A 43,451-nucleotide genomic window follows, 5' to 3' on the forward strand; every position below is an offset into this window, starting at 1 on the left:
AATAAAAATGAGGCGCGCCTGCCGGCGCTCCTACAGGGGAGGTTCAGGCCGGCAACATGCCGAGCGCGGCGTCGATGCGCGCCAGCGCCTCGCCCTGCCCGGCCAGGAACACCGTGTGGTCGATCGAGGGGCTGACCTGGGTGCCAGTGATGGCCACGCGCAGCGGCTGCGCGATCTTGCCCAGGCCCACGCCCAGGGCTTCGGCGGTCGCGCGCAGCGCGGCGTCTACGCCGGCCGGGCTCCAGTCGTCCACCGCCGCCAGGCGCGTGCGCACCTCCGACAGCGGCGCCCGTGCGGCCGCCGTGAAGTGTTTGGCAACCGCGGCCTCGTCGTAGGCCTTGAGCGGGCAGTACCAGACGTGGGCGCGCTCGGCCATTTCCTTCAGGGTCTGCACGCGGTCGCGCAGCGCCACCACCACGTCGGCGGGCTTCGGACCCTTCGACACGTCGTAACCGTGCGCGACCAGCTGCGGCTCGAAGTGTTTCGCCACCTCGGCCGGGTCGTCGGTCTTGAGATAGTGCTGGTTCAGCCAGCCCAGCTTGGCCGGGTCAAGGCGCGAAGCCTTCTGGTTGACGTCCTCGATCGCGAACAGCGACTTCAACTCGTCGCGGCTGAAGATTTCCTGGTCGCCGTGCGACCAGCCCAGCCGCGCCAGGTAGTTCACCAGCGCATGCGGCAGGTAGCCCTCGTCCTTGTAGCTCATGACGTTCGCCGCGCCCGAGCGCTTGGACAGCTTGGCGCCCTCCGGGTCGAGGATCATCGGCATGTGCGCGAAGTGCGGCACAGTCGCACCCAGCGCCTTGTAGATGTTCACCTGGCGCGGCGTGTTGTTGACGTGGTCGTCGCCGCGGATGACGTCGGTGATGCCCATGTCCAGGTCGTCCACCACCACCGCGAAGTTGTAGGTGGCGTAACCGTCGGAGCGGAAGATCACCAGGTCGTCGAGTTCATCGTTGCTCCACTCGATGCGGCCCTTGATCTTGTCCTCGAACACCACGCTGCCGCCGATCGGGTTCTTGAAGCGGATGACGCGGTTCGGGTCGTCGCGTTTGGGTTCGTTGCGGTCGCGGTAGTAGCCGTTGTAACGCGGCTTGAGGTTGGCGGCCATCGCCGCCTCGCGCATCGCCTCGAGCTCTTCCTTGGTTTCGTAGGCGTAGTAGGCGGTGCCGTCGGCGACCATCTTCTCGGCCACTTCGCGGTAGCGGTCCAGGCGGTCGGTCTGGAAGATGGGGCCTTCGTCGTAGTCCAGGCCCAGCCAGTCCATGGCTTCCAGGATCGCGTCGATCGCGGCCTGGGTGCTGCGCTCGCGGTCGGTGTCTTCCACGCGCAGGATGAACTGGCCGCCGCGGCGGCGCGCCTCCAGGTAGCAGTACAGCGCCGTGCGGGCGCCGCCGATGTGCAGGAAACCGGTCGGGCTGGGGGCGAAACGGGTGCGGCAGGTCATCGTGGGGGCCGGGTCGGGACGGTGGGCCGCGTATTTTACGGCAAAAGCCCGGGCGGGCCGGCCGGCTGCGCTACCATGGCGCGGTTCCCCCGCGATTTGCCCCGATGTCCCTGCGCCTGACCCTGCTTTTCCTGCTGCTGCCGCTCGCCGCCCCCGCCTCGCCCGCCTCGCCCGCCGTGCCGCCGGCCCTGCCGGAACCGGCCGCGGAAGCGGCGCCGGCGCCGCCGGCGCCGCGCGTGCTGCTAGTCACCACGCTGGGCGAGATCATGCTGGAGCTCGACGCCGCCGCGGCGCCGCGCACGGTGGAGAACTTCCTGGCCTACGCCCGCGACGGCCACTACAACGGCACCATTTTCCACCGGGTCGTGCCCGGCCTGCTGGTGCAGGCCGGCGGCTTCACGCCCGACCTGCAGGCCAAGCCGACGCGTGCGCCGGTGCCCAACGAGGCCGGCAACGGCCTGTCCAACCAACGCGGCAGCATCGCCGCCGCCCGCGACCGCGGCGTGTCGGATTCGGCCACCACGCAGTTCTTCATCAACCTGGCCGACAACCCCGCCTTCGACCGCAGGGATGAAAGCAGCCCTTACACCTCGGGTTATGCCGTGTTCGGGCGCGTGGTCCAGGGCATGGACGTGATCGAACGCATCGCCGCGGTTCCGACCGGTTCGCAGGGCCCCTTCAACGGCTGGGTGCCGGCCACGCCAGTGGTGATCGAACGCGTGCAGCTGCTGGAACCGACGTCGCCGTGAGCCTGCTCTTCGTTTCCGACCTGCACCTGGACGCGGCGCGCCCCGCGACCACGCAGGCCTTCCTGCAGCTGCTCGACGGCGAGGCTCGGGCGGCCGAAGCCCTGTACATCCTCGGCGACCTGTTCGAAGCCTGGGTGGGCGACGACGATCCGGGCGAGCCGGGCGCCAGCGTCTGCGCAGCGCTCAAGGCCCTGTCGGCCGGCGGCGTGCCGGTGTTCCTGATGCGCGGCAACCGCGATTTCCTCTACGGCCAGCGCATGGCCGAACGCTGCGGCGCGACCCTGCTGCCCGACCCGTGCGTGGTGTCGCTGCATGGCGTGCCGACGCTGCTGATGCACGGCGACCTGCTGTGCACCGACGACGCCGCCTACCAGGCCTTCCGCCGGCAGGTGCGCGACCCGGCCTGGCAGCAGGGGTTCCTGGCCCAGCCGCTGGCCGCGCGCCAGGCCTTCGCCGCCCAGGCGCGCGCCGCCAGCCGCGAACACCAGCAGGGCGCGGCGGAAGCGATCATGGACGTCACGCCCGCCGCGGTGATCGAAACCATGGCCCGCCACGGCGTCAGCCGGCTCATCCATGGCCACACCCACCGCCCGGCCATTCACTCGCTGCGGGTCGACGAACGCCCGGCGCAGCGCATCGTGCTGGGCGACTGGTACGACCAGGGCAGCCTGCTGCGGGTCGGGCCGGACGGACTGGTGCTGGAAACGCTGGCCGTGCCGGGCACGCCGGCGGCGGACCGCGCCTAGCAGCCGCTGGCGGGCTTTCCCCGCTTCATGCGTAACCGGGACACCCCCCACGGAGTGCCCGCCATGTCCTTCGATCGCCGCCGTTTCCTGCACCTCGCCGCCCTCGGCACCCTCGCCGTCGCCGCCCCGGCCCTTGCGCGGCCGCGTACCGGCAGTCGCGGCGGCGGCAGCCTCGCCCTGTCGTTCGCGTCCTTCCCGGGCATCGGAGGGATCGGCGGCGCCAAGCTGGCCGATGCCATCTGGACCAACACGACGGTGAAGGCGCGGGTCGCCGACTCGCTGCCGGTGCAACTGCTGGCCGCGCGCTTCGAAGGTAGCAAGCCGGTCGCCGGCTTCGCCTCGCCGGTGGCGAAGTTCGCGCCCGGCGACGAGGGCCGGACGCTGGGCAAGCTGCTTTCCGGCGACATGTATTTCCCGGACCAAGGCTTCCTCCCCGGCGATCTGTTCCTGCCGGGCGACATGTACCTGCCGGATCGGTTCACCGTGGCCGGAGAAAGCCTGGGTACGAAGGCGGACCACCTGTTCAGCACGCGCGAGTCGCAGTCCCTGCTGGGCGGAGCAATCGCCCGCTCACCCGGCTTCCGCCCCAAGGGTCTCGTGCTGTTTGCATTCGCACTGGTGAGCCCCGGTGCCGGCATGGCCTCGCAGGGACTGGTGTTCGAACTCGACGGCCGGTGAGTCGGGGCCAGCGGCGCCGGCGGCATGAAGTAGACTCCGGGCCAGGCGCTGCCCCGGAGTCGCGATGAACGACGCTGCCGATCAAAACGCCACAGACGCCGCCGAACACGAGCCCGTGCCGGAGGCGCTGGACGCGCAGATCTACGCCCAGCTGCGCGCCATCGCGCGGCGCCACCTCGCCCAGTGGGGCGCCGGCGTCACCACCAGCCCCACTACCATCGTGCACGAGGCCTGGATGCGCCTGGCCGGCAACGGCGGCGATTTCTGGGGCGACCGCGCCCACTTCCTGGCCGTCGCCTCGCGGGCGATGCGGCAGCTGCTGGTGGACAAGGCCCGGCGGCGCCTGGCCGCCAAGCGCGGCGCCGGCGCGATCCACCTGGACGATCCGGAACAGGCCGCCGACGATCCGCTGGCGCGCGCCACCGTGCTGCACGTGGACAGTGCGCTGGCGGCGCTGGAAAAACGCGATGCCATCCTGGCCCGCGTGGTCGAGTGCCGGTTTTTCGCGGGGCTCAGTTCGGCCGAAACCGCCCTCGCCCTGGGCCGATCGCTGCGCACCGTCGAGCGCGACTGGGCGCGTGCACGCGCCTACCTGGTGCTGGCCCTGCAGGACTAGGCGATGGCCGGCGAGCAGCCAGACTGGAACCGCATCGACGCGCTGTTCGACGCCTGCCTGGAATTGGACGACGACGAACGCCGCCGTTTCCTCGACAGCCAGTGCGAGGGAGAGCCCGCGCTGCGAAGCCAAATCGAAGCGCTGCTGGTCGCCAGTTCGCGCGGCGACGCCCTGCTCGGGCAGCGCGACGCCATGCTCGAGGGCCTGCTGCCCGATGGCCCGGCGGGCGGCCCGCTGCTCGAGGCCGGCACCCGCCTCGGGGACTACACCATCGTGCGCCTGCTCGGCGAAGGCGGCATGGCGCGCGTCTACCTCGCCGAACAGCGTGCGGCGGACTGGCAGCGCGAAGTCGCGATCAAGGTGCTGTCGGTGGGCGGCGCCGAGATGCTGGCGCGTTTCCACGCCGAACGCCGCATCCTGGCCGGGCTGGAGCACCCGGGCATCGCCCGCCTGATCGATGCGGGCACCACGCCGGCCGGCCTGCCCTACCTGGTCACCGAGCGGGTCGAAGGCGAACCGATCCACCGCTACTGCGCGCGCCACGCGCTGCCGCTGCCGGCGCGCCTGGACCTGTTCCTGCAGCTCGCCGACGCGGTCCAGCACGCCCACGCCCGGCTGATCGTGCATCGCGACATCAAGCCTTCGAACGTGCTGGTGGATGCCGAAGGCCGCGTGCGCCTGCTCGACTTCGGCATCGCGCGCCTGGTCGAACGAGATGACCGCGATCCACTGACCCGTTCCGGGCAGCTGCCGATGACGCCCGAGTACGCCGCGCCGGAGCAGCTGGCCGGCGGCGCCATCAGCATCGCGATCGACATCTACCAGCTCGGGCTGATGCTGTTCGAGCTGGTCACGGGGCAGCCGCCGTGGAAACACTGGAGCAGCAGCACCGACCTGCCCTCGCGCCTGCTGCCGCGCGCCAGCGCGGCGGCCCAGGCCGCGGCGCGAACGCCGCCGGGCCTGGACCCACGCCGGCTGCGCGGCGACCTCGATGCGATCATCGAACGCGCCACCGCCAGCCTGCCGGGCGACCGCTACGCCACGGTGCAGGGCCTGGCCAACGACGTGCGCTGCCACCTGCGCGGCGAACGCCCGGGCGTCCGCCGGGAAAGCCTGCCGGCGGCGCTGTGGCGGCTGGGTCGGCGCAACCGGGTGGCCGCCTTCGCCAGCGTGCTGCTGCTGGCGGCGCTGGTCGGCTGGGCCGCGACCCTGCAGTGGCACGCCGCGCGGCTCGAACGCGAGCGCGAGACGGCCCAGCGCGAAGCCCTGCGCGCCCAGCACGCGCGCAGCTTCCTGCTCGACATGTTCCAGCGCTCGGACCCGCTGCTGCAGGAACAACCCGGCGAACAGGAAATCGTCGCCTGGCGCTGGCTGCCGCAGGTGGAGGCCGACGCGAGGCGCGCACTGGCCGGCACGCCGGGCGTGCAGGCCGACCTGTTCGAAAGCATCGGCGCCCTTTACCGGCGCGCCGGCGACGCCGGAGCCGCGGAACGCTTGCTGCGCGAGGCGCTGACGCTGCATGACCGGCTGGATCCGCCCGACCGCGGCGCGATGGCCCGTATCCGCGCCGAACTCGCCTCGGTACTCAGCGCCGACGGTCCGTCCGAGGAGGCCGGCCTGCTGACCGCCCAGGCGCTTGAAGAAGCCAGGGCGCTCGCGCCCGGGGATCCGCGCACCGCGGTTGCCGTGCTGCTCGATGCCGCCAGCGTCGCCGGCGCGCGCGCGCGCAGCGACGAACAGGCCGCGCTGATGCGCGAAGCCCTGTCCCTGCTCGAATCCGGTGGAGCAACCGAACCCGTGGCCGAGGCCGAGGCGCGGCTGGGCCTGGCCAATGCGCTGATCGCCCAGGGCGATGCCGTGGCCGCGCTCGAGGAATCGAGCCTGGCGCTGCAGCGGGCGTCGCAGGCGCTGGGGCCGCGCCATGGCCGCCTGGTGGGCATCCTTTCGAGCCAGGCCACCGCCTTTGGCCGGCTGGGGCGCCACGACGAAGCCCAGGCCGCCCTGCGCCGCGCGCTGGACATCCAGCAGCGCTGGGACCATCCGGACAGCGCCACCGTGCAGGCCCTGCGCAACAACCTGGCCATTGCGCTGGGCGGCGCCGGCCGCCGCGACGAGGAGCAGCGCGAACTGCGCCTGCTGGTGCAACAGCGCAGCCGCACGCGCGGCAAGGACCATCTGGAAGTCGGCCGGACCTGGCAGAACCTGGGCGCCTCCCTGGCCAAGAGCGGCGACAACGCCGCGGCCGCGCAGGCCCTGGGCCAGGCCCTGCGGATCTTCGCCGACAAGCTTCCCGAAGGGCATCCGCAGCGGGCCTTCCCGCACATCTCGATGGCGCTGGTTCACCTTCAGGACGGCCAGCCGGCGCGCGCGGAAGCCGCCGCGCTCCGCGCCGGCACGGGCCTGCGCGACGCCTTGCCCGCCAGCCACTTCGCCCACGCCGTGGTCGCCTGCCTGCTGGCGGAGGCGCGGCACCTGCAGTCGCCGACGGCGGGCTCGCTCGCCGAACTGCGTAAACAGGCCAGGCGCCTGGGTTCGGACCCGTCGGCGCCTGCCGACTACCTGCAGCGCTGCGAAGCCGCCGCGCGCGGGTCCGATGTCTCTTGACCCGAGGAAAGACCATGTCCCTTCGCATTCCCCTGGCCACCGTCGCATTGGCCCTGTGCACGGCCTGTTCGCCGTCTTCGGACCAACATGACGCACCTTCGGCCGCGAACGAAGCCGCACCGGCCGCCAGCCAGGCGGATGGCCAGGCAAGCGCGACGGCCGCCAGAACGCCCAAGCCACAAGGCGACTGCGACCTGCTGTCGGCCGCGGAGATCAACGGCGCCTTCGAAGGCAGGCTGAGCGTCAGGCGCGCCGGCGGCCACGGCGCTCGCGGCAGCGGCTGCACCTATGACCTGGCGGAAGGTGACGAAGCGCAGCTGATCCTGCAGGCCGGCAACCGGGCGGCTTTCGACATGCGAAAGGAAAACTACGCCGACATGCCGCTCGAAAAACTGGACCTGGGCGAAGAGGCCTGGCTGGTCAACAACGCACAGGTGATCGCGGTTTCTGCGGACGGCGATTCGATCAGCCTGGGACTGCAGCTGTTCACCTTTGGCAAGCCCACGCCGGTGGACCCCGCGCAGGCCCGCGCGGGCCTGGAAAGCCTCGCGCGGACCGCGCTCGAACGGATGTAGGGCTCAGCCGCCTCGGTAAAGCTCCGGGCGGAAGCCGCCGACCTCGAATTCGAAGCTCGGCACCAGCACGCCGTTGCGCGGCAGCTCGATGCGCACGCGTCCGGCTTCCGACATCGCCTTGAGGAAGCCGGGTTCGTCCTTGATGAACAGGGCCGGGCCGGTGCCGGTGTCCGCGGGCTCGCCGGCGAAGTCGCGCACGGGACCGTCGTCGAAGCGGATCTTCAGCCGGCAGGGCGGGCCGCAGCGCAGCGTCGACATCTCCAGCACAAGGTAGGCGCTTTCGCCCCATTCCGGATGCCGGCGCAGCACCAGCCGGGCCTCCGGGCGCGGCGCCACGCCGCCCTCTTCCATCAGGTGCCGGGGCAGCTTGCTGTAGATCGCGGCCGAGTGCTGGGTGCCACCCTCGACGGCTACCGACTGGTAATCCCACAGGCCGATCAGCCGGCGGCGTTCGCGCATGGCGCCGGCCTGCTCCACGACCTCGTCGAAGGTTTCGCGCATGCTCGCGGCGGCCTGGGTCTCGCCATGCGCCTGGTCGAGTTCATTGCCATGCATTTCGGCGATCTCGAAGTCGCCTTCGGCACGCGCGGCTTCGTAAAGCGCCAGCTTCGCCGCGCCGGCGGTTTCGTCCGTGGCGGGATCCACCGGCTCCGGCTCGGGCTGGCAGGCCACCAGCAGAAGGGCCAGCAGCGGCGCCATGCATCGCATCGACAGGTTCTTCATGCGCTTACTCCAGGGTTTCGAGGCTGCGGATCTCGTCTTCTTCGAAGCCGGCGGCCAGCCTTGCCGGCCGGTTGAAGGGTCCGCGCACGCCGCCGCGCACGGTTTCGCGCACCAGCCGGATGAACTCGCGGCCCGGCGCCAGGCCGGCCCGTTCGCAGTACCAGTGGTACCAGCGGCTGCCGGCGGCGACGTGGGCGACTTCTTCGCGCAGGATCACTTCGAGGATGTCGGCCGAGGCATCGTCGTCGTTCAAACGCAGGCGCGCGATCATGCCCGGCGTCACGTCGAGGCCGCGTGCCTCGAGCACGCGCGGCACCAGGGCCATGCGCCGGAGGCCGCTGTCGGCGGTTTTTTCGGCCATCTCCCACAGGCCGTTGTGGGCGTCGAAATCGCCGTAGGCGAAACCCAGGTCACCCAAGCGCTTCGACAGCATCGCGAAGTGCCTGGCCTCGTCGTCCGCCACGCCAACCCAGTCGTGGTAGTAGGCCTGCGGCAAACCGCGGAAGCGATACACCGCATCCCAGGCCAGGTTGATGGCGTTGAATTCGATGTGGGCGATCGCGTGCAGGAAGGCCGCACGGCCCTCGACGCTGCCCAGCCCGCGCTGTGGCACCTCGCGCGGCAACACCAGCCTTGGCCGCGCCGGCCGGCCGGGCGCGCCGATCGCCTCGGGCGCCGGCACATCCTCTGGCACAGCCAACTTCCCCGCCCTGAACGCCTCCGCCGCCGCATGCGTCAGCCGCAGTTTCTCCGCCGGATCATTCGCGGCGATGCACTGCACTGCCGCCTGGAAGATGTCAGGCACCACGGCGTTTGCGCTTGGCGTCGTCGGAACGCAGCTGCTGCAGGCGTTCGAAGTAGCCGGGCTCGACGCCGGTGACGTATTCGCCGCTGAAGCAGGAGCTGTCGAAGCGGCGGCCGGGGAACTTCGGGCCGGCGACCGCGGCCTCGAGGTCGGCCAGGTCCTGGTAGATCAGCCAGTCGCAGCCGAGCAGCTTCTCGATTTCCTGTTCGCTGCGGCCATGCGCCACCAGCTCGTCCACCGACGGCATGTCGATGCCGTAGATGTTCGGATGCCGCACCGGCGGCGCCGCCGAGGCCAGGTAGACCTTGCGGGCGCCGGCATCGCGCGCCATCTGCACGATCTGCTGGCTGGTGGTGCCACGCACGATCGAGTCGTCGACCAGCAGCACCACCCGGCCCTTGAACTCCAGCGGGATCGGGTTGAGCTTGCGCCGCACCGACTTCTTGCGCTCGCCCTGCCCCGGCATGATGAAGGTGCGGCCGACATAGCGGTTCTTGATGAAACCCTCGCGGTACTTCACGCCCAGCACGTTGGCCAGTTCCAGCGCGGCGTCGCGCGAGGTGTCAGGGATCGGGATCACCGTGTCGATGTCGTGGTCGGGGCGAAGGCGCAGGATCTTCTGGCCCAGGGTGACGCCCATGCGCATGCGCGCCTTGTGCACCGAGATGTTCTCGATCATCGAGTCCGGGCGCGCGAAGTACACGTATTCGAAGATGCAGGGCGCGTGCGGCTGCTCCTGCACGGCGGCTTCGGAATACAGATGGCCGTCGGGCGTGATCACCACCACCTCGCCCGGCAGCAGGTCGCGCTCGCGTCGGAAGCCCAGGATGTCCAGCGCCACGGATTCGGACGCCACGGCGTATTCGGCGCTGCCGTTGACTTCGCGCTTGCCCAGCACCAGCGGACGGATGCCGTGCGGGTCGCGGAAGGCCACCAGGCCCAGGCCCATCACCATCGCCACCGCGGCGTAGCCGCCGGTGCAGCGGCGATGCACGCTAGCCACCGCCGCGGCCGCGGCCTTGGCGTCGAGCCGGCCCAGCACCTGCAGCTCGTGCGCGAACACGTTCAGCAGTACCTCGGAGTCGGACTCGGTGTTGATGTTGCGCTTGTCCTGTTCGAACACCATCTGGCGCAGCGCGTCGGTGTTGGTGAGGTTGCCGTTGTGCGCCAGCGCGATGCCGTAGGGCGAATTGACGTAGAAGGGCTGGGCCTCGTCGCTGCCTTCCGAGCCCGCGGTCGGGTAGCGGCAGTGGCCGATGCCGACGGTGCCGGTCAGCAGGGCCATCGCACGTTCGTCGAAGACTTCCTTCACCAGGCCATTGCCCTTGTGCACGCGCAGGCGGGTACCTTCCATCGTGGCGATGCCCGCGGCGTCCTGGCCGCGGTGCTGGAGCACCGTCAGGCCGTCGTACAGGGCCGCCGCGACGTCGCTCGCGCCGGCGATTCCGATGATGCCGCACATGGTTCAGGTCTCCGGGAAAGTCTGGCCATCCGCGTCGGGCGGCGGGCCACTGGAAGGTTCGGGCAGGGTCATGCCCGGCACCGGGAAGAAGATTTCCTGCGCGGCCACGGGCGGCAGGAAGCCGGCCATCCATTCCGCGCCCTGCTGCACCGATGGCATGAATCGCGACTGGGTCCACCAGTCATCGCGCGGCACCGGCGTGAAGCCCAGCAGCATCACCGCCACGCAGGCCAGCACGATGCCGCGCACCAGGCCGAAGCCCAGGCCGAGCACCCGGTCGGTGGCCGACAGCCCGGTATTGGCGATCAGCTTGCCGATCGCCCAGGTCACCAGGCCACCGAGCAGCAGCACGGCCAGGAAAACGCCCGCATAGCCGAGGAACAGCTGCGCCGAGGCCGCGCCGACGCCGGTGAACAGCGCCGCGGCATCGGCGCCGAAGGCAATCGCCAGCCAGAACGCGGCGACCCAGACCGTCAGCGACAGCACCTCGACCACGAAACCCCGCCACAGCCCGATGGCCATCGAAACCGCCAGCACCAGCAGCAAGGCATAGTCGGCCCAGTTCAGCATCGGCGTCAGGGGTGCGACACGACGATCGTTTCGCGCAGGCCCAGCTTGTCGGCGATCGAGGCGCGCAGGCGTTCGGCGGCGGCGCGGTCGGCCTCGGGGCCCACGCGCACGCGCCAGACCTGCCCATTTCCGGTGGCGATGCGCTGGTGGAACGCGACGAAACCGGCGGCTTTCGCCCTGTCCCGCAGGGCGCTGGCGTCGGCTTCGCTGCTGAACGCGCCCAGCTGCACCGCGAAGCCCACCGTGGCCGCGGTGGCGGGCCGGCCCGACGGAGCCGGCGACGCCGCGCTGCCGGCGTCGAGCGCAATCACCACCGTGCGGGTGCCCGAAACTCCCTCGGCGCGCAGGCGCGCGGCTTCGGCCACCGTGCGGTCGGCGTAGGGGCCCACGCGCACTCGCATGGCCGGCTTGCCGCTGACATCGACCGACTCACTGGTGACCGGCAGCCCGGCGGCGCGCAGCTTGTCGGCCAGGGCGCGGGCATTGGCGAGGTTGGAGAAGCTGCCCACGTTCACCGCGTAGCGCCCGCCGGCGGTGCTGGCCGGCAAGGGGTCGGCAGGCGGTGCGGTGGTTTGCGGCGCCGGCTCCGGCTCCGGCGCGGCCGCCAGGGCCTGGCCGCTGGCGGCATCCACGGCCTGCAGCGGCTCCGTGGCGTCTGCAGGTTCCGGCAGCGGGGCGTCCACGCGCGGGGCGGCTTCGCCCTCCACGTCCACGGTCGCCACGGCGTTGGGGTCGTCGGCGGCCGGGACGGCCGGCCCGCCCAGCACCGGGCCTTCGCCGGCCGGCTGGGGCACGGCGAGCGGGATCTCGCGGGTTTCGAACTCCTGGTCGGGTGCGGCCGGCATCGACAGCGGCACCTGCGCGGCGTCGGGTTCGCCGACCTCGGGGCCCTGCAGCAGCATGGGCAGGAAGATCATCGCCAGCGCCACCAGCACGGCGGCGCCGATCAGGCGCTGTTTCAGGGCGGAATCCATCGCGAGTTCGGTCCGGCCGGAGGAGTGGCGCGAATTATAGCCGGGATGCCCGCCCGGCCGGGTCAGGCCGATGCCAGGGCTTCAGCCACGGTGTGGAAAGAACCGAACACCAGCACGCGCCCGCCCTCGCCCGCCGCCGTCGTCGCGGCCCGGCGCGCATCGGCCAGGCTGCGGTGCGCGAACAGGATGTCCGCCGGCAGTTCCTCGCCCAGCCGCCGCGCCAGTTCGTCCACCGGCTGGCCGCGCGCGCCGGCGTCGGTGATCGGGCCCAGGTGCCAGGCCTGCAGCCACGGCGCCAGCGGCCGGCAGATGCCGGCCAGGTCCTTGTCGGCCAGGGCGCTGAACACGGCCACGGTGGGCTTCGGGTTCGCCGCCAGCCAGTCGGCGAGCTGGCGGGCGCCCTGCGGGTTGTGCGCGACGTCCAGCACTACTTCGGGCGAGCCGGGCAGCACCTGCAGGCGCCCCGGCGCCCGCGCCGAAGCGACGCCGTCGTGCAGCGCCTGGTCGGGCACCGGCAGGTCCAGCGCCCGCAGCGCGGCGATGGCGGCCGCGGCGTTGCCGCGCTGCGCCGGCGCCGGCATCGCCGGGTCGGGCAGGTCGATTTCATAGCCCGGTTCCCGCCAGCGCCAGCCCGCGCCCAGGTCGTCGATCAGGTAATCGGAATGGCCGCGGATGGCAAAGGCGCCGATGGCGTAGGCATGCCGCAGCACCGACGAGGGCGGATCCTTCTCGGCCAGGACGCAGGGCTTGCCGGCGCGCAGGATGCCGGCCTTTTCGAAGCCGATGCTTTCGCGGTCGTCGCCGAGGTAGTCCTGGTGGTCCAGATCGACCGTGGTGATGACCGCGCAGTCGGGGTCGACGATGTTGGTGGCGTCCAGGCGCCCGCCCAGCCCGACTTCGAGGATGGCGAGGTCGAGGTTCGCCGCCTCGAACAGCAGCAGCGCCGCCAGCGTGCCGAACTCGAAATAGGTGAGCGGCGTTTCGCCGCGCGCGGCCTCGATGCGTTCGAAGGCCGCGACCAGGTCTGCGTCGGCCGCCTCGGCGCCATCGATGCGCACGCGCTCGTTGTAGCGCAGCAGGTGCGGCGAGGTGTAGGCGCCGACCTTCAGTCCCGCCGCGCGCGCGATCGCCTCGATGAAGGCCACCGTCGAGCCCTTGCCATTGGTGCCGCCGACGGTAATGACCTTGTCCGCGGGACGGCCCAGGCCGAGCCGCCGTGCCACCTCGCCCACGCGTTCAAGGCCCATGTCGATGGACCTGGGGTGGACCTGCTGCTGGTACTCCAGCCACTGTTCGAGGGTGCGCGCCATGGCGGCATTATCCCGCTTTTGCGGCCCCTACAGCGCCCGGTGGACCGCCTCGCCGAACAGCGGCGTGTGGTGGTTGCAGTCGTTCAGGCGAACCACCTCCAGCGCGTCGGCGCCGGAGCCTTCGAGCAGGTTGAGCGTGGTCGGCGCCTGCCGGAAGGACCACAGCCGCGACAGCGGCAGGCCGAGGATGCGGCACAGGATGACCCGGTTGACCGCGTCGTGCGCCACCACCAGCAGCGTGTCGCCCTCGCCCAGGCCCTCGCACGCGCGGGCGAAGGCCGGCCAGGCGCGGTCGAAGACCTGCACGATCGACTCGCCGCCGCCGGGCATCTGCACGGTCTCCGGGGAATCGCGCCAGGCGCGCAGGCGGTTGGGGTCGCGGGCGCGGATCTCGCTGGCCAGCAGTCCTTCCCAGTCGCCGTGGGAGATTTCCTGCAGGTCGCGGTCGAGCTTCAGCAGGCCGGCGCGTTCCTCGCCCAGGGCGAGTTCCGCCGTGCGGCGCGCGCGCGACAGCGGCGAAGCCACCGCGCGGGTGATCGGCATCTCGCGCAGGCGATCTCCGAGCAGCCGCGCCTGGCGTTCGCCGGTGTCGGACAGCGCGATGTCGTGCTGGCCCTGGTAGCGGCCTTCGGCGTTCCAGGGAGTTTCTCCGTGGCGGGCAAGCAGGATGCGCATCACAGCTGCTCCATCGAAACGATGCCCGGAATGCCGCGCAGCGAGGCCAGCTGGCTGTCGGCGACTTCGCGGTCGACCGTGATCGCCGCGACCGCGCCGCCGTCGCCGGTGGCGCCGAGCGAGAAGTTGACGATGTTCACGCCGGCCGCGCCCAGGTGCGAACCGACCAGGCCGATCACGCCGGGCTTGTCCTCGTTGCGCATCAGCAGCACGTGCGCCAGCGGGTCGAAGTCGAGTTCGACGCCGTCCAGGCGGACCACGCGCGGGCCCCGGTGCAGCGTGGCTTCGATTTCGCGCGACTGGCCGCCGCCTTCGACGCGGATGCGCAGCAGGCGGTCGAAACCGTCGCCGTCGCCGCCCAGGGTCTCCGCCACTTCCAGACCCCGCGAGGCCGCCTCGTGCAGCGCATTCACCGGCGTCACCCGGCCCGAGGCCGGGCCCAGCAGCGCCGCCACCAGCAGCCGCGTCAGCGGCCGCGTGTCCAGGCCTTCGGTGCGGCCGGCGTACGTCACGTGCAGCTTCACCGGCGCCGGCACCAGACGGCCGGCGAGTTTGCCCAGCGCGGTCATCAGCGGCATCCAGGGACCGACCTCACGCGCGGTTTCCGGCGTCAGCGGCGGCAGGTTGACGCAGCCGGCGACGGCGCCGGTGGCGACGAAGTCGATGATCTGGCGCGCCAGGATCGTGCTGACGGCCTGCTGCGCCTCGCCGGTGCTGGCGCCCAGGTGCGGGGTGAGCACCAGTCGCGGATGGTTGCGCAGCGCCGAATCCTTGGGCAGCGGCTCGGTGGCGAAGGTGTCGAGCGCGGCGCCGGCCAGGTGGCCTTCCTCGAGCAGCTTCAGCAGGGCCTGTTCGTCGAGCAGGCCGCCACGCGCGGCGTTGATGACGAAGGCGCCGGGCTTGAGCCGGCGCAGACGGGTTTCGTCGAGCAGGTTGGTGGTGTCCTTGGTGCGCGGGATATGCAGCGTGACCACGTCGGCCCAGGCCAGCAGGTCGTCGAGCGCCATCAGCGGCACGCTGCCCTTGCCGGCGGCCGAGGCGGGCAGGAAGGGGTCGTAGGCGGCCACTTCCATGCCGATGCCCAGGGCCTTCCGCGCGACGGTGGCGCCGATGCGGCCGAGACCGATCACGCCCAGCTTCTTGCCCTCGAGCTCAAAGCCGGTCAGGCCCGCCTTGGGCCACTCGCCGGCCTTCATGCCGGCGTCGGCGCGCGGCACGTGCCGCGCCAGCGCGAACAGCAGCGAGATCGCGTGTTCGGCGGCGGCCAGGGTATTGCCGTCGGGCGCGTTCATCACCGCGATGCCTCGGGCGGTGGCGGCTTCGACGTCGATGGTGTCGACGCCGGCACCGGCGCGGCCGATCACCTTCAGCTGCCCGGCCCTGGCCAGGGCCTCGCCCGGCACCGGCGTGGCCGAACGCACCAGCACGGCGTCGAAGCCGGCCAGCTTGTCGGCCAGGGCCTTGGGGTCTTTTATCGGATCGCTGGTTTCGACGGTCCAGCCGGCCTTGCGGAACAGGTCCAGGCCGTCTTCATGGATGCCATCACAGGCCAATACGCGCATCGGGGTACTCCTCGTTCACGGTTCATGGGGGGCCGGGACGGCCGGCGCTCGCAGGGGCGGGCGCGTTCATGCACGTGAAGAGGACGACGCTAGGACCATCAGAAAGCCGATGCGGAACAACGCCACCGGCGTGACTGCGGGTCTGGAGACGGGGCTTCAAGAGCATGGGAGTCCAGGACCAACGTCCCGACGGTAGCAGAGCCACGGGCGCCGCCGCCAGTCCCCACCCATGACCTCTGGCCTACCCGCCGGCGCGCCGCATGCCCTACGCTCGACAGCTTCGTCCCACGCAAAGGTTCCGCCCATGATCCGCCTCAAGCCGCTTGCCCTGGCGCTTTCCGTTTCCCTGACGCTGGCCGCCTGCCAGAAGGCGGAAGAACCCGCCGACACCGCCGCCGCCGCGCCGGAAGCCCCGAAGCTGCAGATCGACCTCGCGCAGGTGCAGCAGCAGCCGATCGCGCTCAAGGCCGAGGACCTGGACACCAGCATCCAGGCCTGCCAGGACTTCAACGGCTTCGTGAATTCCAAGTGGCTCGCCGCCAACCCGGTGCCGGGCGACCGCACCACCTGGGGCGCCTTCCCGGCGCTGGGCGAACGCTCGCTGCAGGTCCAGCATGAAATCGCCAAGGCCGCCGCGGCCGGCGAATGGCCGCAGGGCAGCATGGAGCAGAAGGTCGGCGACTTCTTCGCCGCCGGCATGGACGAGGCCGCGATCGAAGCCGCCGGCCTGTCGCCGGTGCAGCCGGAGCTCGACCGCATCGACGCACTGTCCTCGAACGCCGACATCCCGGCCTACATCGGCGACGCCTACGCGCGCGGCCAGGGCATGCTGTTCGGCTTCTACGCGATGGCCGACTACAACGACTCGAACACCAACATCGCCTACGCCAGCCAGGGCGGCCTGTCGCTGCCCGAGCGCGCCTACTACCTGGAAGACCGCGAGGACTACAAGGCCGCCCGCGCCGCCTTCGTCGAACACGTGGCCGCGCTGATGCAGCTGGCCGGCGCCGACGAGGAAACCGCGAAGGCCCAGGCGCAGGACGTTCTGGCCTTCGAAACCCGCCTCGCCAAGGCCTCGCTGGGCCGCCTGGAACTGCGCGACCCGGCCAACCGCTACAACCCGGTGACGCTGGCCGACGCCGACGCCAGCACGCCGAACTTCAGCTGGACGCAGTTCTTCGCCGCACTCGACGTCGACGCGCCGGAGAGCTTCTCGCTGCCGATGCCGGGCTTCTTCAAGGAAGTCGACGCGATGCTGGCCGACGTGCCGCTCGAGACCTGGAAGACCTGGCTGCGTTTCCGCACCATCGACGACGCCTCGCCCTACCTGTCGAACGCCTTCGCCGAACGCAACTTCGAGTTCTACGGCAAGACCCTGCGCGGCCAGCTCGAGCAGCAGGAGCGCTGGAAGCGCGTGCTCGGCGCGCTCAATGGTTCGATGGGCGAAGGCTTCGGCCAGCTCTACGTCGAACAGGCCTTCCCGCCGGAATCCAAGGCCAAGATGGAAGAGCTGGTCGGAAACCTGATGGCCTCGCTCAAGACCCGCCTGGAAAACCTCGAGTGGATGAGCGAGGACACCAAGGCCAAGGCCATCGAGAAATGGTCCTCGTTCACCCCGAAGGTGGGCTACCCGGACAAGTGGCGTGACTGGAGCGGCCTGGAAGTGACCGACGAAAGTTATGTCAGCAACCTGCTCGCCGCTTCGGCCTTCAACTACCGCTACATGCTCGACAAGATCGGCAAGCCGGTCGACCGCAGCGAATGGGGCATGAGCCCGCAGACGGTGAACGCCTACTACCGCGCCACCGCCAACGAGATCGTGTTCCCGGCCGCGATCCTGCAGCCGCCCTTCTTCGACGTTAACGCCGACGACGCCCTGAACTACGGCGGCATCGGCGCGGTGATCGGCCACGAGATGCTGCACGGCTTCGACGACCAGGGCAGCAAGTTCGACGCCCAGGGCAACATGGCCAACTGGTGGACCGACGAGGACCGCAAGAAGTTCGAAGCCGCCACCACCAAGCTCGCCGACCAGTACAGCGGTTACGAGGCCCTGCCGGGCCTGTTCGTGAACGGCAAGCTGGGCCTGGGCGAGAACATCGCCGACCTCGGCGGCGTCACCGTCGCCTACGACGCGCTGCAGCGCGCCCAGGGCGAAGGTTTCACCGACCCGATGATCGACGGCTACAGCCAGGACCAGCGCTTCTTCATGAACTGGGCCACGGTCTGGCGCATCGCCTTCACCGAGGCCCAGCTCAAGCAGCAGATCACCGTCGGCCCGCACAGCCCGGGCATGTTCCGCGCGATCGGCGCCCCGTCCAACCTGCCGGCCTTCGCCGAAGCCTTCCAGTGCAAGGAAGGCGACAAGATGGTCCGCTCGGGCGAAGACCGCGTCGTCATCTGGTAAGCCCCATCCACCTTTCGCCCCCCTCCCGAGGGGGGCTCGGAGACACCCATGAATTCCCGCCGTTTCAAACCCCTGGCGCTGGCGCTTGCCGTCACCGTCGCCCTCGCCGCCTGCCAGAAATCCGACGCCCCGGAAACGACCGCGGCCGAGACCGCCGGTGAGTCCGCCGCGCCCGCGATCGACCTGTCGGGCGTCACCACCCCGATGATCGCGCTGCAGGCCGCCGACCTCGACACCAACGTGTCGGCCTGCACCGACCTCGACCAGTTCGTCAACGGCAAGTGGCTGGCCGCCAACCCGGTGCCCGCCGACCGCACCACCTGGGGCAGCTTCGAAGCCCTGGCCGAGCGCTCGCTGGAAATCCAGCACGCCCTGGTCGAAAACCTCGCCGCCCGCGAAGGCGCCGACGGCACCGCCAAGCTGATCGGCGACCTCTGGGCCACCGGCATGGACGAAGCCGCCATCGAAGCCGCCGGCCTGGCGCCGCTGCAGCCGATGCTCGACGACATCGCCGCGCTCGATTCGGGCGAGGCCGTGGCGCAGTGGCTGCGCGACAGCTATGCCAAGGGGCAGGGTTTCGTGTTCGGTTTCGGCCCGGAGGCCGATTTCCAGAACTCGACGATGAACATCGCCTACGCCACCCAGGCCGGCCTCGGCCTGCCCGACAAGGGCTATTACTTCGACGAAAAACACGCCGACATCCGCGAGGCCTACGTCGCCCACATCGCCAAGGTGCTGGAGCTGGCCGGCGCCGACGCCGAAGCCGCGGCCACGCAGGCCAAGGCCGTGATGGACTTCGAGACCCGCCTGGCCGGCAAGTCGCTGTCGAGCGAGGAGCTCTCGCGCGACGTCTCCAAGTACTACAACCCGGTCAACCTGGAGCAGGCCGACGCCGTCAGCCCGAACTTCACCTGGTCGCGCTTCTTCGAATCGCAGGGCGTGCCGGCGCCGGAAATGTTCTCGCTGGCCCAGCCCGACTTCCACGCCGAGGTCAGCACGATGCTGGCCGACGTGCCGGTGGAAAACTGGCAGGCCTACCTGCGCTTCCACGCGATCGACAACGCCGCGCCCTTCCTTTCGGGTGCCTTCGTCGAGGAGAACTTCAACTTCTACGGCAAGACCCTGCGCGGCCAGCAGGAACTGCAGCCGCGCTGGAAGCGCGTGCTCAACACCATCAACGGCCAGATGGGCGAAGCCCTGGGCCAGGAATACGTGGCCGTGGCCTTCCCGCCGGAAGCCAAGGAGCGCATGCAGGACCTGGTGGGCAACCTCTCGGACGCGCTCAAGGTCCGCATCGAGAACCTCGAGTGGATGGGCGCGGAGACCAAGGAAAAGGCGATCGAGAAGTGGGCCGCCTTCACCCCGAAGATCGGCTACCCGGACAAATGGCGTGACTGGAGCGGCCTGTCCACCGGTCGCGAGGGTTACATCGCGAACCTGATGGCGGCGAACGAGTTCAACTACCGCTTCAACCTCGAAAAGATCGGCAAGCCGGTGGACAGGACCGAGTGGGGCATGAGCCCGCAGACGGTCAACGCCTACTACAACCCGCTGGCGAACGAGATCGTGTTCCCGGCCGCGATCCTGCAGCCGCCGTTCTTCGACATCGAGGCCGACCCGGCGCTCAACTACGGCGGCATCGGCGCGGTGATCGGCCACGAGATGATCCACGGCTACGACGACCAGGGCAGCCGCTTCGGTGCCTCGGGCAACTTCGAGAACTGGTGGAGCGACAAGGACAAGGAAGGCTTCAAGGCGCGCACCGACCAGCTGGTGGCGCAGTTCGACGCCTACGAGTCCATCGACGGCCTGCACGTCAACGGCAACCTGACCCTGGGCGAGAACATCGCCGACCTGGGCGGCCTGGCCGTGGCCTACGACGCCCTGCAGCGCGAGCTGGAGAACAAGAAGGTCGGCGAGATCGACGGTTACACCCAGGACCAGCGCTTCTTCATGAACTGGGCCACCGTCTGGCGCCGCAACTTCAAGGACGAAGAGCTGCGCGTGCGCCTGCAGACCGACCCGCACGCCCCGGCCCGCTTCCGGGCCATCGGCGCGCCGTCGAACCTGCCGGTGTTCGCGGCCGCGTTCGAGTGCAAGGAAGGCGACGCCATGGTGCGGCCGGAGGCCGACCGGGTCTCGATCTGGTAAGGCCGCGCCTCCCCGCGTGACCAGGACGGCCCGGGCTTGCCCGGGCCGTCCGCGTTCAGGCTCCGGCCGGAAAGGTTTGGGCGGCCCGGCCGCGGGCGAGTAGAATCGCGCTCCCCCGAGTGGAGTCGCGCATGTTGTTTTCCCCCGGCCAACGCTGGTTTTCCAGCGCCGAGCCCGAACTGGGCCTGGGCACGGTGCTGCGCCTGGCCGGTCGCCAGGTCCAGATCGTCTTCACCGGCACCGGCGTGGTGCGCATGTATGCCCTGGGCTCGGCGCCACTGCTGCGCGCCGTGTTCCGCCCCGGCGAGCGCGTGCGCGTGGAGGGCAGCGACAAGACCGTCGAACAGGTCGAGGACCGCGACGGCCACGTGCACTACCTGTGCGACGGCCAGTGGCACCCCGAGGGCGCGCTCGATGCCGAACAGCCGGTGTCGCAGGCCGATTCGCGCCTGCTGTCGGGCCGGGTCGACCGCAACGACCAGTTCGAATTCCGCGTTGAATGCCTTCGCCGCCGCGCCGAAGCGCGCGCGCATCCGGGCTGGGGCGTGCTGGGCGCGCGCATCGACCTGGTGCCGCACCAGCTGCAGGTGGCCGAGGCCGCCGCCGCGCGCCGCCCCCCGCGCCTGCTGCTGGCCGACGAAGTCGGCCTGGGCAAGACCATCGAAGCCTGCCTGGTGACCGCGCAGATGCTGGCCTCGGGCCGCGCCCGCCGGGTGCTGGTGCTGGTGCCGGAAAGCCTGGTCAACCAGTGGTTCGTCGAGCTGCTGCGCCGCTTCAACCTGCCGTTTGCCATCTACGACGAGGAGCGCTGCGAATCGCTGGAGATGACCGAACCCAAGGCCAATCCCTTCGAGGACGAACAGTGCGTCATCGCCTCGGTGGACTGGCTGGCCAGTCATGAAAAGCGCGCCCGCCAGGCCCTGGCCGCCGGCTGGGACCTGCTGCTGGTGGACGAAGCCCACCACCTGGTCTGGACGCCGGAATTCACCAGCCCGGGTTATGCCCTGGTGGAGTCGCTGTCGGCGCGCACGCCGGGCCTGCTGCTGCTGACGGCCACGCCGGAACAGCTGGGCCTGGGCGGCCATTTCGCCCGCCTGCGCCTGCTCGACCCGGCGCGTTACACCGACCTGGATGCCTTTCGCGCCGAAACCCGCGGTTACCAGGGCCTGTCGGCCCTGGCCGGCCGCCTGCTCGACGACCAGGCCCTGACCACCGAAGACATGGAAACACTGGCCGACCTGTTCCCGGAGGACGGCGACCACCTTGCCCAGCGCCTGGGCCGGATCGCCGCCGGCGACGCCGCGGCCCGCGACGCCCTGCTGGCCGACCTGGTCGACCGCCACGGCACCGGCCGGGTGATGGTGCGCAACCGTCGCGCCGCCGTCGGTGGTTTCCCCAAGCGCATTCCGCACCTGGCCACCCTGCCCGCGCCCGAAGACCCGACCGTGCTGGGCACGCTGCGCGCCGAATTCGCGCACGACGTCGGCGACACCGACGACGAGCCCGCGCACGACTTCACCCGCGACCCGCGCATGGACTGGCTGCTCGAAACGCTCGACGCCGTCGCCCCGGCCAAGGTGCTGCTGATCTGCCGTTCGCGCGCCAAGGTGCAGGCCATCGAAGAAGCCCTGCGCCTGCGCACCGGCCTGCAGGTGGCGCGTTTCCACGAGGACATGAACCTGCTGCAGCGCGACCGCAACGCCGCGTTTTTCGCCGACCCGGAAGGCGCGCGCCTGCTGGTGTCGAGCGAAATCGGCGCCGAGGGCCGCAACTTCCAGTTCGCCCAGCACCTGGTGTTCTGGGACCTGCCGCTGCACCCGGACATGCTGGAACAGCGCATCGGCCGCCTCGACCGCATCGGCCAGGCCGGCGACGTCAACCTGCATGCGGCCGCCGTTGCCGGCAGCGCCCAGGAAGTGCTGCAGCGCTGGCTGCACGACGGCCTCGACGCCTTCCGCCAGGTCCTGGCCGACGGCCGCGAAATGCTGCGCGGCTTCGGCGCCGAGCTGCTGCAGCTGGCGGGCATGGACGCCGACGCCCGCGAACCGGCCTTCGGCGAACTGCTCGAACGCACCCGCGAGCGCCACGCCGAAGTCGCACGCCTGATCGCCGAAGGGCGCGACCGCCTGCTGGAACTGGGCAGCCGCGGCCTGGGCGAGCGCGACGCACTGCGCAAGGAGCTGCTATCGGACGACCAGCACGCCGTGCTGGACGACTTCCCGCTGCGCCTGCTGGAAAGTTTCGGCGTGCACAACGAAGCGCTCGGCCCCACCACCTGGCTGCTCGACCCCGAACACCTGACCGTCGACGGCTTCGAGGAGCTGCGCCAGGGCATGCGCGCCTGCACGACCGACCGCGCCACCGCGCTGGCCCGCGACGACCTGCTCTACCTGCGTCCCGACCACCCGCTGATGCTGACCGCCACCGACCTGCTGATCTCCGGCGAAAGCGGCAACGCGGCCTTCCTGGTCGACGACGCCCTGCCACCGCGCACCGTGGTGCTCGAGGCGGTGAACGTCATCGAATGCGTGGCCGACGCGCGCCTGGACATCGAACGCTGGCTGCCGCCGGTGCCGCTGTCGGTGGCCGTGGACACGCGGCTGCAGCAGCGACCGGATTTCGCGCCCAGCGACCGCGCCCGCCACCGCGCCGGCGACCGCGTGTTCGACCTGGGCCCGCAGCGCAAGGTGCTGGCGGCGCTGGTGCCGCCGATGCTCGAGCGCTGCCGCGATGCCGCGAAAGCCGCGGCGCAGGCACGCATCGACGAAGCCGTCGCCCGCGCCGATGAAAGCCTGTCCGCGGAAATCCAGCGCCTGCGCGCGCTGGCGCACGTCAACCCGGCGGTGCGCCCGGCCGAGATTGCCGCACTGGAGGCCGAACGCGAGGCCGTGCTCGCCGCCCTTCCCACGGCGCGTCCGCGCCTGGACAGCCTGCGCCTGGTCGCCAGCACCGACTTCCTCCAGCTCCGCCGCTGACCAAGGCCCCCGCGGGAGGGGCTTCAGTCCCGAATGCCCGCCTTCCCGTGGGAGGGACTTCAGTCCCGAACGCGCACCGACTGGTCGTCGTAGGTCATCGGCAGATAGACAACGCGGATCGGCGCGTCCTCCGCCACCGCGTTGAAGCGCATCCGCAGCGCCGAAGCCCGCAGGCCCTTGCCGGCCGCCGGCCCCGGCAGGCTTTCGATGACCAGCGCCTGGCTGACTTCGCCCGAAGGCGCGACGTGCAGCCGGAACAGCGCCAGGCCGGGACCATGCAGCCGGGCGCGCTTGATCGTGTTGCTGCCGCCCGCCAGCGGCACGCGATGGCTGTCGAGGCGGCGCTCGACCGGATACACCTCGTGCACCGGCCGGCAGTCGCGCTCCGGCGACGCCCCTGCGTCTTTGGTGGACGCCAGCGCCGCGTCGATGCCGGCGCCGTACTTGTCGAAGAAACCCTGCACGTAGGCCACGATCCTGCGCTCGGTTTCTTCGCCCGGCGGCAGGGCCGCGAAACCGCGCTTGATCAGGTCGGCCTGGTAGGTGCGGAAGCGGCTGGGATGCGTGACCTGCATGTAGTGCGCGTAGAGCTGCGCCCAGACCATGCCGGAGAAGGCATCGCCATGCCGGAGCTCAAGCTCGGCCGACGACGCCATCGCGGTCAGCTCGCCGGCCAGCGCCGCCTTCGCCAGCAGGTCCCGCGCCTTCTGCAGGTCGGCCTCGACCAGGGCGGCCGGATGCGCCTTGCCCATGCGGTAGAGCGCCCCCGCCCTGAATGTCTGGTTCGGCGTGGCCCCTTCGGCTTGCCAGCGGGCCAGCGTGGCCAGGCGCAGGGCCGGGTCGCCGTCCGGGTTTTCCGGCAGCGAGGCCAGGTCTGGAGACGCGCACAGCGGCAGGGCAGGCTCTTCGGCCCGGGCCACCGACAGGCCAGCCGCCAGCGCGAAGGCCAGCGACCATGCGAACGCCGCCCTCATCGCACCGCCCTCGGCCCGCGCGGACGGAACGGCGGCTGCCCGCGCCAGTAGCGGATCATCAGCCAGCCGAACAGCATGCCGCCCAGGTGGGCGAAGTGGGCGATACCCGATGCGGTGTTGAAAACGCCCATCAGCAGCTCGATGGCGCCGAACACGATGACGAAGGTGCGCGCCTTCATCGGGATCGGCGGGATCAGCAGCATGACCTGGCGGTTCGGGAACAGCATGCCGTAGGCCAGCAGCAGGCCGAACACGCCGCCGGAGGCGCCAATCGTGGGATACACGCCCTGGCCGGTGATGCCGCTGGTGACCACGACCAGCTGGATCAGGCCGGCGCCGGCGACGCAGACGAGGAAGTAGGAAAGGAACCGGCGCGAACCCCAGGTCTGCTCCAGCGAGCCGCCGAACATGTAGATCGCCAGCGCGTTGAAGAACAGGTGGCCGAAGCTCCCGTGCAGCAGTCCGTAGCTCAGGATCTGCCAGGGCAGGAAACCCACCGACAGCGGCAGGCCGTCGCTGCCGGTGCCCACGGGATACTCGCCCAGCGGCCACAGCGCGAAATAGAGGATCGCGGCTTCCGGCGCCAGCATCTGCGCCAGGTAGGCGACGGCTAGCGCAATCAACAGGGCCTTGGTGACCGGCGGCAGGTACATGCGGAGTTCCCGGAAAAAGTCCGGCCCATCATAACGGCAGCCGGCGCATTGCCGGTGGCTCAGTCCGGCGGCGCCCAGAGTATCTGGTCGAGGCTGGGCGCCGCCCGCTGGCCGCGCACCCGGCCGCCTTCCACGCGCACGCCTTCGGCGCGCAGCCGCTGCACCTGCTCGTCGAATTCCGGCGACCCGGGCGGGAAGGCGATGCGCCCGTCCGAACGCAGCACGCGGTGCCAGGGCAGGCCGGGTTCGTCGCCGGCGGAAAGGATGCGCGCGACCAGCCGGGCCCGGCCAGGCAGGCCGGCCCGGCGGGCGATTTCACCATAGCCGGCGACCTGGCCGGCGGGCACGGCATGCACGGCCAGCAGCACGCACCGGCGCTGCTCGCTGGCCCGGCTTTCCTTGGGCTTTGCTGGCATGGGCGCTAGGATAGCGCTCCCCCCAAGCCAGCAGTACGCGACCATGCAGAACTTCGAACAGATCCGCGGCCACCTCCAGGGCAAGTACAAGCTGACCGCCAGCGAGCCCTACCTGGCCTGCGTGCAGCTGTCGCTGGACAAGGGCAAGCGCCACCAGAGCATCTTCCTGTCGGAAATGATGGACGAAACCGACCGCACCTACCTGCGCGTGAGCACGGTGATCGCGCCGATGACCGGCGTCGACGCCAAGCGCATGCTGGCCTTCAACTGGCAGAGCCCGGTCGGCTTCCTGGCCATCGGCGAACTCGACGGCATGCCCTACCTGCAGCTGTGCGAGAACCGCCCCTACGACACCCTCACCGCGGCCGAGATCGACCGCCTCGTGCTGGAGATCGGCGGCCTGGGCGACCAGATGGAGCGCATGCTCTCGGCCGGCGGCGACCTGCTCTAGCCCCGGGGCGCTTCACGTCCAGCCAACCCATTCGGCGCCCTTGAAGAGGGCGTAGGCCAGCCCGCCGGCGGCGGGAATGGTGAGGACCCAGGCCCAGAGGATCTTCTGGATCACGCTCCAGCGCAGCGAGCGCGGGTTCTTGGCCACGCCCACGCCCATGATGGCCGTCGAGATGCTGTGCGTCGTCGAGACCGGCATGCCGAAGTGCGCGGCCAGCGACAGGATCGTGGCCGAGCTGGTTTCCGCCGCGAAGCCATGGATCGGGTGCAGCTTCACCAGCTTGTGGCCCAGGGTCTTGATGATGCGCCAGCCGCCCGCGGCGGTGCCGGCCGCCATCACGATGGCGCAGGTCACGATGATCCAGGTATCGATCGCGCCGCCGTCGCTGCCGGGATGCAGGAAGGCCAACATCGGCGGCAGGTCGTCGAGCGTGCCCGCGGCTTCGGCGCCGATCAGCGCCAGCGCGATGATGCCCATCGTCTTCTGCGCGTCGTTGGTGCCGTGGGCATAGCCCATGTAGGCCGCCGACACGATCTGCGCCTTGCCGAACACCGCATTCACCCAGCGCGGCCGCGATATGCGCGCGAGCCAGCCGCCGGCGCCGTTCATGGCGCTGATGACGGCCATCAGCGCGCCCATCATCACCAGGCCCAGGGTGAAGCCGGCCAGCGGCGAGCTGACCATCGGCACCACCACCTTCCAGAACAGACCCTCGTTCTGCGTCCAGTGTTCGGCCTCGCGCGCCCATATCAGCACGTCGAAATTGTTGTCCGCCGCCGCCAGCGCGGCACCCACCAGGCCGCCGATCAGCGCATGGCTGGACGAGGACGGCAGGCCGAACCACCAGGTGATCAGGTTCCAGACGATGCCGCCGCTCAGCGCGCAGATGACCATCTGCGAACTGACCACCACCACGTCGGCATCGATCAGCCCGGAGGAAATGGTCATGGCCACCGCCGTGCCCGCCAGCGCCCCGACCAGGTTCATCACCGCGGCCAGCGCCACCGCCTGCAGGGGGCTCAGCACCTTGGTGGCGACCACCGTGGCGATGGAGTTGGCGGTGTCGTGGAAGCCGTTGATGTACTCGAAGACGAGCGCGACCAGCACCACGACCAGCACCAGGACCAGGTCGGCGGACATGGATCAGGCGTTCTTGAGCACGATGTGGTAGATCACGTTGCCGGCGTCGCGGCAGCGGTCGATGGCTTTCTCGAGGATCTCGTACAGGTCCTTGAGGATCAGGTAGCGCATCGGGTCGGTTTCGTGGGTGTAGGTGTCCCGGTACATTTCCAGGATCAGCCGGTCGGCTTCGGATTCGATCGCCTGCAGCTTGTCGTTCAGGGCCTTGGTCGCCTCCAGCGACATGCCCTTGCGCATCTGGCCGACCATCTGTTCGAGCACCGTGCAGGCGCGTTCGAGCATCGCCGCCCGCGGGATGAAATCGACGTCGCCGACCCGCTCCGACGCCAGCGCGTAGCGTTCGGCGAACTTCTCGACGACCTTGGGGATCTTGTACAGCGCGCTCGAGAGCTCCTCGATGTCCTCGCGCTCGAGCGCGGTGACGAAGGTGATCACCAGCTCGTGGCTGATCTGCGCCTGCAGGTCCTTCTCGCGCTGGCGGGCCTCCTTGAACCGTTCGAGCGAACGTTCCGCCGGGGGCGTGGACAGCAGCTCGCCCAGGGCGCGGGCGCTCTCGCGGGCGGCGCCGGCGCTGGCCTCGAGCAGGCCGTAGAACTTGTCGCCCTTGCCGAAGATGGTCTGGAGGGAAAACATGGGGATTCCTTGCCTGGCGTGGCCGGGCCCGTCCCGCGCCCCGGATGGCGCGCATGTTACCGCCATGTGACGGGCGGCCCCAGCCTTTCGCACCCGGAAGCCGCGCGGCGCCTATGGCATAGTGCCCGCCATAACCGACCCAGAACCTCCTGCAGGAGCCCCGCGCCGGCCCAGTCCGGCAGCCCATGACCTTCGAACTCGCCCTCGTCCTTTTCCTGATCATCTGCAACGGTTTCTTCGCGCTGTCGGAGATGTCGGTCGTCACCTCCCGCAAGCCGCGCCTGAAACAACAGGCCGAGGAGAGCCTGCGGGCGAAGGCGGCGCTGGAGCTGGCCGAACACCCGGAGCGCTTCCTGTCCACCGTGCAGGTGGGCATCACGTCCATCGGCATCCTGACCGGCATGTTCGGCGGTGCCAGCATCGGCATCCGGATCGCCGAGGCCCTCGCCCCGCTCGGCCTCGACCCCGACCTGGCGGACGACATCGGCAAGGGCATCGCGGTCGTGCTGATCACCTACTTCAGCATCATCGTCGGCGAGCTGGTGCCCAAGCGCATCGCGCTGCTGGCCCCCGAACGCATCGCGGCGATCGTCGCGATCCCGATGAAGTGGATCTCGCTGGTCGCCACGCCCTTCGTCTGGCTGCTTTCGCACAGCACCCGGCTGCTGATGAAGGTGCTGCGCCTGGACCGCGGCCAGGCCGACCAGGTGACGGAAGAGGAAATCCGCATGCTGGTGGCCGAGAGCCACGAGCAGGGCGTGATCGACGTCAGCGAACGCAACATGATCAACCGCGTGCTGCGCCTGGGCGACCGCAGCAGCGCCGGCCTGATGACGCCGCGCACGCGCATCGTCTGGCTGGACGCTTCCGCCACCTTCGAGGAAAACCTGGAGGTGATGCGCGAGACGCCCTTCGCCCGCTACCCGGTCTACCGCGGCAGCGACACCGAAGTGCTCGGCATCCTTGAAACCAAGTCGCTGACGGCGATGATCGGCCGCGTCGGCAGCAACGCTGAACTCTTCCGCGAACTGCGGCCGGCCCTGTTCGTGTCCGAATCGACCCAGGCGATGAAGCTGCTCGAGATCTTCCGCGAGGAGCAGCAGACCCTGGCCCTGGTCGTGGACGAATACGGCGACGTGCAGGGCATGGTGTCGGCCAACGACCTGCTGGCGGCGGTGCTGGGCCGCGTGCAGGACACCGAATCGGCGCCCGAGGAAGCCCTGGTGGTGACCCGCGACGATGGCTCCTACCTGGTGGACGGCCGCCTTTCGACCGAGGAGCTGCGCGAGCTGCTGCTGCTGAGCCGCCTGCCCGACGAGGACGACGGCGACTACCACACGGCCGCCGGCATGGTGATCGCCAGCTTCGGCCGCATCCCGCATTCGGGCGAACACTTCGACTGGGCCGGCTGGCGCTTCGAGGTGGTCGACCTCGACGGCGCGCGCATCGACAAGCTGCTGGTCGCCCGCCTGCCCGAACCGGAGCGCGAGGACGGGATTTAGCACGGATAAAGGCTTCCCGCCCCAGACTGCCGGGCCATGACACCCGCCGAAATCAGCACGCGTGCCCTGCTCGACGTCCTTGCCGACGGCAATGGCGAGGCCGATGACGCGCCGATGACCATCGGCGGCGTGCTGGACCACTTCCGGGCCCGCGCCTTCGGCATCTTCCTGCTGATCGCCGTCCTGCCGGCCTTCGTGCCCCTGCCGGTCGGCGCCGGCGCCGTCAGCGGCCCCCTGGTGTCGCTGGCGGGCCTGCAGATGCTGGTGCTGATGGCCCATCCCTGGGTGCCGGGCTTCCTGTCGCGGCGCCCGCTGTCGCGCGAGGGCATGGCCAGGTTCCGCAACCGGACCTCCCGCCTGCTGCGCTGGCTGGAGAAGATCAGCCGGCCGCGCACCGAATGGGTGATCGACCATCCCGCGGCCCGGCTGTTCACCGGCCTGCTGCTGGTCGTGCTGGGCGGGCTGCTGGCCCTGCCGATCCCCGCGACCAACTACCCCTTCGGCCTGATCCTGCTGGCCTTCGCGATCGCGCTGATCGAACGCGACGGCCGGATGATGCTGGTCGCCTGGGCGCTGGGCATTGCCCAGATCGTGGTGCTCGGCTTTTTCTCGGGCCAGGCCGCGGCCTGGCTGGCCGACAAGTTCGGCTGATCGGAATCCGCTATTCGCCCGACGCCTCGCGGAAGGCCCGGCGCATGTCGTTGGCCGGCATCGGCCGGCCCAGCCAGAAGCCCTGGCCCTGGTCGCATCCGCGCTCGCGCAGCACCGCGTACTGGCCTTCGGTCTCGATGCCTTCGGCCACCACGGTGATGCCCAGCGAATGGGCCATCGCGATGATCGCCGAGGTCAGCGCCAGGTCGTCGGGGTCGCGCAGCACGTCGGCGACGAAGCTGCGGTCGATCTTCACGCCGTCCACCGGCACCCGGCGCAGGTGGCTGAGCCCCGAGAAGCCGGTGCCGAAATCGTCCAGCCAGACCTTCACGCCGGTCGCGCGCAGGCGCGACAGCAGCGCGCTGGCCTGGGCTTCGTCACCCAGAACCGCGGTTTCGGTCAGTTCCAGGTGCAGCTGCTGCGGCAGCACGCCGGTGGACTGCAGCGCACTGGCCACCACGTCCGGCAGGTCGCCGGTGCGCAGCTGGCGCGGCGAGATGTTCACCGACACGAAGGGCGGCTCCAGGCCCGGCTGCTGCCAGGTGGCGGCGTCCTGGCAGGCCTGCACCAGTACGTGGCGGCCCAGGGCCTCGATGAGCCCGCTCTGTTCGGCCACTTCGATGAACACCGACGGTGGCACCACGCCCAGGCGCGGGTGTTCCCAGCGGCACAGCGCCTCGGCGCCCATCGGGCGGCCGTCGGCCAGCCGGTAGATCGGCTGGTAGTGCAGGCTCAGCTCGCCGCGCTCCCAGGCGCCGCGCAGTTCTTCCTCGAGCTTCACCCGGCGCTCCACCGCCTGGTCCATGGCCTTGGAATAGAAGCGGTAGCAGCCCTTGCCGGCGACCTTGGCCTGGTACATCGCGATGTCGGCGTTCTTGAGCAGCTGGCCAGCGCTGGACGCATCGAACGGGAACAGGGTGATGCCGACCGACGCGCCCAGGAACACCTGCCGCCCCTGCAGCACCAGCGGCCGCTGCACTTCCTCGATCAGCTCCTCGGCCAGTCGGCCGGAGCTGGCGCGGATGTCCTCGGCCAGGAACAGCACGATGAATTCGTCGCCGCCGAAGCGGGCGATCTCGGCGCCCTGCCCGCCCAGGCGCTCGACCGTCATGCGGATGCGCACCGACAGCTGGCCCAGGACTTCGTCGCCGGCCTCGTGGCCCAGGGTGTCGTTGACGCGCTTGAAGTCGTCGAGGTCGATGAACAGCAGGGCCAGCTCGCCGCTGCTGGCCTGCAGGGTCAGCAGGCGGTCGTCGAGCGCTTCGCGGAAGGCCAGGCGGTTGGACAGGCCGGTCAGCGAGTCGGTGTAGGCCATGCGCCGGATGTCGCGGTCGTGCCGGGCCACGGCCTCGGCCATGCGGCCGAAACCGCGCACCAGGTCGCCCAGTTCGTCCTGGCGTTCGGAGCGCAGCTCGATGTCGCCGTAGCGGCCCTTCTCCATGCGGCCGGCGGCGTCGGCCAGCTCGCTGATCGGCTGCACGATGCGCCGCTGCAGCAGCCACATCGCCAGCGCCGCGATGCCGAACTGCGCGGCCAGCAGCGCCAGAATCCAGGCCAGGTGTTCGCGGTTGGCCTGGCCCAGGCTCTTTTCCAGCGGCCCCAGCACCTCGACCTCGCGGCGGCTGGCGTTGTCGCGCGACAGGCCCACGCGCACCCCGCCGATGCGTTCGCCGCCGATCCGGATCGGGCTGGCGACGTCGAGCAGCTTGTCGTTCCACTGCCCGTGCGGCCCCTCGGCCTGCAGGGCCTCGAAGGCCATCGGGTCGGCCATCGGCTGGCCGAAGGCCGGGATGTCACCGGAGCCGTCGTGCAGCACCTGGCCATCGGCGTCGTGGATGATCACGTAGACCACGTCGGGCTGGCGCAGCGTGGCGCGCGCCAGTTCACCCAGCTTGGCCAGGTCCAGGTAGTACATCGGATTGGTGGCGGCGTCGGCCAGCTGGCTCGACAGCGTGTGGCCGCGCATCAGCAGGCCCTCGCGGGCCAGTTCGCGCACGGCGTCGGCGCTCAGTTCGCGGGCATCGGCGTTGCTGCGCTGGGTATGCAGCCAGAGCGCGCCGAACAGGCCGGCGACCACCAGCATGACCCCGGCCAGCAGCCACATGAGTTCGCCGCGAAGCCCCAGGCGGAAAGGCAGCCTCATTCCAGCGCCTCGCGAACGGCCCGCGAGCCGCGCTGCAGTTCACCGAGCGAACGACGGGTTTCGGCATCGGCCTCGTAAAAACCGGTGGTGCGGAAGAACTGGCGCAGCGCGTCGCGCGCCTGCGGATCCTCGGCGGCGCCGAGCAGCACTTCCTTCAGGCGGGCCGCCACCTTCGGGTCCATGTCCTCGTTGACCAGCTCCATGGCGCGCGGCACCGGCCCGGTGGTGTGGATGATCACCAGGTCGCGGCGAAACGCCTCCGAAACCCGCTGCAGCGAGGCCCAGTCCTGGTCGCTGAAGCCGCCGGCGTCGACCAGGCGCTTGTGCACCCAGGCGCCGAGGTTGGCGTCGGTGTTGGCGAATACGTAACCGACCGAGTCGGCGTCGGCCTCTTCCAGCGGCGACACCATCAGCGCCATCGGCAGGTCGCGCTCGAGCAGGGCCATCGCCGGCACCAGGTAGGCGCTGGTGGAAGACGGCGACTGGAAGGCGATGGTGTGCCCGCGCAGCTGCGAGAGGTCGGTGATGCCGCTGTCGCGGTGGGTGAAGATGACGCTGCGGTATTCGCGCGAACCGCTGCGCTCGGTCAGCAGCAGCGGCCGCGCGCCGGCGCGGTCGGCCAGCAGCAGGCCGGTGCCCGGGGTTTCGGTGACCCAGTCGACCTTGCCGCGGCGCAGGTAGCTCATCATCTGCTGCGGGTCGCGCGCCATGAGCACGCGGCCTTCGGTGATGCCGACGTCCTTCATGCGCGGCACGACGTAGTCGAGCAGCGGCTTGAGCTGTTCGTAGTGGCGGCGCGGGTCGTCGCTGATCCGTCCCAGCACCAGCACGCCGTCGCTGGCCGTGGCCAGGCCGGAAAGGGCCAGCATCAGCAGGAAGACCAGGCGCACCACACCACCGGGAACTGCACTGTGGGAATGGGGCGTCACTGGGCTCTCTTCGGGGATGGGCTCTGGGCCCGCCTACTCTATTCGCCCCACTGCGGCGGCGCTAGGCTTGCCCGCCCCGGGCCAGCCGGGCCATGCGCTGGGCCTCGGACAGGATGCCGCGCAGGATCTTCACCTCCCGTGTGTCCAGCCCGGCCCGCAGGTACAGGCGGCGCAGCCTGCCCATCACCATCTCGGGCGGGCGGCCCTTGTGGAAGTCGATGTCGTCCAGGGCCTGCTCGAGGTGGCCGAACAGGCGTTCGAGCTCGTCGGCGGTGGCCGGCGGCTCGGTGTCGGGCGGCGGCATGGGCCGCCCCGTGGGCAGCTGGCCCCCGGCGGCCTCGAGGGTCGCCAGGCGCAGCTCGTAGGACAGCACCTGGACGGCGGCGGCCAGGTTCAGGGAGGCGAAATCCGGGTCGGTCGGGATGCAGACCGAGGCATGGCAGCGCTGCAGCTCCTCGTTCTCCAGGCCGGTGCGTTCGCGGCCGAACAGCAGGGCCACGGAGCCTTCGGCGGCGGCCCGGACCAGTTGCCGGGCGGCCTCGCGGGGGCTCAGCTCGGGCATCGGGATGGTCCGGCGGCGGGCGCTGGTGCCGACCACGAACCGGCAGCCGGCCAGGGCCTCGACCAGGTCGCCGTGGACCGGGGCCGTGGCCAGCAGGTCATCGGCGCCGGCGGCCAGCATGTTGGCCTCGGGATCGGGGAAACGCTCGGGCGCGACCAGGCGCAGGGACGCCAGGCCCATGGTCTTCATGGCCCGCGCGGCGGAGCCGATATTGCCCGGATGCTGCGTGCCGACGAGCACGATTCGGATATTTTCGTTGGCCAACCTGTTATCCTTGCGCCGCGCCGGCACGGACCGGCTCCTTGTTCTTCACACAATCCAGCGGTTCTTCGGACGGGAATATGCAGAAACCTGTCGTCAACGTCATGGTCAAGGCCGCCCGATCGGCCGGTAACCTGATCTTGCGCCACATGGGCAAGCTCGACGCCCTCAATGTCTTCGAGAAATCGAAGCAGGACTACGCCAGCGAGGTCGACTCCGAGGCCGAGGCGGTGATCATACGCGAGCTTCGCCGGGCCTTCCCCGACACCGCCATCCTTGGCGAGGAGTCGGGCGCGATGGGCAAGGGCCGCTCGACCTTCGTGATCGATCCGCTGGACGGCACCTCGAACTACCTTCGCGGCTGGCCGCACTTCTGCGTGTCGATCGCGCAGGTGGAAAACGGCGAGCCGGTGCACGGCGTGATCTTCGACCCGATGCGCAACGAGCTGTTCACGGCCTCGAAGGGCGCGGGCGCACTGCTCAACGACAAGAAGATCCGCGTTTCCGAACGCAAGGACCTCAAGGGCGCGATGCTGGTGACCGGCTTCCCGCCGCGCGAACGCGCGCGCCTGGCGCCGCAGCTGGACTCGATCCGCACGATGCTGTCCGAGGCCGAAGACATCCGGCGCACGGGTTCGGCGGCGCTGGACCTGGCCTACGTGGCCTGCGGCCGCGCCGATGCTTACTTCGAGGCGGGCGTGAAGCCCTGGGACATCGCGGCCGGCATGCTGCTGGTGCGCGAAGCCGGCGGCCGCGTCTGCGACTTCCACGGCCGCGGCGACCGCCTGCTCGACTCGGGCCAGATCATCGCCGGCAACCTGAAGATCTCCGACGTCCTGCAAAAGACCGTCTACTCGACCAACTACGCCGCCGCCTTCGCCACCTGACCCCCGCGTTCCTCTTGTAGGAGCGCCTTCAGGCGCGAATCTCTGTTTTGGCCTTGTGGGAGGGACTTTAATCCCGATGCCCTTGGTCTTGGCCTGCGGCCAAGCAAGGCGTCGCCCCGCTCGATTCGCGGGTGGAGGCAGCGTGCAGTCGCCCTGGCCGACCTTCGGAGACATGGATGTCGACGAAGAGGCTACATGGACGTACTTGCGGCGTGTCGGCCGGGGCAAATGCGCGGCGCCTCCACCCGCAAACATCTCGGCGGCGACGCTCTGCTTGGCCAAAGGCCAAGAGATTCGCGCCTGAAGGCGCTCCTACAGGGGCACCTGTTCAGTGGCCGCCGTCGACGGATTTGAGTTCGGCGATGAGTTCGGCCACGGCGGCGGCGCCGTCGCCGTAGAGCATGCGGGTGTTGTCGGCGTAGAAGAGCGCGTTTTCGATGCCCGCGAAACCCGTGCCCTTGCCGCGCTTGATCACGATCGTGTTCTTCGACAGCGATACGTCCAGGATCGGCATCCCGTAGATCGGCGACGACGGGTCCGTCTTCGCCACCGGGTTCACCACGTCGTTAGCGCCGATCACCAGCGACACGTCCGTCGTCGGGAACTCCGGGTTGATGTCGTCCATGTCCGCGATCAGGTCGTAAGGCACGCCCGCCTCGGCCAGCAGCACGTTCATGTGCCCCGGCATGCGCCCCGCCACCGGGTGGATCGCGAACTTCACCTTCACCCCGCGCTTGATCAGCGCCTGCGTAAGCTCCCAGACCTTGTGCTGCGCCTGCGCCACCGCCATGCCGTAACCCGGCACGATCACCACGCGCTCGGCGTAAGCCATCATCGCCGCCACGTCGCCCGCCTCGATCGGCTTCTGCGCGCCGGCGATTTCCTTCGCCTCGCCGGTCGCCCCGAAGCTGCCGAACAGCACGCTCGCGATCGAACGGTTCATCGCCTTGGCCATCAGCTGCGTCAGCATCGTGCCCGCCGCGCCGACCACCATGCCGGCAATGATCAGCGCCTCGTTCTGCAGCACGTAGCCTTCGAAGGCCACGGCCAGGCCGGTCAGCGCGTTGTACAGCGAGATCACCACCGGCATGTCCGCGCCGCCGATCGGCAGCGTCATCAGGATGCCCACCGCCAGCGCCGCCACGAAGAAGCCGATGATCACCGGCTGCTGCAGCCCCAGCACCGTGAACACGCCCAGCACCACCGCCACCAGGAACACCAGCGCGTTGAATACCTGCTGGCCCGGGAAGGTGAAGCGTTTGTCCAGCCGGCCGTCGAGTTTCGCCCACGCGATCACCGAGCCGGTGAGCGAGACCGAGCCGATCAGCGCGCCCACCACCGCCAGCACCAGCGCCGTCTGCGAAGGCGCCACGCCCAGGTCGGAATAACGCAGCAATTCGACCGCGCCGATCGCCGCCGCCGAACCGCCGCCCAGGCCGTTGTAAAGCGCCACCATCTGCGGCATGTCGGTCATCGCCACGCGCTTGCCCGACCACCAGGCCACCGCCGTGCCCAGCACAACGGCGGCCAGGATCAGCGGGATGTTGTGCATGCCGGGCGTCGCGAACGTCGCCACGGTGGCCAGCACCATGCCGGCGCCGGCCCAGCGGATGCCGCTGCGCGCCGTCACCGGCGAGGCCATGCGCTTGATGCCCAGGATGAAAAGCAATGCGGCGACGAAGTAGCTCGCCTTCACCAGCAGCGGCAGCCAGCTCATGCGCCGCCTCCCTTCTTGCTGGACTTGAACATCTCCAGCATGCGTTCGGTCACCACGTAGCCGCCGGCCGCGTTGCCCGCGCCCATCAGCACCGCCAGGAAGCCGATCACCTTTTCCGCCGTGGTGTCGGCGTGGCCCAGCACCACCATCGCGCCGACCAGCACGATGCCGTGCACGAAGTTGGAGCCCGACATCAGCGGCGTGTGCAGGATCACCGGCACCCGGCCGATGATTTCGTAGCCCGTGAACGCGGCCAGCATGAAGATGTACAGCGCGACGAAACCGTCCATGTCCCCTCCCCGTGCGATGGCGATCGCCCTGGCATCATAACCGCTGCTTGAATGCCGGCCAGCGCCGCCGGCCATCGGGGTCAACCGGGCCGGCGTCAATGCGTTATAAGGCGCCATGACCGGCCCGTCCGCCCGCCCGTGATGCCCTTCGACGCCGCCCCTGCCGCCGAAGCGACCAGCCTCGATGCCTTCCTGGCGTCGGTGGAGCGTCGTGGCTTCCGCATGGCGGAGCTGGCGCTGGGCCATCGCGAAGACGCCCTGGATGCGGTGCAGGAGGCGATGATCAGGCTCGTGGGCTACCGGGACCGGCCACCGGCGGAGTGGACGCCGCTGTTCTGGGCGATCCTGCGTCGCCAGGTCACCGACCGCCACCGCCGCAACAGCGTGCGGCGCAAGGTGATGGCCGTGCTGGGCCGGGACGAGGACAGCCGCGACGACCCGCTGGAAATGCTGCCCGACCCGAACGAGGACCCGGCCCGCCGCCACGCCGACGCCGCCGCCTGGGCCGCACTGGGCAAGGCCGTGCGCCGCCTGCCCCGCCGCCAGCGCGAGGCCTACCTGCTGCGCGAGCTGCAGGGCCTGGACGTTGCCCAGACGGCGGCGGCGATGGGCTGCTCCGAAGGCTCCGTGAAAACCCACCTGTCGCGGGCAATGTCCGCCCTGCGCACCCACCTGGAGGAATGGCGATGAGCCGCCCCGACCCCACCACCGACCGGGCCCGCGACCTCTTCGACCGGGCCAGTGACCGCCTGGACCAGGGCACGGCCTTCCGGCTGCGCCGGGCCCGGGAAACGGCGCTGCGGCCGGCGCCTGCTGCTTTGTCGGGCCGGCGGCTGTGGCCCGCGGGCGCGGTCGCCGCCAGCGTGATGGCCCTGGGCCTGGCCTGGTGGTTGCCGCGCGGTGACCTGGAAGCACCGGCAACGGCGGCGCTGGCCAGCGAGGAAGTTGAATCCCTCGTGCTGGCCGAGGATGCCGAACTCTACGCCTGGCTGGCCGAGGCGCCGGTCGCCTCGCCCGGGGAACCGCGATGAAGGGCAGCCTGCCAGGGCTTCGGCGGCTGGCTTTCGCGCTGCTGCTGGTGCTGGCCGCGCCGGCGATCGCGCACGAGCGCGGCGACCGGGACCGCGGGCACGGGCATGACCCGGCCCACCACGGACCGATCACGGTGCCCGCCGGCGTGGTGGTGCCGGGCTGGGACGAACTGACGCCGCAGCAGCGCGAACACCTCGGCCACCACAAGGACCAGTGGGACAGCCTGCCGGCCTCGCGCCGCGTGCATCTGCTCGAACGCGCGGAACGCCGTGCGCGCTGGGCCGCGATGCCACCCGAAGAACGCGAACGCATCCGCAAGGGCATGCGCAACTACCGCGACCTGTCGCCCGAGCAGCGCGAGCAGGCACGCAGGGCCATGCGCGCGATGCACGCCCTTCCCGCCGCGGAGCGCGACGCGCTGAGGAAACAGTGGCGCGCGATGAGCCCGGAACAGCGGCGCGCCTGGCTGGAAACCGGCGGCCCCGGGCTTTCGCCGCCGCCGGAAACCGGCGCCGACTAGTCAGCCGTCGCGGCGGGCGCCGTCGTGGGCCAGGCAGGTTCTGGCCAGCAGCTCGTCGTCCCAGTCCATCGCCAGTGCGCCGTCCTTGAGCGACAGCGCCAGGAAGTTGAAGACGTTGCGGGCGTACATCTCGCTGGCGTGCATCGCGCCCTGGCTGGCGAGGTTGAGCGGGCCGGCGAAGGTGACGCCGGATTGTTCAAAGGTTTCGCCGGGTCGCGTGAGTTCGCAGTTGCCACCCGTTTCCGCGGCCAGGTCCACGACCACGCTGCCGGGCTTCATGTTGGCCACCATCGCGGCGCTGATGATCTTCGGTGCCGGGCGGCCGGGCACCGCCGCGGTGGTGACGACGACGTCCACGGTCCTGAGGTGTTCGCCCAGCCGACGCTGCTGCTCGGCGCGCTCCTCGGCGGTGAGTTCGCGCGCGTAGCCACCCTCGCCGGCCGCGCTGACGCCGAGGTCGAGGAACTTGCCGCCCAGGGATTCGATCTGTTCGCGGGTTTCCGGCCGCACGTCGAAACCCTCGACCTGCGCGCCGAGCCGGCGGGCGGTGGCGATGGCCTGCAGGCCGGCGACGCCGGCACCGATGACCAGCACCTTCGACGGCCGGATGGTGCCGGCGGCGGTGGTGAGCATCGGGAAATAGCGCGGCGCCAGCTGGGCGGCCAGAAGCACCGCCTTGTAACCGGCCATGCCGGCCTGCGAGGACAGCACGTCCATGGCCTGGGCCCGCGTGGTGCGCGGCAGTTTTTCCAGCGGAAAGGCGGTGAGTATGCCGTCGACGAAAGCCTGGACCCGGGCCGGGTCGGCGTGCGGGGCCAGCAGGCCGATCACCACGGCGCCGGGCTTGAGCCGGGCCAGGCGATCGTTTGAGGGCGGCTGCACGCAGACCAGCACGTCGGCCTGCGCCAGCGCCGCATCGGCGTCGTCGGAAAACTCCGCACCGGCGTAGGCAGCATCGGGAAAGAAGGCCGGTTCGCCGGCACCACGTTCGATCAGCACCCTTGCGCCGAGGCCGGTAAGCTTGCGCGTGGTTTCCGGCGTCAGCGCGACGCGCCGTTCGCCCGGCGCGGTTTCACGGATGAAGACGATGCAGGCCGCCATGCGCGCCACTCCCCGGTTTGTCCGGCCCTGATGCTACCGGAAACCGCGACGCGCGCGGCGGGGATCAGCCCAGGTCTTCGCGCAGCTTACCCATGACGCGGTGCAGGACCTGGTCGAAGACCTGTTCCTGTTCGCGCACCAGCAGGTTGCCCGTCTGCTTCATCGCGGCCAGCTCCTCGACCGATGCCACCAGCACGCGCACGCCGCGGCGATTGACGAACATCAGTCGCGAGGAAATCGGGCTGATCCAGGACAGCTTCACCGGGTGGTGCTTGCCGTCGTCGCCGGCGATGTGGATCCAGGTGCCGATCTTGATCTGGCGCATCTGCTCGACGTCGCTGTCGCTGACCTTGAGCCCGGCCTTGCCACCGACGACCTCGAGCTTGGGCTTGAGGTCGGCCAGCGCCGCCGCCACGACCGAACGCCGGTCGGGCATCTGCACCACCTTGTCGTCGGCCGGCGCTTCCGCGGGCGGCTCGACCTTGACCTGGGCCTGGCCGCGGGCGCGGCGCTCGAGGCTGTCGGCCAGGCCGTGCATCACGTCCTGGGCGGCCTCGCCGATGATGCCGGAGCTGGCGAGCACGGTTTCGATCGGTTCGCGCATCGCCTGCACGGCGGGCGCGATGGCTTCGGGCGGATCGCCGGGCTTGGGCAGCAGGCCCAGCAGGCGGTCGGCCACGGTCAGGGCGACCTGCCAGGAACCGCTGTCGGGACCTTCGCGCAGCGCGATCATCGACAGGTGGTGGGTCCAGTTGCGCTCGAGGAAATCGCGCATCGCCGGCGTCGGTTCCAGGCCGCGGGTGCGCTGCTGCAGTTCGACCCTGGCCAGGTCGCGGGCCTGTTCGAGGCGCTCCTGGCCACGCTGGGCCTCGGCGGCGCGCCGTTCGGCGAGCTCGACCCGGCGGCGGTGCTGTTCGAGGAACTGGCGCAGCTCCTGCTCGAGGGTTTCGAAGATCGCCAGGTCCTCGTTGAACTCGGCGATCAGGCGATCGACGGTGCTCTCGGCCTTCTGCAGCAGCTCGCGCTCCTGCGGGCCTTCGCCGCGGTTGCCTTCGACGGCCTCGGCCAGCGAGTTCAGCAGGCGACGGGCCGGGTGGGTCTTGTAGAGGAACAGGCGGCGGTCCATCACCGCAGCCTTGACGAAGGGCACGACCAGGCGGGAAATCATCGTGCGCGCGGACTGTTCGAAGTCGCGCTCGTCGAACATCACGTCGAACAGCATGCCGACCAGGTCCACCGCGTCCTCGTCGGCCTGGCTGATGCTGACTTCCTCGGGCGGCAGGCCGATGCGGCTGGCCCCGCGCAGCACTTCGTTCTTGAGCAGCGCGGCCAGCGAGACCTCGGGGCGCTCGAGCGCCTCGTTGACGGCCTGCGGCACGTTCGACTGCATCAGCGAGAGCAGCGACATCATTTCGTTGGACGCCAGCGGGCGCTGGCCGGCGCCACCGGTCTGGCGGCCACCCTGCTGGGCGGCGCCGGGCTGGGCCGGGCGCCAGGCGTGCAGCAGCTGCTGCAGGACTTCGAAAACCGCGCGGTCTTCCGCGGCCGGGCCGTCTGCCGAATCGGCACCGGCGCCGGCGGGCCGGTAATCGGACGCCGCCGGTGCGTAGCCGTCGGCCGTGGCCGGCGGCACGTAATCGGGCTTGGGCTGCGGCCGCTGCGCCGGCTGCTTGGGCGCGGCCAGGTCGGAACGGAAACCCGCCGCTTCCAGGCGCGCGTTGAGGTCGGTCAGCAGGTCGCGCAGGTCGTGGATCAGCTCGCGCTCGTAATACTTGAACAGCACCATGCGCACGTCGTCGGGCAGTTCGATGCCCTCGTGCGCGGCACCGATGGCGCCGGCCAGCGCATGCGCGCTGAGCGGATTGGCGTCGGCATCGAGCCTGGCGACGCCTGCCATGCGCGCCAGGCGCCCGGCCAGTTCGTCGAGCTGCTTGCCGTGGATGCGGGTGATGGCCTCGGCGGTGAGATTGGTCGCCAGCTGCTGCTCGAGTTCGGCCTCGGGCAACAGGCTGAGCTCGGGCATGCCGGAGGCGTTGTCGTCCGGCTTGCGCGGCGAGGTGCGGGTTTCAAACGCACTGAAACCGGTGTCGAGGTAGTCGCGGAACCCGCGCTCGAGCGGCGCGCGCGAGGCGCGCAGGGCGCGCATCGCGAACAGGTAGGGCGAACCGTCCGGAACCCCGTCCTTCTTGGCCAGGTCGAACAGCCAGTCGTCGGCCCGGGCGAACACGCGGGCCAGAACGGCCTGCAGGTGTTCGGTGCTGCGGCGGCGCATCGCCGCCACCACGTCCCGGGCGGAAGCCGGGGCGCTGGCGGGGGCGTTGCCGGGGATGGGATTCTCGTTCATGGGCCTCTGCACGTCGGGGGGGGACCACGCGCTGTGGAGGAATTCTGGGCAATCGTGCCACAGATAACTGTGAACCGATTCCCAGAACGACCGATCCGGGGCCGGGGTGGACGAATGGTAATCTCCGCCGGATGAACGAACTCCGATACCTGCGCCAGCGCCGCTCGGTGCCCTCCCGCCTGCTGGCCGACCCGGGCCCCGACGCCGCCCAGCTGCGCGCGATGCTGGCCGAGGCCGTGCGCGTGCCCGACCACGGCCGGCTGGCGCCGTGGCGCTTCCTGGCCATTCGCGGCGAGGCCCGCCACGTCCTCGGCGAGCGCCTGGCGGCCCGGGCGCTGCAGAAGGATCCCGCCACCGCGCCGGCCCTGGTGGACAAGGACCGCCAGCGCTTCTCCCAGGCCCCGCTGGTGCTGGTGGTCGTCGGCTGTCCGGTGCCCGGGCACAAGGTGCCGGTGCAGGAACAGCTGCTGTCCGGCGGCGCCGTCTGCTTCGCGCTGCTGCAGGCCGCCCAGGCCCTGGGCTTCGGCGCGCAATGGCTCACCGGCTGGGCCGCCTACGACCACGAGATCCTGCGCCAGCTCGGGCTTCGCGAGGGCGAGCTGGTGCTGGGCTTCATCCATATCGGCACCGCGACCGAAACCGCGCCCGAGCGGCAGCGCCCGGATCCGGACGCCCTGCTGGCCGAATGGTCGCCATGAGCCAGCCGGTCCACCTGGTCGACGCCAGCCTGTACGTGTTCCGGGCCTGGCATTCGATGCCCGACGAGTTCCATGACGTCGACGGCTGGCCGGTCAACGCCGTGCAGGGTTTCGCGCGTTTCCTGCTGGACCTGCTGGAGCGGCAGAAACCCGGGCGCATCGCCGTGGCCTTCGACCAGTCGCTGGAATCGAACTTCCGAAATGCGCTCTACCCGGCCTACAAGGCCAACCGCGAACCGGCGCCGGAAGAACTCAAGCGCCAGTTCGGCCACTGCCAGGCGCTGTGCCGGGCGCTGGGCCTGGCGGTGCTGTCGGACGAACGCTTCGAGGCCGACGACCTGATCGGCGCCAGCCTGCTGCGGGTGCGTGCGGAAGGCCACGCCGGCCTGATCATTTCCGCCGACAAGGACCTGTCCCAGCTGCTGGCCGGCGACGACCAGCAGTGGGATTTCGCCCGCAACGAACGCTGGGGCGCCGACGGGGTGAAGGCGCGCTACGGCGTGCACGCCCATCAGGTCGCCGACTACCTGGGCCTGACCGGCGACGCGATCGACAACATCCCCGGCGTGCCGGGCATCGGCCCCAAGACGGCCGCCATCCTGCTGGCTCACTTCGGCAGCCTGGATGCGATTTACGATCGCCTGGACGAAGTGCCCTTCCTGCGCATGCGCGGCAGTTCCCAGCACGCGGCCCGCCTGCGTGAACACCGGGACATCGCCCTGCTCTCGCGCCGGCTGGCGACGATCGCCGTCGACGCACCGCTGCCCGCCGACCTCGGCCTGTGCGAACGCCGCGACCCGGACCGCTCCGCGCTGGAAACCTTCTGCGAACAGCTGCGCTTCGGGCCGCTGACGCGCCGCCGCTTGCTCGCCACCTGAGGCCGCGCCGCGCTACGATCCCGGGCATGAGCGAACAACCCGTGGTGATGTGCGAAGGCAAGTACCTGCGGCTGGTGAAGCACGGGCACTGGGAATACGCGGAGCGCACGAACGCCGGCAGCGCGGTGATCGTGATCGCGGTGACGCCCGAGCGGAAGCTGCTCTTCGTTGAACAGTTCCGCATCCCGCTGGGCGCGCCGACGATCGAGATGCCGGCCGGCCTGGTCGGCGACCTCGATGCGGCCGATACGATGGAAGAAGCCGCCCGGCGCGAACTGCTGGAAGAAACCGGCTGGCAGGCCGACGAGGTCAAGGTGCTGATGGTCGGCCCGACCAGCTCGGGCATGAGCAACGAGCTGATCGCCTTCGTGCGCGCCCGCGGCCTGACCCGCATCCACGCCGGCGGCGGCGACGAGACCGAGAACATCACCGTGCACGAAGTGCCTGTGGATGAAGCCCCGCGCTGGCTCGCCGGCAAGATGGCCGCCGGCTACGCCATGGATCCCAAGCTATGGGCCGGGCTGTGGCTGCTGGACCACAACCCCGACGGCACCCCCGCCTGATTCGACTCCTCTGTAGGAGCGCCTTCAGGCGCGAATCCTTTGACTTGGCCTTTGGCCAAGAAGAGATTCGCGCCTGAAGG

At 70.4% G+C, this 43,451-nt stretch carries 40 protein-coding genes; 19 read left to right on the forward strand and 21 right to left on the reverse strand.

Features of this window, described 5'->3' with window-relative positions; translation table 11 throughout:
* Positions 1-43: 43 nt before the first annotated feature.
* Entirely contained in the window at positions 44-1,444 is a 1,401-nt protein-coding gene (gene gltX, locus ACE3TE_RS08075) for a glutamate--tRNA ligase (protein ID WP_374603883.1), read from the reverse strand.
* 104 nt (positions 1,445-1,548) lie between these two features.
* Between gltX and ACE3TE_RS08080 the strand changes: the two genes are divergently transcribed.
* The 6 genes from ACE3TE_RS08080 (at position 1,549) to ACE3TE_RS08105 (ending at position 7,412) form a co-directional block, all read left to right on the forward strand.
* Entirely contained in the window at positions 1,549-2,193 is a 645-nt protein-coding gene (locus tag ACE3TE_RS08080; protein WP_374603885.1) for a peptidylprolyl isomerase, read from the forward strand.
* Positions 2,190-2,939 carry a UDP-2,3-diacylglucosamine diphosphatase gene (gene lpxH / locus ACE3TE_RS08085; RefSeq protein ID WP_374603886.1) on the forward strand — a complete coding sequence of 250 codons (750 nt, stop codon included), beginning with the start codon at positions 2,190-2,192 and terminating at the stop codon, positions 2,937-2,939. The genes ACE3TE_RS08080 and lpxH overlap by 4 nt, the downstream gene beginning before the upstream one ends.
* 63 nt (positions 2,940-3,002) lie before the next feature.
* Positions 3,003-3,617, forward strand: a complete 615-nt coding sequence (locus ACE3TE_RS08090; RefSeq protein ID WP_374603887.1) for a hypothetical protein — start codon at positions 3,003-3,005, stop codon at positions 3,615-3,617.
* A gap of 64 nt (positions 3,618-3,681) precedes the next feature.
* Entirely contained in the window at positions 3,682-4,233 is a 552-nt protein-coding gene (locus tag ACE3TE_RS08095) for an ECF-type sigma factor (protein WP_374603889.1), read from the forward strand.
* Between the two features lie 3 nt (positions 4,234-4,236).
* On the forward strand, positions 4,237-6,837 hold the full coding sequence (locus ACE3TE_RS08100; protein WP_374603891.1) for a protein kinase: 2,601 nt from the start codon (positions 4,237-4,239) through the stop codon (positions 6,835-6,837).
* Positions 6,838-6,851: 14 nt separating this feature from the next.
* Positions 6,852-7,412 (forward strand): hypothetical protein, encoded by a 561-nt coding sequence (locus ACE3TE_RS08105; RefSeq protein ID WP_374603893.1) that lies wholly within the window; start codon positions 6,852-6,854, stop codon positions 7,410-7,412.
* 3 nt (positions 7,413-7,415) lie between these two features.
* On the opposite strand, the gene ACE3TE_RS08110 is transcribed toward ACE3TE_RS08105, so the two are convergent.
* The 8 genes from ACE3TE_RS08110 to serA form a co-directional block, all read right to left on the reverse strand.
* Positions 7,416-8,135, reverse strand: a complete 720-nt coding sequence (locus ACE3TE_RS08110; protein WP_374603895.1) for a hypothetical protein — start codon at positions 8,133-8,135, stop codon at positions 7,416-7,418.
* Positions 8,136-8,139: 4 nt separating this feature from the next.
* Positions 8,140-8,943, reverse strand: a complete 804-nt coding sequence (locus ACE3TE_RS08115) for a ferritin-like domain-containing protein (RefSeq protein WP_374603897.1) — start codon at positions 8,941-8,943, stop codon at positions 8,140-8,142.
* On the reverse strand, positions 8,933-10,402 hold the full coding sequence (purF, locus tag ACE3TE_RS08120) for an amidophosphoribosyltransferase (RefSeq protein WP_374603898.1): 1,470 nt from the start codon (positions 10,400-10,402) through the stop codon (positions 8,933-8,935). Before purF ends, ACE3TE_RS08115 begins: the two co-directional genes overlap by 11 nt.
* Positions 10,403-10,405: 3 nt before the next feature.
* On the reverse strand, positions 10,406-10,972 hold the full coding sequence (locus ACE3TE_RS08125) for a CvpA family protein (protein ID WP_374603900.1): 567 nt from the start codon (positions 10,970-10,972) through the stop codon (positions 10,406-10,408).
* A gap of 5 nt (positions 10,973-10,977) precedes the next feature.
* Complete coding sequence (locus ACE3TE_RS08130) at positions 10,978-11,946, reverse strand: SPOR domain-containing protein (RefSeq protein ID WP_374603902.1); 969 nt, start codon at positions 11,944-11,946, stop codon at positions 10,978-10,980.
* A 62-nt stretch (positions 11,947-12,008) separates the two neighbouring features.
* Complete coding sequence (gene folC, locus ACE3TE_RS08135) at positions 12,009-13,256, reverse strand: bifunctional tetrahydrofolate synthase/dihydrofolate synthase (protein WP_374603904.1); 1,248 nt, start codon at positions 13,254-13,256, stop codon at positions 12,009-12,011.
* A gap of 27 nt (positions 13,257-13,283) precedes the next feature.
* A complete protein-coding gene (locus ACE3TE_RS08140) occupies positions 13,284-13,931 on the reverse strand; it encodes a histidine phosphatase family protein (protein ID WP_374603906.1) in 648 nt (215 codons plus the stop codon).
* Positions 13,931-15,493, reverse strand: a complete 1,563-nt coding sequence (serA, locus tag ACE3TE_RS08145; RefSeq protein WP_374603908.1) for a phosphoglycerate dehydrogenase — start codon at positions 15,491-15,493, stop codon at positions 13,931-13,933. The genes ACE3TE_RS08140 and serA overlap by 1 nt, the downstream gene beginning before the upstream one ends.
* 304 nt (positions 15,494-15,797) lie before the next feature.
* Between serA and ACE3TE_RS08150 the strand changes: the two genes are divergently transcribed.
* The 3 genes from ACE3TE_RS08150 (at position 15,798) to rapA (ending at position 23,026) form a co-directional block, all read left to right on the forward strand.
* Positions 15,798-17,900: a M13 family metallopeptidase gene (locus ACE3TE_RS08150; RefSeq protein ID WP_374603909.1), complete on the forward strand. Its 2,103-nt coding sequence runs from the start codon at positions 15,798-15,800 to the stop codon at positions 17,898-17,900.
* A 48-nt stretch (positions 17,901-17,948) separates the two neighbouring features.
* The gene (locus ACE3TE_RS08155) at positions 17,949-20,051 is read left to right on the forward strand and encodes a M13 family metallopeptidase (RefSeq protein WP_374603911.1); all 2,103 of its coding nucleotides are present in this window, start codon (positions 17,949-17,951) and stop codon (positions 20,049-20,051) included.
* Positions 20,052-20,182: 131 nt separating this feature from the next.
* Positions 20,183-23,026, forward strand: coding sequence for an RNA polymerase-associated protein RapA (gene rapA, locus ACE3TE_RS08160; protein ID WP_374603913.1), 2,844 nt, complete (start codon positions 20,183-20,185; stop codon positions 23,024-23,026).
* Positions 23,027-23,085: 59 nt separating this feature from the next.
* On the opposite strand, the gene ACE3TE_RS08165 is transcribed toward rapA, so the two are convergent.
* Genes ACE3TE_RS08165 through ACE3TE_RS08175 form a run of 3 tightly spaced genes read right to left on the reverse strand, consistent with a single transcriptional unit; the run spans position 23,086 to position 25,069 of the window.
* Complete coding sequence (locus ACE3TE_RS08165; protein WP_374603915.1) at positions 23,086-24,000, reverse strand: hypothetical protein; 915 nt, start codon at positions 23,998-24,000, stop codon at positions 23,086-23,088.
* Positions 23,997-24,653, reverse strand: coding sequence for a rhomboid family intramembrane serine protease (locus ACE3TE_RS08170; RefSeq protein WP_374603917.1), 657 nt, complete (start codon positions 24,651-24,653; stop codon positions 23,997-23,999). The genes ACE3TE_RS08165 and ACE3TE_RS08170 overlap by 4 nt, the downstream gene beginning before the upstream one ends.
* A 59-nt stretch (positions 24,654-24,712) precedes the next feature.
* The gene (locus ACE3TE_RS08175; protein ID WP_374603919.1) at positions 24,713-25,069 is read right to left on the reverse strand and encodes an MGMT family protein; all 357 of its coding nucleotides are present in this window, start codon (positions 25,067-25,069) and stop codon (positions 24,713-24,715) included.
* A 43-nt stretch (positions 25,070-25,112) separates the two neighbouring features.
* Here ACE3TE_RS08175 and ACE3TE_RS08180 point away from each other — a divergent pair, with 43 nt between their 5' ends.
* Positions 25,113-25,520 carry a hypothetical protein gene (locus ACE3TE_RS08180; RefSeq protein WP_374603921.1) on the forward strand — a complete coding sequence of 136 codons (408 nt, stop codon included), beginning with the start codon at positions 25,113-25,115 and terminating at the stop codon, positions 25,518-25,520.
* A 12-nt stretch (positions 25,521-25,532) separates the two neighbouring features.
* Here the strand turns inward: ACE3TE_RS08180 and ACE3TE_RS08185 are convergent, their stop codons facing one another.
* Together ACE3TE_RS08185 and ACE3TE_RS08190 are read right to left on the reverse strand one after the other, a co-directional pair.
* The gene (locus ACE3TE_RS08185) at positions 25,533-26,660 is read right to left on the reverse strand and encodes an anion permease (protein WP_374603923.1); all 1,128 of its coding nucleotides are present in this window, start codon (positions 26,658-26,660) and stop codon (positions 25,533-25,535) included.
* Between the two features lie 3 nt (positions 26,661-26,663).
* Entirely contained in the window at positions 26,664-27,293 is a 630-nt protein-coding gene (locus tag ACE3TE_RS08190) for a DUF47 domain-containing protein (RefSeq protein ID WP_374603925.1), read from the reverse strand.
* A 185-nt stretch (positions 27,294-27,478) separates the two neighbouring features.
* Between ACE3TE_RS08190 and ACE3TE_RS08195 the strand changes: the two genes are divergently transcribed.
* Positions 27,479-28,795, forward strand: a complete 1,317-nt coding sequence (locus ACE3TE_RS08195; protein ID WP_374603927.1) for a hemolysin family protein — start codon at positions 27,479-27,481, stop codon at positions 28,793-28,795.
* Positions 28,796-28,831: 36 nt separating this feature from the next.
* A complete protein-coding gene (locus ACE3TE_RS08200) occupies positions 28,832-29,446 on the forward strand; it encodes an exopolysaccharide biosynthesis protein (protein WP_374603929.1) in 615 nt (204 codons plus the stop codon).
* A 10-nt stretch (positions 29,447-29,456) separates the two neighbouring features.
* On the opposite strand, the gene ACE3TE_RS08205 is transcribed toward ACE3TE_RS08200, so the two are convergent.
* From ACE3TE_RS08205 to ACE3TE_RS08215, 3 genes are all read right to left on the reverse strand, one after another.
* Positions 29,457-31,589 carry a putative bifunctional diguanylate cyclase/phosphodiesterase gene (locus ACE3TE_RS08205; protein WP_374603931.1) on the reverse strand — a complete coding sequence of 711 codons (2,133 nt, stop codon included), beginning with the start codon at positions 31,587-31,589 and terminating at the stop codon, positions 29,457-29,459.
* The gene (locus ACE3TE_RS08210) at positions 31,586-32,458 is read right to left on the reverse strand and encodes a phosphate/phosphite/phosphonate ABC transporter substrate-binding protein (protein WP_374603956.1); all 873 of its coding nucleotides are present in this window, start codon (positions 32,456-32,458) and stop codon (positions 31,586-31,588) included. The genes ACE3TE_RS08205 and ACE3TE_RS08210 overlap by 4 nt, the downstream gene beginning before the upstream one ends.
* A 121-nt stretch (positions 32,459-32,579) precedes the next feature.
* Positions 32,580-33,344, reverse strand: a complete 765-nt coding sequence (locus tag ACE3TE_RS08215) for an RNA methyltransferase (protein WP_374603933.1) — start codon at positions 33,342-33,344, stop codon at positions 32,580-32,582.
* Positions 33,345-33,421: 77 nt separating this feature from the next.
* Between ACE3TE_RS08215 and ACE3TE_RS08220 the strand changes: the two genes are divergently transcribed.
* Complete coding sequence (locus ACE3TE_RS08220; protein WP_374603935.1) at positions 33,422-34,228, forward strand: inositol monophosphatase family protein; 807 nt, start codon at positions 33,422-33,424, stop codon at positions 34,226-34,228.
* A 328-nt stretch (positions 34,229-34,556) separates the two neighbouring features.
* On the opposite strand, the gene ACE3TE_RS08225 is transcribed toward ACE3TE_RS08220, so the two are convergent.
* Both ACE3TE_RS08225 and ACE3TE_RS08230 read right to left on the reverse strand, forming a co-directional pair.
* Positions 34,557-35,945, reverse strand: coding sequence for an NAD(P)(+) transhydrogenase (Re/Si-specific) subunit beta (locus ACE3TE_RS08225; protein WP_374603937.1), 1,389 nt, complete (start codon positions 35,943-35,945; stop codon positions 34,557-34,559).
* Positions 35,942-36,235: an NAD(P) transhydrogenase subunit alpha gene (locus ACE3TE_RS08230; protein ID WP_188660804.1), complete on the reverse strand. Its 294-nt coding sequence runs from the start codon at positions 36,233-36,235 to the stop codon at positions 35,942-35,944. The genes ACE3TE_RS08225 and ACE3TE_RS08230 overlap by 4 nt, the downstream gene beginning before the upstream one ends.
* A 141-nt stretch (positions 36,236-36,376) precedes the next feature.
* On the opposite strand from ACE3TE_RS08230, the gene ACE3TE_RS08235 reads away from it, so the two are divergent.
* Genes ACE3TE_RS08235 through ACE3TE_RS08245 form a run of 3 tightly spaced genes read left to right on the forward strand, consistent with a single transcriptional unit; the run spans position 36,377 to position 37,787 of the window.
* Positions 36,377-36,925, forward strand: a complete 549-nt coding sequence (locus tag ACE3TE_RS08235; RefSeq protein WP_374603939.1) for an RNA polymerase sigma factor — start codon at positions 36,377-36,379, stop codon at positions 36,923-36,925.
* Positions 36,922-37,266, forward strand: coding sequence for a hypothetical protein (locus ACE3TE_RS08240; RefSeq protein WP_374603941.1), 345 nt, complete (start codon positions 36,922-36,924; stop codon positions 37,264-37,266). The genes ACE3TE_RS08235 and ACE3TE_RS08240 overlap by 4 nt, the downstream gene beginning before the upstream one ends.
* Entirely contained in the window at positions 37,263-37,787 is a 525-nt protein-coding gene (locus ACE3TE_RS08245; RefSeq protein WP_374603943.1) for a DUF3106 domain-containing protein, read from the forward strand. The genes ACE3TE_RS08240 and ACE3TE_RS08245 overlap by 4 nt, the downstream gene beginning before the upstream one ends.
* On the opposite strand, the gene ACE3TE_RS08250 is transcribed toward ACE3TE_RS08245, so the two are convergent.
* Both ACE3TE_RS08250 and ACE3TE_RS08255 read right to left on the reverse strand, forming a co-directional pair.
* Complete coding sequence (locus ACE3TE_RS08250) at positions 37,788-38,888, reverse strand: NAD(P) transhydrogenase subunit alpha (protein ID WP_374603945.1); 1,101 nt, start codon at positions 38,886-38,888, stop codon at positions 37,788-37,790. It abuts the gene before it with no gap.
* Positions 38,889-38,952: 64 nt separating this feature from the next.
* Positions 38,953-41,232 carry a DUF1631 domain-containing protein gene (locus tag ACE3TE_RS08255; RefSeq protein WP_374603947.1) on the reverse strand — a complete coding sequence of 760 codons (2,280 nt, stop codon included), beginning with the start codon at positions 41,230-41,232 and terminating at the stop codon, positions 38,953-38,955.
* A 131-nt stretch (positions 41,233-41,363) separates the two neighbouring features.
* Here ACE3TE_RS08255 and ACE3TE_RS08260 point away from each other — a divergent pair, with 131 nt between their 5' ends.
* From ACE3TE_RS08260 to ACE3TE_RS08270, 3 genes are read left to right on the forward strand one after another with little or no spacing between them, the layout of a single operon-like run.
* Positions 41,364-41,930 carry a nitroreductase gene (locus ACE3TE_RS08260; protein WP_374603949.1) on the forward strand — a complete coding sequence of 189 codons (567 nt, stop codon included), beginning with the start codon at positions 41,364-41,366 and terminating at the stop codon, positions 41,928-41,930.
* On the forward strand, positions 41,918-42,808 hold the full coding sequence (locus ACE3TE_RS08265; RefSeq protein ID WP_374603951.1) for a 5'-3' exonuclease H3TH domain-containing protein: 891 nt from the start codon (positions 41,918-41,920) through the stop codon (positions 42,806-42,808). Before ACE3TE_RS08260 ends, ACE3TE_RS08265 begins: the two co-directional genes overlap by 13 nt.
* 26 nt (positions 42,809-42,834) lie before the next feature.
* On the forward strand, positions 42,835-43,371 hold the full coding sequence (locus tag ACE3TE_RS08270) for an NUDIX hydrolase (protein WP_374603953.1): 537 nt from the start codon (positions 42,835-42,837) through the stop codon (positions 43,369-43,371).
* The last annotated feature ends 80 nt before the right edge of the window (positions 43,372-43,451 follow it).

The sequence above is a fragment of the Arenimonas sp. genome, assembly GCF_041919775.1.
In the GTDB taxonomy this organism is placed as follows: Bacteria; Pseudomonadota; Gammaproteobacteria; order Xanthomonadales; family Xanthomonadaceae; genus Arenimonas.

Bases quoted from the DNA above. Each gene is read 5' to 3' on its own strand.
- gltX (WP_374603883.1), bottom strand. From the start codon at position 1,444: ATGACCTGCCGCACCCGTTTCGCCCCCAGCCCGACCGGTTTCCTGCAC.
- ACE3TE_RS08080 (WP_374603885.1), top strand. From the start codon at position 1,549: ATGTCCCTGCGCCTGACCCTGCTTTTCCTGCTGCTGCCGCTCGCCGCC.
- ACE3TE_RS08090 (WP_374603887.1), top strand. From the start codon at position 3,003: ATGTCCTTCGATCGCCGCCGTTTCCTGCACCTCGCCGCCCTCGGCACC.
- ACE3TE_RS08095 (WP_374603889.1), top strand. From the start codon at position 3,682: ATGAACGACGCTGCCGATCAAAACGCCACAGACGCCGCCGAACACGAG.
- ACE3TE_RS08100 (WP_374603891.1), top strand. From the start codon at position 4,237: ATGGCCGGCGAGCAGCCAGACTGGAACCGCATCGACGCGCTGTTCGAC.
- ACE3TE_RS08105 (WP_374603893.1), top strand. From the start codon at position 6,852: ATGTCCCTTCGCATTCCCCTGGCCACCGTCGCATTGGCCCTGTGCACG.
- ACE3TE_RS08110 (WP_374603895.1), bottom strand. From the start codon at position 8,135: ATGAAGAACCTGTCGATGCGATGCATGGCGCCGCTGCTGGCCCTTCTG.
- purF (WP_374603898.1), bottom strand. From the start codon at position 10,402: ATGTGCGGCATCATCGGAATCGCCGGCGCGAGCGACGTCGCGGCGGCC.
- ACE3TE_RS08125 (WP_374603900.1), bottom strand. From the start codon at position 10,972: ATGCTGAACTGGGCCGACTATGCCTTGCTGCTGGTGCTGGCGGTTTCG.
- ACE3TE_RS08130 (WP_374603902.1), bottom strand. From the start codon at position 11,946: ATGGATTCCGCCCTGAAACAGCGCCTGATCGGCGCCGCCGTGCTGGTG.
- folC (WP_374603904.1), bottom strand. From the start codon at position 13,256: ATGGCGCGCACCCTCGAACAGTGGCTGGAGTACCAGCAGCAGGTCCAC.
- ACE3TE_RS08140 (WP_374603906.1), bottom strand. From the start codon at position 13,931: ATGCGCATCCTGCTTGCCCGCCACGGAGAAACTCCCTGGAACGCCGAA.
- serA (WP_374603908.1), bottom strand. From the start codon at position 15,493: ATGCGCGTATTGGCCTGTGATGGCATCCATGAAGACGGCCTGGACCTG.
- ACE3TE_RS08150 (WP_374603909.1), top strand. From the start codon at position 15,798: ATGATCCGCCTCAAGCCGCTTGCCCTGGCGCTTTCCGTTTCCCTGACG.
- ACE3TE_RS08155 (WP_374603911.1), top strand. From the start codon at position 17,949: ATGAATTCCCGCCGTTTCAAACCCCTGGCGCTGGCGCTTGCCGTCACC.
- rapA (WP_374603913.1), top strand. From the start codon at position 20,183: ATGTTGTTTTCCCCCGGCCAACGCTGGTTTTCCAGCGCCGAGCCCGAA.
- ACE3TE_RS08165 (WP_374603915.1), bottom strand. From the start codon at position 24,000: ATGAGGGCGGCGTTCGCATGGTCGCTGGCCTTCGCGCTGGCGGCTGGC.
- ACE3TE_RS08170 (WP_374603917.1), bottom strand. From the start codon at position 24,653: ATGTACCTGCCGCCGGTCACCAAGGCCCTGTTGATTGCGCTAGCCGTC.
- ACE3TE_RS08175 (WP_374603919.1), bottom strand. From the start codon at position 25,069: ATGCCAGCAAAGCCCAAGGAAAGCCGGGCCAGCGAGCAGCGCCGGTGC.
- ACE3TE_RS08180 (WP_374603921.1), top strand. From the start codon at position 25,113: ATGCAGAACTTCGAACAGATCCGCGGCCACCTCCAGGGCAAGTACAAG.
- ACE3TE_RS08185 (WP_374603923.1), bottom strand. From the start codon at position 26,660: ATGTCCGCCGACCTGGTCCTGGTGCTGGTCGTGGTGCTGGTCGCGCTC.
- ACE3TE_RS08190 (WP_374603925.1), bottom strand. From the start codon at position 27,293: ATGTTTTCCCTCCAGACCATCTTCGGCAAGGGCGACAAGTTCTACGGC.
- ACE3TE_RS08195 (WP_374603927.1), top strand. From the start codon at position 27,479: ATGACCTTCGAACTCGCCCTCGTCCTTTTCCTGATCATCTGCAACGGT.
- ACE3TE_RS08200 (WP_374603929.1), top strand. From the start codon at position 28,832: ATGACACCCGCCGAAATCAGCACGCGTGCCCTGCTCGACGTCCTTGCC.
- ACE3TE_RS08205 (WP_374603931.1), bottom strand. From the start codon at position 31,589: ATGAGGCTGCCTTTCCGCCTGGGGCTTCGCGGCGAACTCATGTGGCTG.
- ACE3TE_RS08210 (WP_374603956.1), bottom strand. From the start codon at position 32,458: ATGCTGGCCCTTTCCGGCCTGGCCACGGCCAGCGACGGCGTGCTGGTG.
- ACE3TE_RS08220 (WP_374603935.1), top strand. From the start codon at position 33,422: ATGCAGAAACCTGTCGTCAACGTCATGGTCAAGGCCGCCCGATCGGCC.
- ACE3TE_RS08225 (WP_374603937.1), bottom strand. From the start codon at position 35,945: ATGAGCTGGCTGCCGCTGCTGGTGAAGGCGAGCTACTTCGTCGCCGCA.
- ACE3TE_RS08230 (WP_188660804.1), bottom strand. From the start codon at position 36,235: ATGGACGGTTTCGTCGCGCTGTACATCTTCATGCTGGCCGCGTTCACG.
- ACE3TE_RS08235 (WP_374603939.1), top strand. From the start codon at position 36,377: ATGCCCTTCGACGCCGCCCCTGCCGCCGAAGCGACCAGCCTCGATGCC.
- ACE3TE_RS08240 (WP_374603941.1), top strand. From the start codon at position 36,922: ATGAGCCGCCCCGACCCCACCACCGACCGGGCCCGCGACCTCTTCGAC.
- ACE3TE_RS08245 (WP_374603943.1), top strand. From the start codon at position 37,263: ATGAAGGGCAGCCTGCCAGGGCTTCGGCGGCTGGCTTTCGCGCTGCTG.
- ACE3TE_RS08250 (WP_374603945.1), bottom strand. From the start codon at position 38,888: ATGGCGGCCTGCATCGTCTTCATCCGTGAAACCGCGCCGGGCGAACGG.
- ACE3TE_RS08255 (WP_374603947.1), bottom strand. From the start codon at position 41,232: ATGAACGAGAATCCCATCCCCGGCAACGCCCCCGCCAGCGCCCCGGCT.
- ACE3TE_RS08260 (WP_374603949.1), top strand. From the start codon at position 41,364: ATGAACGAACTCCGATACCTGCGCCAGCGCCGCTCGGTGCCCTCCCGC.
- ACE3TE_RS08265 (WP_374603951.1), top strand. From the start codon at position 41,918: ATGGTCGCCATGAGCCAGCCGGTCCACCTGGTCGACGCCAGCCTGTAC.
- ACE3TE_RS08270 (WP_374603953.1), top strand. From the start codon at position 42,835: ATGAGCGAACAACCCGTGGTGATGTGCGAAGGCAAGTACCTGCGGCTG.